At 65.1% G+C, this 56,324-nt stretch carries 49 protein-coding genes, 2 tRNA genes and 1 pseudogene (1 of these 52 running past the window's edge); 26 read left to right on the top strand and 26 right to left on the bottom strand.

The window, feature by feature from the left end:
* Both Q0319_RS15565 and Q0319_RS15560 read right to left on the bottom strand, forming a co-directional pair.
* Positions 1-1,089: the 5' portion of an ATP-binding protein gene (locus Q0319_RS15565; RefSeq protein WP_299454118.1), read on the bottom strand. 900 nt of this gene lie to the left of the window's left edge; the window shows 1,089 of its 1,989 coding nt (coding positions 1-1,089); the start codon lies at positions 1,087-1,089; its stop codon lies beyond the left edge, outside the window.
* 40 nt (positions 1,090-1,129) lie between these two features.
* Positions 1,130-1,330 (bottom strand): DUF1328 domain-containing protein, encoded by a 201-nt coding sequence (locus Q0319_RS15560; RefSeq protein ID WP_296468898.1) that lies wholly within the window; start codon positions 1,328-1,330, stop codon positions 1,130-1,132.
* A 283-nt stretch (positions 1,331-1,613) separates the two neighbouring features.
* Between Q0319_RS15560 and Q0319_RS15555 the strand changes: the two genes are divergently transcribed.
* Both Q0319_RS15555 and fumC read left to right on the top strand, forming a co-directional pair.
* A complete protein-coding gene (locus tag Q0319_RS15555) occupies positions 1,614-3,053 on the top strand; it encodes a M20 family metallopeptidase (protein ID WP_296468900.1) in 1,440 nt (479 codons plus the stop codon).
* Between the two features lie 229 nt (positions 3,054-3,282).
* Entirely contained in the window at positions 3,283-4,677 is a 1,395-nt protein-coding gene (gene fumC / locus Q0319_RS15550; RefSeq protein ID WP_296468902.1) for a class II fumarate hydratase, read from the top strand.
* A gap of 11 nt (positions 4,678-4,688) precedes the next feature.
* Here fumC and Q0319_RS15545 read toward each other — a convergent pair whose 3' ends face one another.
* The 3 genes from Q0319_RS15545 to Q0319_RS15535 all read right to left on the bottom strand — a co-directional run bounded on the left by Q0319_RS15545 (position 4,689) and on the right by Q0319_RS15535 (position 7,464).
* Positions 4,689-6,059 (bottom strand): DHA2 family efflux MFS transporter permease subunit, encoded by a 1,371-nt coding sequence (locus Q0319_RS15545; protein ID WP_296468912.1) that lies wholly within the window; start codon positions 6,057-6,059, stop codon positions 4,689-4,691.
* A gap of 67 nt (positions 6,060-6,126) precedes the next feature.
* A complete protein-coding gene (locus tag Q0319_RS15540) occupies positions 6,127-6,564 on the bottom strand; it encodes a MarR family transcriptional regulator (protein ID WP_296468904.1) in 438 nt (145 codons plus the stop codon).
* A 126-nt stretch (positions 6,565-6,690) separates the two neighbouring features.
* Entirely contained in the window at positions 6,691-7,464 is a 774-nt protein-coding gene (locus Q0319_RS15535) for an SDR family oxidoreductase (protein WP_296468907.1), read from the bottom strand.
* Positions 7,465-7,561: 97 nt separating this feature from the next.
* Between Q0319_RS15535 and Q0319_RS15530 the strand changes: the two genes are divergently transcribed.
* Entirely contained in the window at positions 7,562-7,927 is a 366-nt protein-coding gene (locus Q0319_RS15530) for a DOPA 4,5-dioxygenase family protein (RefSeq protein ID WP_296468909.1), read from the top strand.
* A gap of 7 nt (positions 7,928-7,934) precedes the next feature.
* Here the strand turns inward: Q0319_RS15530 and Q0319_RS15525 are convergent, their stop codons facing one another.
* On the bottom strand, positions 7,935-8,945 hold the full coding sequence (locus tag Q0319_RS15525) for an LLM class flavin-dependent oxidoreductase (protein WP_299454110.1): 1,011 nt from the start codon (positions 8,943-8,945) through the stop codon (positions 7,935-7,937).
* A 233-nt stretch (positions 8,946-9,178) separates the two neighbouring features.
* Between Q0319_RS15525 and Q0319_RS15520 the strand changes: the two genes are divergently transcribed.
* Both Q0319_RS15520 and Q0319_RS15515 read left to right on the top strand, forming a co-directional pair.
* Positions 9,179-10,162, top strand: coding sequence for a tripartite tricarboxylate transporter substrate binding protein (locus Q0319_RS15520; RefSeq protein WP_299454108.1), 984 nt, complete (start codon positions 9,179-9,181; stop codon positions 10,160-10,162).
* A gap of 10 nt (positions 10,163-10,172) precedes the next feature.
* Entirely contained in the window at positions 10,173-11,276 is a 1,104-nt protein-coding gene (locus Q0319_RS15515) for a mandelate racemase/muconate lactonizing enzyme family protein (RefSeq protein ID WP_296468059.1), read from the top strand.
* Here the strand turns inward: Q0319_RS15515 and Q0319_RS15510 are convergent.
* Positions 11,194-12,183 carry a LysR substrate-binding domain-containing protein gene (locus Q0319_RS15510; RefSeq protein WP_296468054.1) on the bottom strand — a complete coding sequence of 330 codons (990 nt, stop codon included), beginning with the start codon at positions 12,181-12,183 and terminating at the stop codon, positions 11,194-11,196. The two genes, Q0319_RS15515 and Q0319_RS15510, sit on opposite strands and share 83 nt — an antisense overlap.
* A gap of 81 nt (positions 12,184-12,264) precedes the next feature.
* Here Q0319_RS15510 and Q0319_RS15505 point away from each other — a divergent pair, with 81 nt between their 5' ends.
* The 5 genes from Q0319_RS15505 to Q0319_RS15485 all read left to right on the top strand — a co-directional run bounded on the left by Q0319_RS15505 (position 12,265) and on the right by Q0319_RS15485 (position 17,055).
* Entirely contained in the window at positions 12,265-13,473 is a 1,209-nt protein-coding gene (locus tag Q0319_RS15505; RefSeq protein WP_299454105.1) for an FAD-dependent monooxygenase, read from the top strand.
* Positions 13,474-13,524: 51 nt separating this feature from the next.
* On the top strand, positions 13,525-14,493 hold the full coding sequence (locus tag Q0319_RS15500; protein ID WP_296468051.1) for a tripartite tricarboxylate transporter substrate binding protein: 969 nt from the start codon (positions 13,525-13,527) through the stop codon (positions 14,491-14,493).
* A 69-nt stretch (positions 14,494-14,562) separates the two neighbouring features.
* On the top strand, positions 14,563-15,243 hold the full coding sequence (locus Q0319_RS15495; RefSeq protein ID WP_299454103.1) for a DUF2848 domain-containing protein: 681 nt from the start codon (positions 14,563-14,565) through the stop codon (positions 15,241-15,243).
* A 31-nt stretch (positions 15,244-15,274) separates the two neighbouring features.
* The gene (locus Q0319_RS15490; protein WP_296468047.1) at positions 15,275-15,661 is read left to right on the top strand and encodes a cupin; all 387 of its coding nucleotides are present in this window, start codon (positions 15,275-15,277) and stop codon (positions 15,659-15,661) included.
* 38 nt (positions 15,662-15,699) lie between these two features.
* Positions 15,700-17,055 (top strand): amidase, encoded by a 1,356-nt coding sequence (locus Q0319_RS15485; RefSeq protein WP_299454100.1) that lies wholly within the window; start codon positions 15,700-15,702, stop codon positions 17,053-17,055.
* Positions 17,056-17,059: 4 nt separating this feature from the next.
* Here Q0319_RS15485 and Q0319_RS15480 read toward each other — a convergent pair whose 3' ends face one another.
* The 3 genes from Q0319_RS15480 to Q0319_RS15470 all read right to left on the bottom strand — a co-directional run bounded on the left by Q0319_RS15480 (position 17,060) and on the right by Q0319_RS15470 (position 19,935).
* Entirely contained in the window at positions 17,060-18,220 is a 1,161-nt protein-coding gene (locus Q0319_RS15480; RefSeq protein ID WP_299454098.1) for a mandelate racemase/muconate lactonizing enzyme family protein, read from the bottom strand.
* Entirely contained in the window at positions 18,217-18,843 is a 627-nt protein-coding gene (locus tag Q0319_RS15475; protein WP_296468042.1) for a hypothetical protein, read from the bottom strand. The genes Q0319_RS15480 and Q0319_RS15475 overlap by 4 nt, the downstream gene beginning before the upstream one ends.
* A gap of 111 nt (positions 18,844-18,954) precedes the next feature.
* Positions 18,955-19,935 carry a tripartite tricarboxylate transporter substrate binding protein gene (locus tag Q0319_RS15470; RefSeq protein WP_299454095.1) on the bottom strand — a complete coding sequence of 327 codons (981 nt, stop codon included), beginning with the start codon at positions 19,933-19,935 and terminating at the stop codon, positions 18,955-18,957.
* Between the two features lie 137 nt (positions 19,936-20,072).
* Between Q0319_RS15470 and Q0319_RS15465 the strand changes: the two genes are divergently transcribed.
* Positions 20,073-21,008, top strand: coding sequence for a LysR substrate-binding domain-containing protein (locus Q0319_RS15465; protein WP_296468038.1), 936 nt, complete (start codon positions 20,073-20,075; stop codon positions 21,006-21,008).
* Positions 21,009-21,036: 28 nt separating this feature from the next.
* Here Q0319_RS15465 and Q0319_RS15460 read toward each other — a convergent pair whose 3' ends face one another.
* Complete coding sequence (locus Q0319_RS15460) at positions 21,037-21,786, bottom strand: enoyl-CoA hydratase/isomerase family protein (RefSeq protein WP_296468036.1); 750 nt, start codon at positions 21,784-21,786, stop codon at positions 21,037-21,039.
* A 129-nt stretch (positions 21,787-21,915) separates the two neighbouring features.
* On the opposite strand from Q0319_RS15460, the gene Q0319_RS15455 reads away from it, so the two are divergent.
* Together Q0319_RS15455 and Q0319_RS15450 are read left to right on the top strand one after the other, a co-directional pair.
* Entirely contained in the window at positions 21,916-22,944 is a 1,029-nt protein-coding gene (locus Q0319_RS15455; protein ID WP_296470759.1) for an alcohol dehydrogenase catalytic domain-containing protein, read from the top strand.
* Positions 22,941-24,440, top strand: a complete 1,500-nt coding sequence (locus tag Q0319_RS15450) for a class I adenylate-forming enzyme family protein (protein ID WP_296470762.1) — start codon at positions 22,941-22,943, stop codon at positions 24,438-24,440. Before Q0319_RS15455 ends, Q0319_RS15450 begins: the two co-directional genes overlap by 4 nt.
* A 33-nt stretch (positions 24,441-24,473) precedes the next feature.
* Here the strand turns inward: Q0319_RS15450 and Q0319_RS15445 are convergent, their stop codons facing one another.
* Positions 24,474-25,448 (bottom strand): tripartite tricarboxylate transporter substrate binding protein, encoded by a 975-nt coding sequence (locus Q0319_RS15445; RefSeq protein ID WP_296470766.1) that lies wholly within the window; start codon positions 25,446-25,448, stop codon positions 24,474-24,476.
* A gap of 181 nt (positions 25,449-25,629) precedes the next feature.
* Here Q0319_RS15445 and Q0319_RS15440 point away from each other — a divergent pair, with 181 nt between their 5' ends.
* The 5 genes from Q0319_RS15440 to Q0319_RS15420 all read left to right on the top strand — a co-directional run bounded on the left by Q0319_RS15440 (position 25,630) and on the right by Q0319_RS15420 (position 31,340).
* Complete coding sequence (locus tag Q0319_RS15440) at positions 25,630-26,400, top strand: IclR family transcriptional regulator (protein ID WP_299454088.1); 771 nt, start codon at positions 25,630-25,632, stop codon at positions 26,398-26,400.
* A gap of 40 nt (positions 26,401-26,440) precedes the next feature.
* Positions 26,441-27,196: a sulfite exporter TauE/SafE family protein gene (locus tag Q0319_RS15435; protein ID WP_296465269.1), complete on the top strand. Its 756-nt coding sequence runs from the start codon at positions 26,441-26,443 to the stop codon at positions 27,194-27,196.
* Between the two features lie 149 nt (positions 27,197-27,345).
* Complete coding sequence (locus Q0319_RS15430) at positions 27,346-28,098, top strand: hypothetical protein (protein WP_296465272.1); 753 nt, start codon at positions 27,346-27,348, stop codon at positions 28,096-28,098.
* A gap of 75 nt (positions 28,099-28,173) precedes the next feature.
* On the top strand, positions 28,174-31,110 hold the full coding sequence (locus Q0319_RS15425) for an EAL domain-containing protein (RefSeq protein ID WP_299454083.1): 2,937 nt from the start codon (positions 28,174-28,176) through the stop codon (positions 31,108-31,110).
* 83 nt (positions 31,111-31,193) lie between these two features.
* Complete coding sequence (locus tag Q0319_RS15420; RefSeq protein ID WP_296465276.1) at positions 31,194-31,340, top strand: hypothetical protein; 147 nt, start codon at positions 31,194-31,196, stop codon at positions 31,338-31,340.
* Between the two features lie 50 nt (positions 31,341-31,390).
* On the opposite strand, the gene Q0319_RS15415 is transcribed toward Q0319_RS15420, so the two are convergent.
* The 3 genes from Q0319_RS15415 to Q0319_RS15405 form a co-directional block, all read right to left on the bottom strand.
* Positions 31,391-32,083: a hypothetical protein gene (locus Q0319_RS15415; RefSeq protein WP_299454080.1), complete on the bottom strand. Its 693-nt coding sequence runs from the start codon at positions 32,081-32,083 to the stop codon at positions 31,391-31,393.
* Positions 32,035-33,087, bottom strand: a complete 1,053-nt coding sequence (locus Q0319_RS15410) for a hypothetical protein (protein ID WP_296465281.1) — start codon at positions 33,085-33,087, stop codon at positions 32,035-32,037. The genes Q0319_RS15415 and Q0319_RS15410 overlap by 49 nt, the downstream gene beginning before the upstream one ends.
* Before the next feature lie 210 nt (positions 33,088-33,297).
* Positions 33,298-33,371: transfer RNA gene (locus Q0319_RS15405), tRNA-Gly, on the bottom strand.
* A gap of 405 nt (positions 33,372-33,776) precedes the next feature.
* Between Q0319_RS15405 and Q0319_RS15400 the strand changes: the two genes are divergently transcribed.
* Positions 33,777-34,754, top strand: a complete 978-nt coding sequence (locus tag Q0319_RS15400) for a tripartite tricarboxylate transporter substrate binding protein (RefSeq protein WP_296470277.1) — start codon at positions 33,777-33,779, stop codon at positions 34,752-34,754.
* A 35-nt stretch (positions 34,755-34,789) separates the two neighbouring features.
* Positions 34,790-35,914, top strand: a complete 1,125-nt coding sequence (locus tag Q0319_RS15395) for a hypothetical protein (RefSeq protein WP_299454075.1) — start codon at positions 34,790-34,792, stop codon at positions 35,912-35,914.
* A 60-nt stretch (positions 35,915-35,974) separates the two neighbouring features.
* Here the strand turns inward: Q0319_RS15395 and Q0319_RS15390 are convergent, their stop codons facing one another.
* From Q0319_RS15390 to Q0319_RS15380, 3 genes are read right to left on the bottom strand one after another with little or no spacing between them, the layout of a single operon-like run.
* Positions 35,975-36,739, bottom strand: coding sequence for an ABC transporter permease (locus Q0319_RS15390; RefSeq protein WP_296470901.1), 765 nt, complete (start codon positions 36,737-36,739; stop codon positions 35,975-35,977).
* 25 nt (positions 36,740-36,764) lie between these two features.
* Positions 36,765-37,571: an ABC transporter ATP-binding protein gene (locus Q0319_RS15385; protein ID WP_296470898.1), complete on the bottom strand. Its 807-nt coding sequence runs from the start codon at positions 37,569-37,571 to the stop codon at positions 36,765-36,767.
* On the bottom strand, positions 37,564-38,577 hold the full coding sequence (locus Q0319_RS15380) for an ABC transporter substrate-binding protein (protein ID WP_299454070.1): 1,014 nt from the start codon (positions 38,575-38,577) through the stop codon (positions 37,564-37,566). Before Q0319_RS15380 ends, Q0319_RS15385 begins: the two co-directional genes overlap by 8 nt.
* Before the next feature lie 261 nt (positions 38,578-38,838).
* Here Q0319_RS15380 and thiS point away from each other — a divergent pair, with 261 nt between their 5' ends.
* The 3 genes from thiS to Q0319_RS15365 are packed head-to-tail and all read left to right on the top strand — an operon-like array spanning position 38,839 to position 40,652.
* Positions 38,839-39,039 (top strand): sulfur carrier protein ThiS, encoded by a 201-nt coding sequence (gene thiS / locus Q0319_RS15375; RefSeq protein WP_296470154.1) that lies wholly within the window; start codon positions 38,839-38,841, stop codon positions 39,037-39,039.
* Positions 39,040-39,052: 13 nt separating this feature from the next.
* Positions 39,053-39,829, top strand: coding sequence for a tRNA (guanosine(46)-N7)-methyltransferase TrmB (trmB, locus tag Q0319_RS15370; protein ID WP_296470157.1), 777 nt, complete (start codon positions 39,053-39,055; stop codon positions 39,827-39,829).
* 43 nt (positions 39,830-39,872) lie between these two features.
* Entirely contained in the window at positions 39,873-40,652 is a 780-nt protein-coding gene (locus Q0319_RS15365; protein ID WP_296470160.1) for a helix-turn-helix domain-containing protein, read from the top strand.
* On the opposite strand, the gene Q0319_RS15360 is transcribed toward Q0319_RS15365, so the two are convergent.
* Both Q0319_RS15360 and Q0319_RS15355 read right to left on the bottom strand, forming a co-directional pair.
* Entirely contained in the window at positions 40,592-41,809 is a 1,218-nt protein-coding gene (locus Q0319_RS15360) for a CoA transferase (protein ID WP_299454064.1), read from the bottom strand. The two genes, Q0319_RS15365 and Q0319_RS15360, sit on opposite strands and share 61 nt — an antisense overlap.
* 162 nt (positions 41,810-41,971) lie before the next feature.
* A complete protein-coding gene (locus tag Q0319_RS15355) occupies positions 41,972-43,195 on the bottom strand; it encodes an IscS subfamily cysteine desulfurase (protein WP_296470166.1) in 1,224 nt (407 codons plus the stop codon).
* 226 nt (positions 43,196-43,421) lie between these two features.
* Between Q0319_RS15355 and Q0319_RS15350 the strand changes: the two genes are divergently transcribed.
* Positions 43,422-43,784 carry a VanZ family protein gene (locus Q0319_RS15350; protein ID WP_296470169.1) on the top strand — a complete coding sequence of 121 codons (363 nt, stop codon included), beginning with the start codon at positions 43,422-43,424 and terminating at the stop codon, positions 43,782-43,784.
* 91 nt (positions 43,785-43,875) lie between these two features.
* A complete protein-coding gene (ada, locus tag Q0319_RS15345; protein WP_296470042.1) occupies positions 43,876-44,961 on the top strand; it encodes a bifunctional DNA-binding transcriptional regulator/O6-methylguanine-DNA methyltransferase Ada in 1,086 nt (361 codons plus the stop codon).
* Between the two features lie 86 nt (positions 44,962-45,047).
* On the opposite strand, the gene Q0319_RS15340 is transcribed toward ada, so the two are convergent.
* Positions 45,048-45,998 (bottom strand): tripartite tricarboxylate transporter substrate binding protein, encoded by a 951-nt coding sequence (locus Q0319_RS15340; RefSeq protein WP_299454060.1) that lies wholly within the window; start codon positions 45,996-45,998, stop codon positions 45,048-45,050.
* A gap of 96 nt (positions 45,999-46,094) precedes the next feature.
* Positions 46,095-47,396, bottom strand: a pseudogene (locus Q0319_RS15335) (thiamine pyrophosphate-requiring protein); the annotation flags it as partial.
* 629 nt (positions 47,397-48,025) lie between these two features.
* Between Q0319_RS15335 and Q0319_RS15330 the strand changes: the two are divergent.
* Complete coding sequence (locus Q0319_RS15330) at positions 48,026-49,432, top strand: aldehyde dehydrogenase (RefSeq protein WP_296470039.1); 1,407 nt, start codon at positions 48,026-48,028, stop codon at positions 49,430-49,432.
* 169 nt (positions 49,433-49,601) lie between these two features.
* Here the strand turns inward: Q0319_RS15330 and Q0319_RS15325 are convergent.
* From Q0319_RS15325 to Q0319_RS15310, 4 genes are all read right to left on the bottom strand, one after another.
* Positions 49,602-49,676, bottom strand: a tRNA-Val gene (locus tag Q0319_RS15325).
* A gap of 62 nt (positions 49,677-49,738) precedes the next feature.
* Complete coding sequence (gene dnaQ / locus Q0319_RS15320; protein WP_296470036.1) at positions 49,739-50,467, bottom strand: DNA polymerase III subunit epsilon; 729 nt, start codon at positions 50,465-50,467, stop codon at positions 49,739-49,741.
* A gap of 62 nt (positions 50,468-50,529) precedes the next feature.
* Positions 50,530-53,637, bottom strand: a complete 3,108-nt coding sequence (locus tag Q0319_RS15315) for an efflux RND transporter permease subunit (RefSeq protein ID WP_299454055.1) — start codon at positions 53,635-53,637, stop codon at positions 50,530-50,532.
* A gap of 18 nt (positions 53,638-53,655) precedes the next feature.
* The gene (locus Q0319_RS15310; protein WP_299454052.1) at positions 53,656-54,762 is read right to left on the bottom strand and encodes an efflux RND transporter periplasmic adaptor subunit; all 1,107 of its coding nucleotides are present in this window, start codon (positions 54,760-54,762) and stop codon (positions 53,656-53,658) included.
* Between the last annotated feature and the right edge of the window lie 1,562 nt (positions 54,763-56,324).

Genomic DNA, 56,324 nt, shown 5'->3' with positions numbered 1-56,324 from the left:
CTGCACTGCAGGAGAAAGCGACAACAACGTCTTGGAGAAACGCAGCCGGCCGGTCATCGCCTGGGTCACGTCCAACAGCTCCTCGATGAGTCCGACTTGCTGCTGCACGCCCGTCTTGATGCCTGCCAAGGCCCTGGCCACGCCAGGCTGGTTGACGTCGACGCGGCTTTCGAGCACATGCGCCCAGCTCTGGATGCCATTGAGGGGCGAGCGCAATTCGTGCGACACCATGGCCAGGAATTGATCGCGGACGTTGGCTGCGGTTTCCGCCTGGGTGCGGGCGGCCTGCTCGCGCAACACCAGGGCATCCAACTCGACCTGCGCTTGAACCCAGGACGTGACGTCCGACGTGACGGCCACGGCGCGTGCGCCAAGCGGATCGGGCACGACGCTCACCCTGAAGTACCGGGTGTTATCGCCGGTATCGATGCGATAGTCGAAATTCTGGGGGGTACGCGAGGCCATGGCTTGCGCCGCGGCCTGCTCGTAGGCGGTGGCGATGTAGGGCGCAACGCCTAGCTCTCTTGCCCCCTTGCCGGCAAATGCATGGGGTTCGATCCCGAATAATTGGCCTGCGGCGCGATTGGCGTACACATATCGCAACTCGGAGTCATAAGCCATGACGGCATATGGCAGGAGCTCGAGCATATGTGCAGACCCGAAGTCATCCTCACCCGCACCGGCGGGTTCACCGCCGTCGACTTCGCGATGCCAAGTGCAGGTCCCGCTGAATCCGACGAATTGGTCATTGGCTTCGAAGCTGGGCTGGACCTGCGTATGCACTTCGAGCACACCACCGTCCGCAGCCGACACGCCATGCACGAGTTCCCAAGGCGATGCCACGACAGCGGCTTTGGTGAACGCCGACTTGAGCCGCCGGCGGTGTGGCGCAGGCACTCGCTCCAGCCATCCCCAGCCCAGCGCCTGCTCGACCGGCTGCCCCGTTAGCCGCGTCCAGGCGGGATTCACATAGGTCCAGGAGCCGTCTATGGCGGCGGACCAGAGAATGCAGGGCGCGTGGTCCGCCAGGCGACGGAAAGACGCATCGGAAGCATGGGCTGCCGTGGAAAGATGCGCAGCCGTGCTCATCGGTCGTCGCCCGGCTGCATGACGGGAAGCCCCCTGGGGCTCAATGCTGTCGAGACCATTCGGTATCGTAGTTCTCTTCGACGTCATCCGGTGGTTCGAGGAAAAAAGTGGCTATGAACGCCGCCACCGCCACCACGAACATGATTAGCGCGACAGTGGCCGCGCTCGCCGCGAAGCCCGTCCAGGCAGCCACGATCGCCAACAAGGGAACCACGAAAAAGATAGTAGCCCAACGCAACATGATCCATCTCCTTGGCTTTCCCGTATTCCCCGCATCACCGGCTGCGCTGCGAGGTTACGGTCACGTCTGGGCTGACTACGAGCAGATTCCGTACCAACAGGCCCTTGCTCCCGCGAAAGCCTGATATTGCTAGGGGAATCCGCAAGCCGGCCGAGGGTGGTTATAAGTTTTACATGCTCATCCGTCGGGTTGAGAGAAAAAGTTACATGCAGTTTTTGCACGGTGACGGCATGCGACTCCCTTTTCTACAAGGACTAAACTCCCAGCTTCACCGGAGATCGCCATGGACCTATCCGAACTGGCCGCCCACGTCGCGCGCCGCTACGACGAAGAGCTGATCCCCCTGTTGTCCGACTACGTGCGGGTACCCGCCAAATCGCCCATGTTCGACGCGAACTGGGCGGCGCACGGGCACCTGGCCGCCGTCGTCGAAGCGGCTGCCGCGTGGGCCCGCGCCCAACCCGTCACCGGGCTGTCGGTGGAAATCGTCTCCATCGAGGGCCGCACCCCGTGCCTGTACTTCGAAGCGCCCGCGACACAGGGGCTGGGGGCCGAAACGACCATCCTGTTCTACGGCCACCTCGACAAACAGCCGGAGATGACGGGCTGGCGGGAAGGCTTCGGGCCCTGGACCCCCAGGATCGAGGATGACAAGCTATACGGCCGGGGCAGCGCGGACGACGGCTACGCCGTCTACGCCGCGTTGACGGCCCTATCGGCGCTGGATCGCCAGGGCGTGCCGCGCCCGCGGTGCGTGGGCCTGATCGAGACCTGCGAGGAAAGCGGCAGCTACGACCTGCCCGCTTACCTCGACCTGCTCGCGCCGCGCATAGGCATCCCCACATTGGTCGTCGGCCTGGACTCGGGTTGCGGCAACTATGACCAGCTCTGGGTAACGACATCCTTGCGCGGCCTGGCCGGCGGCGTGCTCACGGTAGAAGTGCTGACCGAAGGCGTGCATTCCGGCATGGCGAGCGGCCTCGTCCCCTCTTCGTTTCGCATCGCCCGCCAACTGCTCAACCGGCTCGACGACCCCGCCACCGGGCGCGTCATCCTGCCGGAGCTCCATGCGGAGATTCCCGCCGAGCGCCTGGCGCAGGCGAAGGCCGCCGGCGACATCCTCGGTGACCAGGTCTGGAAACAGTTCCCTTGGGTAGGATGCTCGCACGGCCCCGAAGGGCATGCGCATGCGCAGCCGACGACCACCGACCCGGCAGAAGGCATCCTGAACCGCACCTGGCGCCCGGCGCTCTCCGTCACCGGGGCCGCAGGCTTGCCTTCGATCGACGCTGCCGGGAATGTCCTGCGTCCGAAAACCTCGCTCAAGCTGAGCATGCGCTTGCCGCCAACCGTCGACGCCGAGCGTGCCGCGCGGGCGATGAAAACCGCATTGGAACGCGATCCGCCTTACCAGGCCAAGGTGCGCTTCGAAGCCGAAGGCAGCGCCAGCGGCTGGAACGCCCCGCCTACGGCGCCGTGGCTGGAACGCGCCATCCACGAGGCATCCCAGGCGGCGTTCGGGAAAAGCGCAGCCTGGATTGGCGAAGGCGGGACCATTCCTTTCATGGGGATGCTGGGTGAGAAGTATCCCGACGCACAATTCCTCATCACCGGCGTGCTGGGCCCGCAGTCGAACGCCCATGGCCCGAATGAATTCCTCCACATTCCCTACGTAAAAAAGCTCACGGCCGCCATAGCGCAGGTCGTGGCTGCCGTCAGGTGAGCGAGGCACGCCGGCCAGGCACCGTTTCAGCCAGGGGCCGGCGCACACACGATCGTTACAGAGACGCGCCGGGCCGGCCGGCGTCTTCTGCTAACCTGGGCTCACACCACTAGTTTCCATTGCGCGTCGGCTGCGGCCCGCGCCGGAGCTTGACGTGCTTTCGCAAACCGCACAACGGATTGGAATGAACCGCCCGGGTAACGCGCACGGGTGGTAAGGGAGATGAGCCATGAGCAGCCGTGTTGAAAAAGACACTTTCGGTCCCATCGAAGTACCTGCGGATCACCTTTGGGGCGCCCAGACCCAGCGCTCGCTGCAGTTTTTCTCTATCTCGACCGAGCGCATGCCCGAGCCGCTCATCGTGGCCCTGGCGCGGGTCAAGCGCGCGGCCGCCCGCGTCAATGCCGAGCTGGGGCTGCTGGAGCCGCGCCTTGCCAAGGCCATCGAGTCGGCGGCTGACGAAGTCATCGCCGGGCGGTGGCCGGGCGAGTTCCCCCTCAGCGTCTGGCAAACCGGATCCGGCACGCAGACCAACATGAACCTCAACGAGGTGCTGGCCAATCGCGCTTCGGAGCTATTGGGCGGGGAGCGCGGGCAGGGCCGCCTCGTGCATCCGAACGACCACGTCAACCGCGGCCAGTCTTCCAATGACGTCTTTCCCACCGCCATGCACGTGGCGGCGGCGCTGCAAGTGCACACCCGGCTGCTGCCCGCCCTCGCCCGGCTGCGCAAGACGCTGGCAGACAAAGCCAAGGCCTATGCCGACGTGGTAAAAATCGGCCGGACTCACCTGCAGGACGCTACGCCGCTCACGCTAGGCCAAGAATTATCTGGCCACGAGGCGCAGCTTACCCTGGCAGAGGAACAAATCCGCTATGCGCAACGGGGATTGCTGTTGCTCGCCATCGGGGGAACGGCTGTCGGGACCGGCTTGAATACGCATCCGGAGTTCGGCGCGCGCGTCGCCGCGGAGCTAGCCAAGGAGACGGGCCTGCCGTTCGAGTCTGCTCCCAATAAATTCCAAGCCTTGGCTTCGCATGAAGGACTGCTTTTCGCCCACGGGGCCTTGAAGACGTTGGCCGCAGGCCTGATGAAACTGGCCAATGACGTGCGGTGGCTCGCCAGCGGCCCCAGGTCCGGCCTGGGCGAGATCCGCATACCGGAGAACGAGCCAGGCAGCTCCATCATGCCCGGCAAGGTCAACCCGACCCAGGCCGAGGCGCTCACCATGCTGTGCGCGCAGGTCCTGGGCAACGATGTGGCGATCAACATCGGCGGGGCCAGCGGCAACTTCGAGCTCAACGTTTTCAAGCCGCTGCTGATCCACAACTTCCTGCAGTCCGTACGCCTGCTGGCCGACGGCATGGAGAGCTTCGACAAGCACTGCGTGTCGGGCCTGGAACCCAATCGAGAGCGCATCGCTGAATTGGTGGAGCGCTCGCTGATGCTCGTGACGGCCCTCAACCCGCATATCGGCTACGACAAAGCCGCCCAAATCGCCAAGAAGGCGCATAAGGAAAACTTGTCCCTGCGGGAGGCGGCGCTGGCGCTGGGCTACGTGACGGCCGAGCAGTTCGACCAATGGGTGAACCCTGCCGCCATGACTCGCAATACGGTCGAATAAGGCGCCTGCGCCTAGCCCTTGCCGCTGACCTCCGCGCCCGCGTCGGGCGTGAGGCGCCGGAAGAACAAGATGGAGGCGATCATGGCACCGCCTATCACCAGGTAGCCGGGGACGACGTCCCAGGCGTCGAGCGAGGTGGTGCCACGCGCGACCATGCTTACCTTGAGCACGAACGCAGCGATGGCCACGCCTAGGCTGATGGCCAATTGCTGCACGGCGCTGGCCATGCCCGTCGCGCGCCCCATGTGCTCCGGCCCGATATCCGCGTACGCCAGGGAGTTCACCCCTGTCAGCTGGAGCGAACGGAAAAACCCGCCCAGCAACAGCACCACGATGATGACCAGGTGCGGCGTCGCCGGGGTAAAGAGCACGCAGCCGATGACGGAACCGCCGGTCAAGACGGCGTTCACCACCAGCGTGCGGCGGAAGCCATAGCGTTTGATGATGGGGCCGGCAGTCATTTTCATCATCAACGCACCCAGTGCCCCGGCAAACGTCAACATCCCCGCCGCAAACGGCCCCATGCCGAACGCTACCTGCAGCTGCATGGCGAGCAGGAAGGGAACCGCGCCCACGGCGAGCCGGCACAGATTGCCGCCCAGCAGCGAAATGGAGAAGGTTGGGATCTTGAGCAAGCGGAAATCGAGGATGGGATGCGGCGAACGTTGCGCATGCTTGACGTACAGGAACCCGCACAAAAGGCCCACGCCCAGCAACGCTGCCACCGTGGCGGGGGCAAGCACGTCGTGCCCCAGCGCATCGAAGCAGAACACCAGTGTGCCCATGCATATCGCCGTCAGGACGAACCCCAGGAAATCCAGCGGCAAGGGCTTTCCGCCCTCGATGTTCTTGATGTAGCGCAGCACCAGGATCACGCCCGCGATGCCGATGGGCAAGTTGATGAAGAAAATCCAGCGCCAAGACGCATACTCCACCAGGAAACCGCCCACAGCGGGCCCAAAGATAGGCCCGAGCAGCGCCGGCATGCTCAGGAACGACATCGCACGCACGAGCTCGGACTTCTGGACCGTCCGCAATAGCACGATGCGGCCGACGGGCACCATCATCGCCCCGGCGAACCCTTGCAACATGCGGCCGGCCACCATGTGCCCCAACGACTGGGAAATGCCGCACAGGGTCGAGCTGAGCGTAAAGAGCATGATGGCCGCCGCGAACACCTGCCGCGCCCCGAACCGGTCTGCGGCCCAGCCACAGATGGGAACGAAAACGGCCGCGCTCAATAGATAAGCCGTGATGGCGACATTGAGCCGCACCGGGTCTTCCCCGAAGGACTCGGCCATCGCCGGCAGCGCAGTGGCGATGACCGTGGAGTCCAGCATCTGCATGAATAGCGCACAGCCGATGATGAGCGGCACCACCATGGGGGACAACCGCTGGCGCACGCGGCCGAAGAATGAAGGGCGGGCCCCGGGAGTGACGGCCATGCACTCACTCCCCGAGGCGCCGCAGGGCGTCCACCGCTGCCCCGAGCGCAGCGCGCGACTCGGGCTCGAGCTTGGCAATGCGCCCGGCGAGCCAATCGGTGCGGCGTTTGCGTACGTCGGCCACGAGCTTGCGGCCTTGTGGCGTGATCGCCAACCCCACGCGTCGCTTGTCCGCATGAAGCGTGAGGTCGCGGCGGACTAAGCCCGCCTCTTCCAATTGCTTGATGTGTTTACTCATCGTCGGCGCGCGCATGTTTTCGCGGTGGGCCAAGTCGTTGACGCCGATACCCGGTTCTTTGTCGATGGTCGCCAGCAGCATGATCGTCAACGGCGATACACCGAAAGCCTGCGTTTCCCGGCGCAAGAGCCGGTTGAGCCGCAAGATGGCAGGACGCAGCTGCGCCGCCAGCTCAAAGGCATCGTTGCTTGACGGGTCGGACATGGCATCGGCATGCGGCAAGCAGCCGCCTGATATAGTTAGTTAGCAGAACTAACTATATCGCCGCACGCACGGTTTGGCAAGGAAGGGAAAGGATCGGCACCGCTGCACGCGGCGCCGAGGCTCCGTTCACATGACGGCCGATGCACCGCCGTCGAGATTGATGCTCGAGCCCGTTACATAGCTTGCCGCCTCGGACGCGAGGAAGACGATGACGTTGGCAGCTTCCTCGGCCTCTCCCACCCGGCCGAGGGGAATATCCCGCGCAAATTCCCGGTACAGCGCCTCCGGCTCCTTGCCCTTCTTCGCGGCCGAGCGTTCGTGCTGCGCCGCCTTGATCTTGCCGATGCAGACGGCGTTCACGAGGATATTGTCGGCCGCAAACTCGCGGGACAGGGCCTTGGTCAGCGCCAGCCCGGCCGCGCGCGAGACAGAGGTGGGCATGGACGCGGCGCCGGGCTGCTTGCCCCCTATGGTCGAGATGTTCACGATGCGGCCGCCGCCCTGGCGCTTCATGTGTTCGACGGCGAGCCGCGAGCAGCGAATGGCCCCGTAGAGCTTGAGCTCCAGGTCCGCATCCCAATCGGCGTCCTTGACCTCCAGGAATGGTCCGCGCATGGACGTGCCGGCATTGTTCACCAGGATGTCGATGCGGCCGAAATGGCTGGCGACGGCCGCAAAGAAGCGCTCGACATCTTCCGGCTTGGAGACGTCGGCCGGTATGCCCAGCACGTCGCCGCCCTTGCCGCGCAGAAGCTCAACCGTCGCGGCGAGCCTGTCGGCATTGCGGGCGCAGAGCGCGACTTTCGCGCCTTCCTCGACAAACTTGAGGGCCGTCGCCAAGCCGATGCCGGCGGTGGCACCGGTCACTACCGCCACTTTTCCTGCAAGACCAAGATCCATTGCTACTCCGTCATAGAATCAAACCATGCGCGGCGCGCCGCGCCCCTACGAACCGCACACCGCGTCCGCCGCGGCGGCACTTTACCAGCCCTCTGCCATGGAAACGAGCCCGCAAGACATCGGCCTCATCCGCGTGTACCACGCCCACGTTTACTACGACCCTGCGACGACCCGCCCAGACGCTGCCGCGGTGCGCGAGCAAGTGTGCGCCCGCTTCCCGGTCCAGGCCGGCCGCTGGCACGACGTCCCCGTCGGTCCGCACACCCAAGCCATGTACCAGCTGGTGTTCGCGCCCGATACGTTTTCCACCCTGGTACCCTGGCTCATGCTCAACCGCCGCGGCTTGGACGTGCTGATCCACCCGGACACCGGGTTTCCCCGCCGCGACCACCTCGTGCACGGTTTCTGGCTCGGCCGGCAGTTGCCGCTGCGCGGCGAACGCCTGCCCGAGCAGGAGGACTAAACCTGCCTCACCGCGCACGGTCGATCCAGCCCAGGCGCTCGCCGGCCGACGCCACAATCTCGAACGACCGCAATTGCGCAGCCGGATCGTAAACCTGGGCCGTCACCATCAATTCGTCCGCCCCGTGGCGTTCGGCGAACGCCGCCAAGCCCGCCTGGACGTCCGCCTCATCGCCGACGATGGAGCAAGCAAGCGACCGCTCCACGTGCGCGCGTTCCGCTTCGCTCCACCGCTCCTCGATGTCATCCACGGGTGCCGCCAGCTTCCCCGGCCTGCCCCGGATGAGGCTGACGAACTGCCATTGCAGCGACGTAAACAGGCGGCGCGCCTCGGCCGCCGTATCGGCGGCGCACACGTTGACGCCCAGCATCACATAGGGGCGTTCCAAAGTTGCGGACGGTTGGAAACGGGTACGGTACAGATCCAGCGCCGCGGTCAAGTACCCCGGCGCGAAATGCGAAGCGAACGCGAAAGGCAGCCCCAGCTGGGCCGCCAGCTGTGCGCTGAACAAACTCGAGCCCAGGAGCCACAAGGGCACGTCCAAGCCCGCGCCGGGCACGGCCTGAACGGCTTGGCCCGGCACAGGCGACCGGAAATAGCCCTGCAGCTCGAGCACGTCCTGCGGGAAGCGGTCGGCAGTATCGCCCTGGCTGCGGCGCAAAGCCCTCGCCGTCGGCTGGTCCGAGCCCGGCGCCCGCCCCAGCCCGAGGTCGATGCGTCCCGGGTATAGCGACGCGAGCGTACCGAATTGCTCGGCAATGACCAGCGGCGAATGATTGGGCAGCATGATCCCGCCCGCCCCCACCCGCATGCGCTCGGTACCCGCGGCAACGTGGGAGATCACCAGGGACGTTGCTGCGCTGGCAATCCCCGGCATATTGTGGTGCTCGGCCAGCCAATACCGGTGATAACCCCAGCGTTCGGCATGCTGGGCGAGCTCGCGGGTGAGACGAAACGCCTCGGCGGCGTCTCCTCCTTCGCGTATGGGAGACAAATCCAAGATGGATAACAAAGCCATTGCTGCGGCATCAATATGGGAAGAGAACGCGCATCGTACCCCCCGGGAGGGCTATTCCCGGGCGAAACCTTACGAGCAACGCGCCTTTGACCGAAGTCAAGCCCATGTAGTTGAAAGATTCAACTTGTTACGGTATCGTTGATATTATCCATAGTTGACTAACTCAACAACATGAAGTGTCCTGGGCATACCGCGATACAGGTACCGTGACAGGCTCTTCAAGAGGAGACTCCATGAACCTTCGTTTCGCTCTCAAGCTGACTGCAGCCGCCGTGGCTGCGACCTGCGCCCTGCCCGTCGTCGCCCAAGGCGACCCCGCCGCAGACTATCCCTCCCGCCCCATACGGGTCATCGTGCCGTACACGCCCGGCGCCATCAACGACGTGCTGGCCCGGCGCATCGCGCAACGGCTGTCCGAAGTGCTCAAGCAGTCTGTCGTCGTCGAGAACAAGCCGGGCGGCGGCACGGTAATCGGCACCGAATTCGTCGCGCGCGCGGAACCCGACGGCTACACCCTGCTGCAAACGGCGGCGGCGCACTCGATCAACGCCAGCTTGATGTCCAAGTTGCCCTACGACACGATCAAGAGCTTCAGCTTCATCTCCCTGGTGGGCACGTCGTCCTACGTGATGATCGCCAACCCGAGCCTGCCCGCGAACACCGTGCCGGAACTCATCGCCCTGGCCAAGTCCAAGCCCGGCCAATTGTCGTACGCCTCGACAGGCAACGGCGGCAGCGCCCACCTCATGGGAGAGCTGTTCAAGGACATGGCGAAGGTCGACATCATGCACGTGCCCTACAAGGGGCTGGCCCAGGGGTTGAACGACGTGGCCAGCGGCCAGGTGCAGCTCACGTTCAGCACGTACACCGGCGCCATGGCCTACCTGAAGCCCGGCCGCGTGAAAGCCATAGCCGTCACCGGCAAGGAGCGCATGAACGTCCTGCCAGACATCCCGACCATCGCGGAAACGCTGCCCGGCTACGACGCCTCCGGCTGGTGGGGCTACGTTGCGCCCGCCGGCACGCCCAAGCCCATCATCGACAAGCTGAACCGCGCGCTCAACAGCATCGTGCAGGCCCCGGATTTCCGGGAAATGTTCAAGTCGGAAGGGGTGCAGATGCTCGGCACCACGCCCGAGGAGTTCCAGGCGCACGTCGAGCGCGAAATGGCCGTCTGGGCCAAGGTGATCAAACAGGCCAACATCAAGGTCGACTAAGCCTCTTGCCATGAAAATCGCCCGCTGGTCGCTGGACTTCTACCGCCTTCCCTACCGCCGCCAGGTGGTATGGGCCAATGCGATCGAAGACGCGGGCGTATATGCCCTGCTGCGCATCGAGTCCGACGCCGGAATGGCCGGCTTGGCCGAAGGGACGGTCAAGGCCACCTGGTCCGGCGTCTCGCCTGCGTCCCTGGCGGCGGCGTTCAAGGACTTGGTCATGCCGGCCGCAATGGGGCTGGACTTGTCTGCCCCCCAAACGCTGCGCCAAGCCCTGGCGCCACTCCCGGAAAACCGGCTCGCCAAGGGCATGTTGGAAAGCGCGGCGTGGATGCTCCGGGCCGCGCATGCGGGGAAGCCGCTCTGGCAGTATTGGAACGGAAGGCGAGACGTGGAAGTGGCCTGGACGGTCACCCGCCAGGCTCCCGGGGCCATGGCGCGCGAGGCGGCCGAAGCCGCCGAGCGCTATGGCATCCGTTCGTTCAAGATCAAAGGCGGACAAGGCATGGACGTGGACCGGGAAGCGCTGCGCGCGATACGCCGGGCGCTCGGCGATCATGCGATCCTCAACGTCGACGCCAACTCGGCGTACGACCGCAGTGATGCGGCGGCCTACCTGCGACTGCTCGAGGACGAAGGCGTCCAGGCCGCGGAAGACCCCTGCGCCTTGCGTCCGGACGCCCATTTCGAAGCCCTGCAACGCGGCACGCGCTTGCCCATCATCGTAGACAGCGCATGCGCCACGGCGGCCGACGCCGCCTTGTTCCTCGAACGCGGCGCGCGTGCACTGAGCGCCAAGCCGGGCCGCATAGGCATGAGCGAGACGATCGCCATCGGCGAACTCGCCGCGCGGCACGGCGCCGGCGTCGCCACCGGCATCTATGCAGAAAGCGCGCTCGGCACGCTGATCAACCTCCAGCACGCCGCTGCCGTGCCGCCGTCGGCATGCGCCTTCGCGGCCGAGCAAACGTTCTTCCTCACCCTAACGGAACAAATCGTCGCCGAAGCCCCGCAGATCCGCGATGGTCGCATCACGCTTCCTGCAGCGCCTGACCCGGACGCCTGGATCGCCCCCGATCTGCTGGCGCGCCACCGGCTGTCGCTCGGCGCCTGAACGCCCCGCTTTCCTGCTGCAGCCAACTGCGGAATGCCATCAATACAGGATCGGCCGCCTTCTCCACAGGATAGGCGAAGTAGTAGGCGCCTTCGCTGCGCACAGGTAAATCGGACAAGACCTTGAGCTTGCCCGAGCGCAGCTGGTCAGCGATCAGAAAGCGGGGAAGGAGCGCCACACCCAATCCGGCGCAGGCAGCACTGATTAGCATGGACTGCACCTCGAATCTCGGACCGCGCAGGACGTTGACGCCGCTCAGGCCCGCCGTGGCGCACCACCGCCTCCAGGCGTCAGGCCGCGTCATCAGGTGCAGCAAACGCCGACGCACGACAGCCTGCGGGCTGAGCGATGCGGCCCCTTCGAGCAGCGCCGGACTACCCACGGGCAACAGGATTTCATCGAACAGGTAGTCTGTGTGCGCACCAGGCCAATCCGGCCCGCCAAAATACAGCGCGCCGTCCAGTGCGCTCTCACTGAAGAAAAAGCGCGTGCTGCGCGCGCTGACGTGGACAGTCACGCCTTCCAACCCTGCATAGAACGACACCAAGCGCGGCACCAGCCACTGCGATCCGACCGTAGGCAGCGCCGCCACCTCCAGCACGGAGCCTTCTCCTTCGTGGCCCATGACCTCAAGCGTGTCCCGCTCGATCCGCTCGATGGTCTGGACCACGCGAGTACTGTACATGAGGCCTGCTTGCGTTAGCGAAATGCGCTTTTTGATGCGATGGAACAGCTTGACGCCCAGTTGCTCCTCGAGCAGCGAGATCTGCCTCGAAACCGCACTCTCGGTCAGTGCGAGCTCTTCCGCCGCACGCGTGACGCTCAGGTGCCGTGCCGCCGCTTCGAAAGCCATCAATGCACCGATGCTGGGTAGGCGACGCCGCATGCGTTCATTCCAAAAACTCAAGATGTGTCCAGAATAAATCGTTTGATGCGAGGCGTACAGCGCTCCTAGCATCTGCTCACCCTTCCAACACTGCAGCATGTCATGAGCCAACGCGCAGATCGCATCCTCATTGCCGGCGCCGGCCCGGTGGGCCTGGCGGCCGCGAACATCCTGGCCGATGCCGGCCTCCCCGTGACGGTCTTCGAAGCCGAACCCAACCTTCCCGAGACATTGCGAGCCTCGACCTTCCAGCCCTCGACGCTGGACCTGCTCGCCAGCCTCGATGTTTCGAAATTACTCATCAATATGGGCCTGGTGGCCCCCCGCCTGCAATACCGCGACCGCAACGGCTGGATAGCCGAATTCGACTTCGGTGCGATCGGAGACGAAACCCAGCACCCCTATCGCCTGCAGTGCGAGCAATTCAAGCTGAATCGCCTCCTGGTCGACCGCCTCTCGCGCATCCCACATGCAGAGGTACGGTTCGATGCCCGGGTCTCCGAGGTCGAACAAGACGCACAAGGCGTCGCAGTGACCCTCCGCAACGCAGCGGGAATCGCCTGGACCGAGCGCGGCGCGTGGCTGATCGGCGCCGACGGCGGGCGCAGCACAGTGCGCGACCAGTTGGCCATTCCGTTGGAAGGCTTCACCTGGCCAGAGCGCTTCCTAGTCGCCAGCACGCCCTTCGAGTTCGCGGACGTCATTCCTGACCTCGCGGACGTCAGCTATTTCGCGGATCCGGAAGAATGGTTTTTCCTGCTTCGCGTGCCCGGGCTGTGGCGTGCGATGTTTCCCGTGAATCCCCGAGAGCGGGACGAGGAGGTCCTCTCCGATGCCAGCATCCAGCGCCGCCTGCAGCGCGTGCACCCAAACCCCACCGGCTACGCGATCGAGCACCGCACTATTTATTCGGTCCACCAGCGCGTCGCCAGACAGTATCGCGCCGGGCGCGTGTTCCTGGCGGGCGATGCCGCCCACCTCAACAATCCGCTCGGCGGGATGGGCATGAACGGCGGCATACACGATGCTTTCAACCTCGCCGACAAACTTGCCCGCGTATGCCTGGGACAGGCGGACGCATCGCTGCTCGACCAGTATGAAGCCGAGCGGCGGCCCGTCGCGCTGGACTACGTCAATAAGATCACGATCGCGAACAAGACCAACCTGGAAACCCGGGACGAAGCCCATCAAAAGGCGTGGCGCGAGGAGATGAGCCGCACTGCGGCCGACCGGCGGCTGGCCAAGGAATACCTGATGAAGATATCCATGATCAGCTGCCTGCGCCGTCCCGAAGTGCGCCCCAGCGTGTGATCCTGAGCCGGGATCGCGCGAAACAGTCGTTTCATCGTTCGGGAGTTCAGCATGTACAGAAAGCTTGCCATTGTCGGTACGCTCGGGCTGTCGTTCTTCGCGATGCCAGCTTGGGCCGAATCCTATCCCAACCGCACGATCACCATCATCACGCCCTTTCCTCCAGGCAGCACGAGCGACGTCATTCCCCGGCTGCTGACTCCCCTGCTCTCCAAGTCGCTCGGGGCCAACGTGATCGTCGAGAATCGCCCCGGTGCCAATGGTTCGCTGGGCGCGGCCAAGGTCGCAAGCGCGCCGGCCGACGGCTATACGCTGCTCATGGCCACGACGGGCGTGCTCGCGATCAACCCTTGGGTCTACGCCAAGCTGCCATACTCCCCGGCCCGCGATTTCGCCCCGATCATCAATGCCGCCTCCACCCCCAACCTGATCGTGGCACACCCCGACGTACCCGCCTCCGACCTGCCCAGCCTCGTCGTGCAAGCAAAGAAGCAGCCCGGCAAACTCACCTTCGCTTCGGCTGGCAACGGGAGCACGAGCCATTTGTGCGGGGAATCGCTCAAGGCGTCCGCCGGGCTCGACTTGGTCCACGTGCCCTACCAAGGCCCGGCGCCCGCCATGCAAGACGTGCTCAGCGGGCGCGTGGCGCTAATGTGCGACAACCTCTCCAACGTCATTCAGCACGTCAGGGCAGGACGCTTGAAAGCCATCGCCTTGACAAGCAAGGTGCGTACCCCCCAGGCGCCGGACATTCCGACCTCGGTGGACGTGGGCTATCCCGACGTCCAGGCAGGCAACTGGTATAGCTTCGTCGCGCCCGCGGGCACCCCCAGCCCCATCGTGGAGCGCTTGAACGCCGAGTTCGCCCAGGCCCTGAAAGATCCAACCGTCTCGACGCGCCTGGAATCCATGGGCCTGACGATCATTGCTGACACCCCGGAGGAGTTCCGTGCGTTCATCGCGCAGGAGTCCGCGCATTGGCAGAAAGTCGTCAAAGCGGCCAACGCGTCCATCGAATAATGCCACCCTGGCCCCGGCGCTCCGGGGGTGTCCCCGGCGGCGCGACCACGCATGGACCCACGACAAACGATGCATCTGAACTTCATCACCCGGACGGGCGCCCTGCAGCGCGAGGTCGCCATTACGCACGCCATCGTCGCGGGCTGGACCAGCCGCGACGCCGCCGCCATGGAACAGCACATCGCCGAGCTCGAAGCGCTCGGCGTACCGCGACCCAAGGCCACGCCCATGTATTACCGCGTCGCTGCAACCCGCCTGACCACGTCGCCCCGCATCGAGGTCTGCGGCACTGATTCGAGCGGCGAAGTCGAATTCGTCCTACTGCAGCTCGACGGCCAGCGCTGGATAGGCATTGGCTCGGACCACACGGATCGCCGCGTGGAGGCCATGGGCGTGACTCTCTCCAAGCAACTTTGCGAAAAGCCCATCGGCCCCGACTGGTGGCTTTTTGACGAAGTGGCCGACCATTGGGACGCCCTGGTCCTGCGCGCCCACGTCATCGAGGACGGACGACGCGTGCTTTACCAGGAGGGACCCGTCACCGTGATCCGGGACCCGCGCGAGCTCGTCGCTGGCTACGCGGGTCCCGGCGCAGACCTACCCGAGGGCACCGCCATGTTTTGCGGCACCTTGGCGGCCCGTGGCGGCGTGCGCTTTGCCCCCCGCTTCGAGCTCGAGCTCTGCGATCCCGTCCTCGGCCGGACGCTTCGGCATGCCTACGACGTCGAAGTCCTGCCAATCGCCGGCTGAATGCCAATCCCTCACGAAAAGGAAAACCATCATGCCCGTGAACAAAACCCACCACGAATTCCACACCTTGGACATGGAACGCGGCTGGCAGCTGCCCGAGGGCTATGCCCCAGACTCCGGCGCCCGTGAGAAAATCCTTTCCGGCTCGCTCGACGTGCTCAACAAGCGCGGCAGCCGTACGCGCCTGCTGCGCTTTCCCCCCGGCCTCTACACGCGCGAACCCATCGTCCACGACTACTGGGAAGAAGTGTTCCTCGTTGCCGGCGACCTCACCGTCGGCAACGATGCGCAAGGCAAGGGGGGCACGCCTTTCTCCGGCTACACCTACGCCGTGCGGCCGCCCGGCGCCTGGCATGGCCCGTTCAAGACCGAAGGCGGCTGCCTGCTGCTCGAAATACACTACTACGACCCCGCCTAGCCGCGGCCGCAAAGACGTTTTTTACCGTGGATCGCCCCATGCACCTGCTCGCCCCTTCCCTCGAATCCCTGAGCGCCGCACTTGCCTCGGGACGCACGACCAGCCGTGAGTTGGTCGAGCGCTGCCTGGCGCGCATCACCGACCCTTCGGGCGAAGGGGCACGCACCTACATCCGCATCGACGCGGAAGAAGCCCGGCACGCGGCCGACCGCATCGACCAGGCGCGTGCCCGCGGCGATGCGCCCGGCCCCTATGCGGGCATTCCGATCTCGATCAAGGACCTGTTCGACATCTCCGGAGAGGTTACTGCCGCCGGCTCACGCGTGCTGGCCGACGCCGAACCGGCGCGCTCCGATGCGGTGGCCGTCGCTCGCTTGCGAAAGGCTGGCTTCGTCATCATGGGGCGCTCCAACATGACGGAGTTCGCCTATTCCGGGCTTGGGCTCAATCCGCACTACGGCACGCCCAGCAACCCCTATGATCGCGGGACCGGCCGCATTCCCGGCGGCTCGTCTTCGGGCGCCGCGGTGTCTGTCGCGGACGGCATGGCGGCCGTCGCGCTCGGTACCGACACAGGCGGATCCTGCCGTATCCCGGCAGCGCTGACGGGGCTGACCGGTTTCAAGCCGACCGCCTCGCGCGTGCCGACGACAGGCGCCTTCCCACTCTCGACCACGCTGGACAGCATTGGCGGCATCGGCGCGACGGTAAACTGCTGCGCCATCGTGGACGGCGTGCTCTCCGGCGACCCTGTCCACCTCCACGAGCGCATCCCGCTAGCGGACCTGCGCATAGGCGTTCCACAAACCGCCGTGCTGGACGGACTGGACCGCCACGTCGCTGCTGCATTCCAGGCGACGCTGCACCGCCTTGCGCAGGCCGGCGCCCGGGTCGTGGAGCTCCCGTTCGCCGAGTTCGGCGAAGTTGCGGCCATCAACGCCAAAGGCGGGTTCACGGCAGCGGAATCCTATCCCTTGCATCGCGACATGCTGGCCAGGCGCGGCGATCTCTACGATCCGCGCGTGAAAACCCGCATCGAAAAAGGCGCGCACATGACGCCCGAAGACGTGGCCGAGCTGAGAACGCGCCGAAGCGACTGGATACGACGAGTCAGCCGCCATTTCGAAGCGATCGACCTGATCGCCTGCCCAACCACGCCCGTCATCGCCCCCGCATTCTCGGAACTCGACGACGATGACGCGTATGCGCGGATCAACCTGCTGATGCTGCGCAACCCCACTTTCATCAACTTCCTGGACGGCTGCGCGATCTCCCTGCCGTGCCACGAGCCGGGCTCGGCGCCCGTCGGGCTCATGCTGGCGGCAACGCATGGGCAAGACCGGCGCCTGTTCGCCGCGGCGCGCGCGGTCGAGGATTTGCTCGCCGCGCGCTAGGCCGCTAAGCCCGGCGGGCAAACGCCAGGTAGTCCGTGTCGAAGGTCATGCCCCAGCCGGGCGCGGTGGGCAGCGTATAGAACCCATCCACAAAGGGCCGTTCGGGTTGGTTGGCGATGAGCCGGTAGAAGAAGGGATCGCGCCACGGCAGCATCACCTCGGCATAGCGCCCGTTCGGCACCCCTGCGGACATCATCAAGCCGATCTGCGGCTCCAGGTGCTGCATCACCGTAACGTTGAACGCCGATGCCAGCATCGCGACGCGCCGCCATTCGGTCGGGCCGCCGCCCCAGCTCGCGTCGAAGTTGCAGATGTCGATGGCGCCGGCGACCATGAGATCGCGGCAGCCGAAACGCGACAGCTCGCTTTGCCCCGCGGCCACCGGCACGCCGCCCACCGCGCGCACCACCGCCATGTCCGCCCGGTCGTTGTCCCACCGGCACGGCTCTTCGAACCACGCGATGTTCAGGTCGCGCGTGCGGCGCACGAACTCGATCGCATCTTCGCGCGTCCAGCCTTGATTGGCATCGCAGGCGAGCACGAAATCATCGCCGCCGGCCTTGCGCACGGCCTCGGCCCGGCGCGCATCCTCGGCCGGCGTCTTGCCCCCCAGCTTGAGCTTGAGCCCGTATATGCCAAAGCCTTTGAGCTCGGCCACTTCGTCGGCCAATGCCTCCAGGTCTCCCTTTTCGCGGTAGTAGCCGCCCAACGCGACGACGGGCACCCGCTCCCGCGCGCCGCCCCACAGTATGTGCATGGGCACGCCTGCCAACTTGCCCACCGCATCGTGCAGGGCACTGTCCACGCAGGCCTGGGCCCGCAGTGCCACCCTGCGGTCGCGCAGGAAAGGCTCCGTCGCGCGGCGAGTGGCCGCCCAAGCATCGTCGATGGCCGCTACCTTGCGCCCGATGAGCATGGGCGCAAGCTCATTCTGGATCAGGTGGATGATGGCCGGCTGCAATTCATCGTCATTGCCGTTGAAGCATTCGCCTACCACCCCTGCGTCGGTATGAACGCGGGTCACGATGGTGCACCGGTGCGTGAGCTTCAGCGTAGACCCGGTGGCGGGCCGCTCCAGCGCGACCTTGAGCGGAATGGTCTCGATTTGGGTAATGCGGGCATCCGTCAAAGGATGCGAATCGCCGTGGGCTCGTCCAACAGTCATGATGCTCCTTTGCCTGGCTCAAGCACGAAGATGCGTTCGCACATGACGCGCTTCGTATTCCGGAAATGCGCGCGCGCACGGCTGCTCCATTCTGTCTCCCGCACGGCCAGCCATGCGGGGTGCTCCTTGATCGCCGGCGTGGTGACGTCGTAACAGGCCACCGATCGCTGCGTGCCCTCGGCATTGACCGTGACGAACCGTCGCGAGCGCACGTTGCCAGGCACCGATGCCAGGCCGGGAAGGTGCTCCTGTTCATACCAGGCGTTGAGCTCCTCCGCCGACCCTGGCAGCACGTCAGTCTCCACCACGTAGTGATATCCCGCGGCCTCGCCACGGGATGCTCCCGGCAAGTCCTGCACCGGGACGAGATACAAGGCGTCGGGCGCGCCGCCCGGCACGGCGCCGGCAGCCATTCGGGACAACTCGCCGCCCATCGACGAAACCGCCGGATTACCCGACCAGAAATAAAGATAAAGATGGGAACCGTCCAACGCGCGATGGGCATCGACGCGTTCGAAGCGCCCCGGATAAGCGGCGACCGCCTCAGCTGCCAGCTTTTCGACGGCCGCCGCATCGGCGGGGGCAGGAGAATACCGCAGCAGCAGCGCAGCGGGTGTAGTCATAGACATCATCCTGAAAAAACGCCGGCCGACGGGTGGCCGCGCGGCGCGTTCTACCTTATCAGGTCCCGCCCATGGGGGCGATGCCCCCGAGGAAGGGACACGGCAGCCCGGTCAATCGGCCTGGATGCCCAGGCGCTTGATCAGCTCCGCCCATTTGATGGTTTCCGAAGCCAGGAATTTTCCGAACGGCTCCGGCGTGAGATACGCCACGGTCGCGCTTTCCGCTTCCAAGCGCCGGCGCATCTCGGGCTCTGCAAGAATATCGGCCACAGTCTTGCTGAGCTTGTCCACGATTGCTTGCGGCGTGCCTGCGGGAGCGAGCAGGCCCCACCAGTTGTCGCCGTCATAGCCCGACAGGCCGGCCTCGTCGACGGTCGGGACATCCGGCAGCACTGCCTGGCGCTGCGGGCCGCTCACCGCCAACGGCCGCAGCCGGTTCGCCTTGACGTGGGGCAAGGCCTGCAACACGGTTCCCACCGACACCTGTGCATGGCCGGCCGCGACATCGGCGAGCGCCGCGCCCGCCCCCTTATAGGGCACGTGCGTCATCGATATGCCAGCGCGGATCTGGAACAATTCGCTCACGAGGTGCTGCGAACTGCCTACGCCCGAAGACACATAGTTGAGCTTGCCGGGATTGGCCTTGGCATAGGCGATGAGCTCGGACAGGGTCTTGACCGGCAGGCCCGGATACACCGAGATGAGCAGCGGTGCGGTCGCCATCCTCGCAATCGGCGCAAAGTCTTTATTGGGATCGTAAGGCAGCTTCTTGTAAAGCGTCGCGTTTGCCGTGTGGGGGGTGGAAATCAGCAACAGCGTATAGCCGTCGGGCCGGGACTTGGCCACGAGATCGGTTCCGATGGTGCCACCAGCGCCCCCCCGATTGTCCACGATGAAGGGCTGCCCCAGCCGCTTGGCCAGCTCTTCGCCAATGAGCCGGCCCACGATGTCGTTGCTCCCGCCAGGCGCAAAAGGAATCACGATGCGCACGGGGCGGTTCGGGTAATCCTCCGCATGGACGGCCGGGCTCCAGGCAGCGGCCAGCACGGCCATGGCGGCGGCGGGCGCCAGCAATTTGCGCGAAAAATTCATAAGGTCTCCTCAGGCGTGCCGCGCGGCGCGCGGGCAGCCGCGCACGTTCTACGGTCTTGGTCGAGGCAGCATTGTGCGCACCCCACTTATTTTCATCAATAAAATAGCGGCTACATCTGATATCTGAAAATTAAATAATGGACTTGCAGCAGCTCGAATCCTTCGTGCGCGTGGCAGAACTGGGCAGCCTGACGCGCGCCGCGATGGTGCTCGGCGTCTCCCAACCAACCCTGAGCCGCCACATCCGCCTGCTGGAACTCGAGCTCAAGAGCCATTTGCTGGTTCGCACCGGGCGCGGGGTCGAACTGACCGAGTCTGGCAAATGCCTGCTCTCCTACGGCGATGCCATCCTGAAGCTGACGCGCCAGGCGCAGGCAGACATCCAGGCCCTGCGCGAACAGCCCACGGGCAGGCTGACCGTCGGCCTTCCGCCGCGCATCGCGCACGTGCTGACGCCTGCGCTGGTCAAGGAATTCCGGGGCCGCTATCCGGAAGCCTCGATCTCGGTATCGGAAGGCTTGAGCGTGGCGCTCCGCGAAGACCTGTTGCTCGGAAAGATCGAGATCGCGCTCTTGTTCGATCCGCCGCCGAGCCCCAAACTGGAGTACCGCAGCCTCTATCGCGAAGAGATGATGCTGTGCGGCCGCCCCACGGCCGCCTTTCCCCTACCGGCGCGACTTGCCGCCAAGGAGCTCGAGCGATATCCGGTGCTGGTGCCCAGCATTCCCAACGCAGTTCGCAACGTCATCGAGGCCAATTGCCGGCCCCACGACATCAAGCTCAATATCGTCGCCGAAGTCGATGCCGTGCACACGCTGCTCAAACTGGCAATGACCGGGCAAGGCTACGCCATCGTCCCGCGCAGCGCGGCCCCGGTCTCCAAGACCATAGGCGGCAAGCCCTTCAAGGTCTCGACCATCGTCGAGCCCCGCATGCTCAACAACCTCGTGCTGGCCACGGCGCGCGACCGGCCCCAGTCACAGCTTGCGCAGGGCACCGTCGCGCTGCTGGCGGAACTGGACATTGGCAAGCTGCTCGCCCCAGGGCGACGGGTGCGCCGCACCGACGCCTGACCCGCTCTGCGGCCGCAATGCCCGCGGCTCAACGCACCCGGCCCGCCCCGGGTTTGTGCGCCACCACGTCGCCGAACTCCTTGGAATCCAGGACGGCCATCCGCGCATCGTCGATGACCGCGGCGTGCTCGCGCGCCCGGCGGCGGCGCTCGAGCAGAATCAGCCGCTTGGTCTGCGCGACGGCCGCGGCGGAGTTCGAGGCGATGCGACGCGCGAGCGCCAGCGCGGCGGCGAAGCTATCGGGCGCGACTTCGTCGACCAAGCCGATGCGCAGTGCCTCTTGCGGGTCGACCAAGCGCGCGGTCAGCATGAGATCCAATGCCCGCGGCTCGCCGACCAATCCCGGCAGAGTCACGGCGCTGACGCCGGACAGCATGCCGTGCTGCACCTCCGGGAACCCCAGCTTGCCGGTTTCCGCGGCAATGCGGAAATCCGCGTGGATGGCCAGGGTCAGGCCCATGCCTATGGTGTATCCGTGCAATGCCGCCACCACGGGCTTGTTCAGTTCAACGCCTATTCCGGGAATGGCGTCCATCAGGGTCCGGGTGTCGACCATCGTTCCCGTGGCCTGCATTTCCTTAATGTCCGATCCCGCGCAAAAGGCTTTTTCGCCTGCGCCGCGCAGCACCAGCACCTTGACGGCCGGATCCTCCGCCGCCTCGCGCCAGACGCGCCCCAGCTCCCGCTTGGCCGGCACGTCCAACGCATTCATGCGTTCAGGCCGGTTGATGACAACCTCATATATGTCGCCCTCGAGCGACCGGTAATCGATTCCCATGTATGCCTCGTCGGAAAGTGCGCTGCCGCGCGTTGACAGCCTATGTCCCGCTGTGCAAACTATAGCGCAATGTGTATATAGTAAACATTATGTGCATATAATGCACATTAATAAACCAGGGAAAACGCCATGAAAGCTGTACTCCTTTCCGCTTTCGGAGGCCCCGACTCGCTGGAGATCCGGGACGTCCCCACCCCTACGCCGAAGGCGGGGGAGGTCCTCGTCCGCGTCCAGGCCGCAGGCATCTGCCACCATGACATTCTGCACCGCGCCGGCAAGTTGCCGGGTGCCAAGACGGGCGTGGTGCTGGGACACGAGACCGCCGGAGAGGTCGTCGCGGTGGGCGAAGGCGTCATCACGCACGCCGTGGGCGATCCGGTCGTGATCTACCAGCGCCAGTTCTGCGGCATGTGCCGCAACTGCCTGCGGGGCCGCCAGGATATGTGCCGCGCGCTCGGCCTGCCGGCCGTCGACACGGTGGGCGGCTATGCCGAGTATGTTTGCGTTCCCGCCCCGATGGCGATACCCGTTCCCCGTGGATTGCCGTGGGAAGCCGCGGCGCTATCGTGCTGCCCCATCGGCACCAGCCTGCGCGCGCTGCGCACCCTGGCCGGCACGAGTCCGGGCGACACGGTCCTCATCACCGGGGCCAGTGGCGGGCTGGGCATGCACCAAATCCAGATCGTGCGCGCCCTGGGCGCGCGATCCATTGCCGTCACGTCTAGCCCCTCCAAGGCAGGCCACCTCAGGGAACTTGGTGCCGACGAAGTCATCGTATCCCCCGACCTCAAGTTCAGCGCCGAAGCTTGGCGCCTCACCAGCAAGCAAGGCGTGGACGTCGCAGTCGACAACCTGGGCATGACGCTGCCCGAAACCCTGCGTGCCATGGCCCAAGGCGGCACAGTGGTGGTCCTCGGCAACATCGATGGCCATCCCGTGGACGTATTGCCTGGCTTGCTCATCGGCCGGCGCATACGGGTCATGGGCTCAGGCAGCGGCACGCTGGAAGATATCCGCCAGGCGTTGGCGATGCTCGTGGCGGGACAGATCCGGCCTATCGTTTCGGCGAAACTGCCCTTCTCCGAAATCCGCCGCGCCCATGAACTGCTCGACACCAAGGGCGTGGAAGGGCGGGTCGTCATGCAGGGCTGGTCATGAACGTCGGCGCGTTGCTGCTGCGCTGCGCCCAACAGTGGCCTGATCAACCGGCGCTCATCGACGCCCGGGACGGCAGCGCCCTCACTTTCACGCAATTGGCCTCGCGCGCATTCGGCTTGGGGCATGCCCTGCGCGCGGACGGACTGGACGAACAGGAACGCGTCGCCATTCTTGGCGACAACACGCCGGAATACCTATTGTGGGACTATGGCGTGATGGCAGCCGGACTGGTGCGGGTCCCGCTCGACCCTGCCCTCAGCGCCGAAGAACAGGCGGCCCAATTGACCGACGCGCAGGCGCGCATGCTCGCTTACGGCGAAGACTATGCCGAACGCGCACGCGCGCTCGCAGCGCGCGTGCCCGGCCTGAAATTGCGGCCACTGGCAGCCGACAACCCTACGATGCCACTGCCCGCCGCATTGCCCGGACCGCAGGCCATGGCTTCGCTCAACTACACCGGAGGCAGCACGGGGGCACCCAAGGCCGTGGTCATCACGCACGGCAGCCTGACGTCCGCGCTGCAGAACATCGTGCTGGCGCGTGGCCAAGGGCCCGGCGACGTCATGCTCAACATGCGGCCGCTGTGGCCGATAGCGGCCATCATCGTACTGGCCCAGCTCGCGGCCGGCGGCGCGGTCGTGCTCGCAGGCCGCTTCCAGCCCCGGCGCTTCCTGGAGTTGTTGGCACATCACCGCGCCACTTCGACCTCGTTGGTACCGACGCACCTGGCCAGGCTACTCAAGGAAACCTGCCCCGCCGACTATGACTTGTCCGCGCTACGCAGCATCGACGTGGGCGCAGCAGCGATTCCGCCGGAGATTTTCGAAGCCGCCATCGAGGCTTTTGGTCCTCGCTTCGGCGTACTCTACGGGCTGACCGAAGCGTCTTGGACGTGCTACCAGCCGCCCCAGGCGCTGGCCGACCCCACCACGCGCGCGCAAGCGATGCGCAGCGTGGGCCGCCCGCTCTTCGGCTGTGAAGTTCGCATCGAGTCCGATGGGCAGCCGGCGCCCGCCGGCGTGGAAGGCGAGGTGCTGATCCGCGGCGCCCACGTCGCCGCCGGCTACTGGAAGCAGCCCGAACTGAGCGCCCAAGTCTTCCGCGGCGGCTGGTTCCACACGGGCGACCTGGGCGTGCTCGACGAATCTGGCATCCTGCGGATTACCGGCAGGCTCAAAGAGGTTATCCGTACGGGAGGAAAATCGGTGCTGCCGGACGAGGTGGAACGTGCCCTGTGCTCGCACCCCGCCGTCGCGGACGCAGCCGCCGCCGGCCTGCCCGATCCGGAATGGGGAGAAGTCATCGGCGCGGCGGTCGTGCTGAACGAGGGCGCGCGCATCGAGGCGGAAACGCTGGTGGAACACTGCCGGCAATCGCTGTCAGGCTTCAAGAAGCCCCGGATCATCCGCTTCGTGACGAGTATTCCCCGCTCCCACTACGGCAAGATCCAGCGTGCCAAGGTGCGCGCCCTGCTCGCCGAACGCGGGCCCTCCTGAAGGGAAAAGCCTGCGGCCCGGCCGCAGGCGGCATCACTGCTCGACGATGTTCGCCAATTGCACGATCTCGCGCGCCTTGGCGATCTCCTGGTCGATGAAGGCGCGGAACCGGGCTCCCGTCACGCCGGCCGGCTCCAGCCCTTGGCGTGCGAACCAAGCGCGGGTTTCCGGCTCGGCGACGATCCGCTTGACGGCCGCTTCGAGTTTCTCCACCACGGGCGCCGGAAGGTTCGCCGGCCCCCAGAACCCGTACCAGGTAAAGAAATCGACTTCGGGATATCCCGCCTCGGCAAAGGTCGGCACGTCCGGCGCCAACGGACTGCGCCGCTGACCGGTGACCGCCAGCGCCTTGAGCTTGCCCGCCTTGACCGGGGGCAGCGACGACAGCAGCGGATCCATCATCCCACTGACCTGGCCTCCCATTAGATCGACCAATGCGGGAGCGGTCCCCTTGTACAAAATGGTCGGGACCTTCAGGCCAGCGCGATACTTGAAGGACTCCACGGCGAGATGCCCGGCAGCACCGAAGCCTCCGACCGCAAAGTTGAATTTCTCCGGCTCAGCCTTGGCCCGGGCGACGAAATCCTGCACCGTCGCGACCTGGGTGGCAGGGGGCGTCACGAACAACAGCGGCCCGGAAGCGACCAGGGCGAGCGGCGCCAGGTCTTTGACCGGATCGAAGGGCGGCCGCTCTTTCATGATCAGCGGGTTGATCACGAGCGTCGACGCGGTCAGGAGCAAGGTATAGCCATCCGCGGGCGCCCGGGCGACCAGGTCGGCCCCGATATTGCCGGACGCGCCGGCGCGGTTCTCGACCACGACTTTCTGGCCCAGGTCCGCCTCGAGGCGAGCCGCGACGGTGCGCGCCACGGCATCGACGGCCCCGCCCGCGACGAAAGGCACGACGAGCCGGACCGGCTTGGAAGGATAGGATGCCGCCTGGACGAGCGGGCAAACCGCTAGCAGCAGGGACAGCGAAACGCGCGGCAAAATACGTGGCAGCGACATGGCGAACTCCCGCGGGCCAAGCCCGGATAGTGAAGAGCGACGCATGATACGGCGCGGGGACCCGGTTTTTCCGCCGCCGGTTATACAGTGTTGCCATGTGCATATTACGCACAATTAGATTGTAATACGCACTTCGAGATTAGCGATACCATGTCGCCACGTCAACGCCTCCCCACGCCCCATGCTTCGCCCGCCTTCCGCCCCCGCCGCCCATTCCGGCAACCGCGTCCAGGTGATCGACCGCGCGATGACGCTGCTCGACATCCTCATGCGCACGCCCCGGGGCGCCTCGGCGCTAGAACTGGCCCAGGCGACGGGATTGGACCGCACCACCGTGCATCGCGTGTTGCGCACGCTCGCGCATTGGGGCATGGTGCAGGCGCGCGAGGGCACCTATACGCTCGGGCCCAAGTGCCTGGTACTGGGCACCGCCCATCACGACCGCTTGGGCATACGCCGGGCAGCACTGCCGCACGCGATCGAGCTCCAGGAAAAGGGGGTGGGCAAGCGCCGGGCCGTCGTTTCCATCTCGGTCCCAGCGCTCGACGAAGTCGTCATCATCGAACGTATCTGGACCCCTTCGGTGCCGCTGAACATCATTGCCGACATCGGCACGCACTTTCCGCTCGACGCCAGCGTCAGCGGACGCGCGATCCTCGCGGCGTGGCCAGCCGAAAAAGGCGCGGCGCACATCGGCGCAGAGCGTTACGCCGCCGTCAGCGAAAAGCTGGAAACCATCCGGGCCGGCCACGGCATCTCGTTCGCGCTCAGCGAAATGCGCCCTGGCGTCGGCACACTCGCCTGCCCTATCTACGGCCGCGATGGAGAAGCGGTCGCCGCGCTGATCGTGGCCGGACTCGCACTCGAAGACGAATTGCGCCCCGACTCACCCCTAGCCCAGCACGCCCGACGCAGCGCAGCCAGCATTTCCGCTACGCTCCAGGCCGGTTGACGATGGCGTGCGGAGCCTTTCCGGACGCCTGGGCCCAAGCATGACTGCATCGACCGTCCTGCTCTTTCTCGCCAGCGTAGGCGTCGCCGCCTATTGCCAAAACCTGACCGGTTTCGCCTTCGCGCTGCTCTTGCTGGGCATGGTGGGTGCCTTCGGGCTGATGCCCATTCCCGATGCCGCCAATGTTGCCAGCGTACTGAGCCTGGTGAATGCCTGGGCCTATTGGCGCTACAACCGCGTCAGCTTCGACTGGGAACTGTTGCGTCCGGTCCTGGCCAGCAGCCTGCTCGGCGTACTGGCCGGGGTGGTGCTCCTGGAATGGCTGAGCACCAACGCAGTCACCACGCTGCGCCTGCTGCTGGGCCTGGCGATCATGGGGTGTGCCGTGCTGTTGCTCATCCAGGGGGGCCCGCGGGAGCGGCCATCCGGCAAGCCGGCCCTGTGGTTCTTCGGCGGCCTGTCCGGCCTGCTCGGCGGGCTGTTTTCCACGTCGGGGCCGCCCATGGTCTACCACCTCTACCGGCAGCCCATGGATCGCGGCGCCGTCCGGGAATGCCTGTTCATGATGTTCGCGGCCAATGCCGCCCTGCGCCTTGTCCTGGTGGCGGGAAGCGGGCAGCTGACGTGGCACTCCCTTTTCCTTGCCGCCTGCGCCGTGCCCGTCGTCGCCGGGGTCTCCTGGTGGCAGTCCCGCCATCCCCCCCGCATCCCGCGCCGGGCCGTCGAATGGCTCGTGTGCGGCCTCTTGCTGCTGGCCGGCGCGAGCCTGGTCTGGACCTCGCTCAGCGGGGGCTGACACCCCGCGCAGGCCGGGCGGACTCGTCCTCCTGGCTGACCCTCATTCCTACGCTTTTGTAACCACCTTCAGGCCGAGACGTGCGAATCTCGTAACGCCATTGCGATATCCGCAATGGGAGCAACTTCTAGCTCTTACGAGGAAGCAATATGTCTCACCAAAACGCGTACGCCCGGCATTCGGGCCAACTCCTGCCCCTTTCCGAACAAACGACGGAAGTCCTGCCGTTCACGGTGCGGATCGCCCGCGACGAAGGGGCCCTCGAAAAAGCCATCGCCCTGCGTCAGTCGGCCTACGCCCGCCACGTGCCCGAAATCGCCAGGCATCTCGGCGCCGCGGAGGCCTACGACCACGACCCCGGCTCCGTCGTCCTGCTGGCCGAGTCCAAGCTCGACGGCGCACCGCTCGGCACCATGCGGATCCAGACCAATATGTGCGGGCCGCTCTGGCTCGAGCAGTCAGTCACCTTGCCCGACTGGCTGGCCGGCCACGCACTGGCCGAGGCGACCCGCCTCGGCGTAGCCAGCGAACGCACGGGCCGGGTCGCCAAGACTGCGCTTTTCAAGGCGTATTTTCTTTTCTGCGTCTACGCGGGGATCGATTGGATGGTGATCGCCGGCCGCTCGCCGCTGGATCGCCAATATGAAGCCCTCATGTTCCGCGAGGTCTTTCCGGGCCAGGGCTTCATTCCCATGCGGCATGCCGGCAATATTCCGCACCGCGTCCTGGCATTCGAGGTCGCCACGGCCGAGAAGCGCTGGCGGGAAGGAAGGCACCCGCTGTACCAGTTTGTGTTCAAGACCCATCATCCGGACATTCGGATTGACGGGAATTTGATTAACATTGACGCGCTACGCAATGCGCCGAAGAGGGAGGAGGCGGTACTGCAGCCGCAAATCTGAAATCGGCAAGCAAGGCGGTCCGCCTTCGGGCGGACCGCCGCGACATCGACAATCACCCACGAGCGAAAGGCGAACATGCAGCACCGTTCCGCGGAACCCCCAACCGGCATCACAGCGAAGATCGACTGGTTCCTGCGCAACTTCTCCTACTACGTCGTACCGGCTGCCATCTTCGTCTTCTCGCTCATTGCCCTCCTGCTCGGGCAACACATCTACACCGCCGACGGGAACCGCTCCCTGTCGTTCGCGGTGATGCAAGACACCGACCCGGACCGTTCTCCCGCTGGTGCGGCGCAGGCTCTCGCCAACGTGCAGCCGGTGACGTTCCACGACACACGGCTGTCCGAGATGCCCTTCTGGTTTCAATTCCGCGTTCCGCCGTCGAATGCGCCGCAGGTCGTCGAACTCCCGTCGCGCCACGCCAAGGAGGTGGCCTGTTGGGACGCCCAAGGCATGCAGCTGCTGGGATCAGCCGATCGCACGGTGTCCACCGGCCAGCTACAGCCCATCAAGGCCGGCTTCGCGCTAGACCTCGGGACATCGACCCAACCGCGGGAGGTGCTTTGCCGTGGCAGCTTCTCCGGCCCGGCACGCATTACGGTCCAGGCCTGGCCACGAGACGAGCTCGCGCTCTCCGAAGTGGCGTACCACCATTCCACGGGCGTGCTGGAGGGCGGGTTGCTGACGCTGGCGGTGCTGACCCTGATGACGGCCCTGATCAACCGCGATGCGCGCTACGTGCTCTTTGCGATTTGGCTGGTGGGCAATCTGCGGCTGGGCGGCATTACCATGGGTTTCGATACCCAATGGCTGGAGCGCGCCATCCCCGCAGACTGGATGCCGATGGTGCGCAAGCTGACCATCGCCTCGTACTACATCGTCACCTATACCCTGTTCAGCCAATTCCTGAAGACCGAGCTCAGCCGGGTCGGCTATGGATGGCTGTTGCGGGCCGGGTCGCGCGCGGGCGTGCTGCTGCTCGCGTTCGCATTCACCCTCGACTTCGCGCGGTTCCTGCCAGCCATGTGGGTGGTGGTGTCGTTCGGGATCCTCGTCGTCGTCTTCTTCCTCGCGCGGATGGTGATCATCACGCGCTCGCGCACTGCATTGTGGTATGCGGCGGCCCTGGGCATCGTGCTGTTTTCCAGCTTCTCCGAAGTCATCGCCGCCGCGTTCGACTTCAAGACATTGATAGGCACGCTCAACAGCGTCACCGCCGCGCTCGCATCCAGCCTGGTGGCGGCGTTCGCCTTTGCCGAGCAAATGCGCACCGAGCGAGTCGAACGCGAACATGCCGAGGCCGAGCTGCAGCGTGCCTACGAGGTCACGCCCGTCGGGCTGTTCACGCTGGAGCCGGATGGCCGCTTCGTGCGCGCCAACACCGCCATGCAGGAAAAACTGGGCCTGACCGGCAGGCCGCTGCAAGAACAGCGGTGGCAAAACTTCTTCGAGGCCGGCGCGTGGGAGCGCCTCAAGGAGATCGCCGAACGCGGCGGCGAAGCCGAAATCCAGGCCCTACCCATGGGTGGCCACGAGGCGCGCTGGTACCTTGCCAAGGCCACGCTTGCCCAAACCCGCATCGAAGGTTCGCTGCAGGACATCACTGAGCGCCGCAAGGCGACCGAGCGCCTGCGGTTCCTGGCCAACAACGATTCGCTGACCGGCGCCTTGAACCGGCGCGGCATCGAGCAAGTACTGGAAAACTCGCTCAAGCAGATCGATCCGTCCCGCCCGGTGGCGCTGGCCTACCTCGACCTCGACCGCTTCAAGCTGATCAACGATCTCTACGGCCACCAAACCGGCGACGAGGTACTCAAGCAGGTTTGCCAACGGATCAAGTGGTCGCTTGCAGACAATCATTACGTCGGCCGCATCGGGGGGGACGAATTCATCCTGGTGCTCCGCGACACCGCGATGCTGCCCGCCACGGAATTGTGCCGCCGCGTCATTAGCGACATCTGCAGCATGCCGTTCCAGTTGCGGCGCCGGTCCTTCCAGGTCAAGGTGTCCATCGGCCTGATCGAAGTCACGCCCGGGATGCGGGTCCAGGACGCGGTGTCGGCCGCCGACCGCGCTTGCCGCGAAGCCAAGAAGGGCAAGCATGGGCACCTGGTGATCTACAAGGAAAACGCCCCCGCCTTCCAGGAACGCGCCGAGGAACTGCGCCTCATCGAGGAACTCGGCAGCACCTTCACGCCCACCGGCCTGTCGCTGGTCATGCAGCCCATCATGTCGCTGCGCGCACCGGAAGCCTCGCTGGACTTCGAAGTGCTGGTGCGCATGCAGGACTCATCGGGCGCCATGATCCCCGCAGGGAAAGTGATCGCCGCGGCCGAGGCCAACGGCACCATCGGGGAACTGGACAAATGGGTGCTGACCTCCACCCTGGTCTGGCTGACCGAAAACCTGCCACGCCTGCCCAACACCCGCTTCGTCTGCGTCAACCTGAGCGGCGCGTCGATGAACGACGAGGCTTTCATCGAGGACACGTTCCGCATCCTGTCCCGATTCGGCAACGTCGTGAAATACCTGTGCATGGAGATTACGGAAAGCGTTGCCTTGCACGACATCGCCAACTCGCGCCGCTTCATCGACCGCCTGCGGGCCTGCGGCGCGAAGATCGCGCTCGACGATTTCGGCGCCGGATACACCTCGTTCTCCTACCTCAAGGAATTCGCCGCCGATGCGCTGAAGATCGACGGCAGCTTCATCAAGCGCATGCATGAGCACCCGGCCAATTACGCGATCGTGGAGGCCATCGTCGAGCTCGCCCGCAATCTCGGCATGCGCAGCATCGCCGAATGGGTCGAAGACTACGAGACGGTGGAAGCGCTTGCCGAATTAGGCGTAGACTACGTACAGGGCTGGGCCATCGCCAAACCCATGCCTCCCGAGGAACTGTTGCGCGCTTCGTCTTCCGCGAGCTTCATTACCGACGAGCGCCTGCGCGCCTTCATTGCAGGGGGCCCCGACTTCGACGGACGCGGCATTCCGGCATCCCGCCTGCATTGACGTTCCATCGCCCGAAGCGGCGATGGACGACGGCGCATTCCGGAATACGCACAGCTCGCACCTCTGTCGAAATCGGAAACCCCATGACGCGCCATTTGATGTATACGCTCCTGCTTGCCCTGTGCGTGGCGTGTACGCCGGGCCCCCGGTCGCCCGACGACCACGCCTCCAGCAGCGACGGCGTCACCGTGTACGGCGTCATCGACACGGGCTTCGTGATTAATCGCTAGCGAAAGCCCAGCGCGGCGCGGGTAGATTCGACCAGGGCCCCGCAGCGCCTTCAGTCCATGTATCCCACCGGCTGCGGGAAACTCAAGTAGTTTTTCGTCAGCTGCTTTTCCCGTTGCTGGTTCGGATTGGCGTTCAGGCACCAGTCATTCGACTTGGCATGCTTCTGCCCTTTGCTGGTGACCACGCTGCATTCGGCCTTGTCCACGATCTCCGGGCGATTGGCCGGACATTTGGAAACGTCCATGTCATCCGTGCAGGCCGCGAACTTGGCCTTGACCAGGATGGTGTATACGTTGTCGTCGAGGTCGGTAAACCGAACCTTGATCGGGTACGACGACACCGTGCCGACCCGGAATCCGGCAATCTGGCTATTGGTCGGCATCACCACGTCCTGCTTGTCCATCTTGCAGTCCCGGTCCGCCGGATCGTGGTTCAACGCGCACACCCCATATTTCTTGATCAGTGGTTTATTGGCGTGGCCTTCCATGGACTTGGGTACCCCGATTGCGAGCGAAAACCCATCGGCATAGCTGAACTGCTGTTCGTTCTCCAGGCCCTTGGGGCCGCCCACCGTGAAGACCAAGCCGTCGCCCAACTCGCTCATGAAGCCCACCGCGTCATCCACCGAGAACGCATAGGCATTCATGTTCAGGTCGTCGTGGATCAGTTCGACGTACGGGTTGAACCGCAGGTTCAAGTCTGTTTCATGCAGGTGGTTGTATTGCAGCTCGTGGATGTACATGGACTGGATCTTGGCGTGGTCCCATCCCGGGATGCTCGTGTCGGCGGCGGAAAACCGTCCTTGGGCTTGACTGGCACGTCGTCGGTGGGCGGCAGCGTGCCTGAGCGCTGCGCGAAGATGTTGTAACCGCCGGGCAGCTTCAGTTCCCTCAGGTTGTAGACGGGCCAACCCTTGCCCGTGTCGCTATCCAGGAACGAGGCAAGGTGCTGCCGGAAGGCGGGCAAATCCTGGGTCGAACCGCTATAGCCGATGTACGGGTTGTTCTTGGGACCAATGGCCACGGGCATGTAGACGTGGTCCACATATGAGATGTTGTAGCCGACGTTCTCCGGCTTCAGCAGGCGCAGGGTCTGGCCCTCGGGAATGATGGAGTCGCCGAAGGTGTATTCGGACAGCTGGGCGTAGACGTTCTCCGGGAACTGGACCTCGCTGGAATAGGTCGTGAGCGCACAGCTCGTCCCTTGGGCCTTGCACGTCACGTCCTTGGGCGTGGCCAGCTTCTTGTCGCTCCCGTCGCGCAGCCGGTCGTTCTTGTCCGCCAGCACCACGCGCCCGCCGTTCCACCAGGTGATATAGGTGCCCTTGGCCGGCTCGCTGTACAAGGGAAGCGTGATCGTCACGAACGAGTTGGGCGCCATGCCCTTGCCCTCGTTGACATACAACTTGTAGACGTGCGTGGCCGGATGTGGCTCCGTGGTCCGGAAGCACCCTTGTATCCACTCGTTGACCGCATTCTTGCTCGTCGCCAGGACGGGATAAATCGTGCCCTTGGTGTTGTTATGGATAGTGATGGTCTTGGCCTTGACGATCATCTGCTTGCCGTCGTAGTCCTTGCAAGCAATGCCGGAAGGCGCGCCGCCCAACGGCGGTGGCTCGGCCTCGGAGACCGGATCGCCGTCTCCTCCGCAACCGGACAAGAACAACGCCAGCGCCAGGCCGCACCCGAAGCGCGGCATGCGTGCCGAGAAATTGCGCAAATTCGCGCGCTGATGAAAAACGCCCATTTGATCCCTCGATCAAGAAACGCCTGGCCGAAATCCAGACGCCCTGAATGTACGCAGTGACGGGCTCCAACGGGGGCAGAAAGTACAGGCCTGCCGTCCCAAGTTCGGGGCAAGCGTCCCACGTCCGCGCATCCAAGCGCTGCACCGCACGCAACCCGGCGGAAGGCGGGGGAAGAAAGGCGTCGAGGGGGCGGGAAAAAAAGGAAAAGCTGGAGCGGGTGAAGGGAATCGAACCCTCGTATGCAGCTTGGGAAGCTGCCGTTCTACCATTGAACTACACCCGCGCAGGACGCCCCGGCAGGACCGGGACGGAAGCGCTGCCGCATGGCGGCAGGAACGCAATTCTAAGCCCGATTTCCCAGGCCGGCAAACGGCGCGCCCGAAGCCGGGGCGCCGAGGGCGCATCGACCCCTCCGGGACCGCCCCGGCGTCCCGCCTGCCGGCGCACGCCGCGCCACCTCGTCGTCTCCGGGTCGGCCCCGGAAACGGCTTTCCGCCATGGGCGAGCGAAGCCGGGCATCCGGCCAAACTAATCACTTTTCGCTATCAGTCCAAAAGTTTTTCTGTCTTTATTTCCCTTAGTACCCGGTGTCCAATAGGCCCGCGCCCAACGCGCACGACCAAGTGAAACGAGAACCCTGGGGCCGATTCGCGCACCCGGGGCGGTCGCACCCCAAAGGAGACACTCGATGGCACACGCCCGGAGTACCGCCGCCCGCCCGTGGGCAGCGATGCTGCTGACCGCCGCATCCTTGGCAGCGGCACCCGCCGCCCAGGCACAGAACTACCCGACCCGTCCCATTCAGATGATCATGCCCGTACCGGGCGGAGGGCACGAGGCCGTCGGACGCATCATGGCGGAACAGATGTCCAAGCAGCTTGGACAACCGATCGTGGTGGAAGGCCGCCCCGGCGCGTCGGGGAACATAGGCGCGGCGCTCTTGGCCAAGGCCCCGACCGATGGCTACACCATCGGCTTGCTGAGCGGCATCCATACGTCTAACGCGGGATTCTTCCGGCAGCCTGGGTACGACATCCTGACAGACTTCACGCCCATCGGCGCCGTGGGCGAATCGCCGGTGCTGCTGGTCGCCCGTCCCGACCTTCCGTGGAACACCTTCCCCGAGCTCATGGCGGAGATCAAGAAGAGCCCGGGGAAATTTTCCGCCGGGGGCACTTCCGGACTCGTGTTCGATTTACTGGCCGACGCGGCGGGACTCGAGTTCTTGTCGGTACGCTACAAGAGCGCCGGCAATGCGATGACCGACCTGTCTTCCGGCCGGCTGGACCTGACCTCTGGCCCGCTCACGGTTTTCTTGCCCTTGATCAGGGACAAGAAAATCAAGGCCATGGCCGTCGGCGGCGCGCGCCGCGTGGCCGAGCTACCCGAGGTCCCCACCGTCGCGGAGTCCGGCGTGCCGGGTTTCAACGCCAACATCTGGTACGGGCTTTTCCTGCCCAAGGGTGCGGCGCCTGACGTTGCCCAGCGGTTGCGCGAGGAGTTCGCCAAGGCCCTGGCCACGCCCGACGTGCGCGCCAAATTGGCGACGCAAGGCATCGACGTCACCTTCGGACAAGCCTCGCCCGACGAAGTGATGCAGCGTATCGCGAGCGAAGTCGAGAACTGGAAGCGCATCGCGGCCAAGACCGGCAAATATGTCAACTGAAGCCGCTCGTCGGCAGACTTCTTCAGGAAAGCATCATGCTTAGTGCGAAAGGAGTGCGCGAACTCGCCGTCTTTCCATGTCCCGGCGGCGGACAGGTGGTGGTCAAGGACGGGTTCGCCTACATCGGCCACATCACCGGGCCGACGGGCACCACCATCGTGGACGTACGGGAGCCGACCCGCCCCAGGCAGGTCGCCACGGTGCCGGTCGCGGAAGGGCTGCATTCGCACAAGGTACAGGTACATGGCGACCTGATGCTGGTGAACCGGGAAATCACCGACGCGACGCTGGCAAAAGAGCGGGGAGGCCTTGCCATATTCGACGTCCGCGACCGGTCCCAGCCCCGGCAGCTTGCGATGTGGCATTGCGACGGAAGCGGCATACACCGGTTCACCTTCGACGGCCGCTACGCCTATATCTCTCCCGAGGTCGAAGGTTATCTGGGCAACATCGTCATGATCCTCGACCTGGCGGACCCGGCCAACCCGGTGGAGGTGTCGAGGTGGTGGATGCCCGGGCAATGGGCGGCGGGAGGGGAAACGCGCACCTGGAAGGGATACCAGCACCGCTGCCACCACGCGATTCGCGACGGAGACCGGCTGTACGTGAGCTACTGGCACGGAGGCGCGGTCATCCTGGATATTTCGGACATCGCCAAGCCTCGCCTGGTGTCCCAGATCGATTGGAGCCCGCCCTTCCATTGGCCTACGCACTCCATGGTGCCCGTACAGCAACGCATTCATGGGCACCGGTGGGCCATCGTGGCAGACGAAGACGTCAATCCTCTTACCACGGACGTACCCAGCCAGACCATGCCCGCGGCGCTCTGGATGGTGAACATCTCGGACGAAACGCGGCCCGTTCCCGTGGCGAGTTTCCAGGTCGAAGGGCTGGACGGACAGGACAACCCCGGGAAATCAGGCTGTCACCAGCCCGTCGAGTTCATCCCTGGCTTGGAAGTTCCCGTGGCGTGGTTCGCGCAAGGCGTGCGTTTCATCGACATTTCCAACCCGCGCTCGCTGCGCGAGGTGGCGCATTACATCCCGGACCCGGCGCCCGGCCACGAGCGGGCGTCGAGCAACGACGTCTATGTCGATGAGCGCGGACTGATATTCCTCATCGATCGCTTCGGGGGCCTGGCGATCCTGGAACGCGAGTAACGCGCCGGCGCGCATGGCGCGCCGAAGGAGCGCCCGCCCTGGCCGACGGGCGCCCCGCCCTCAGATCGCGACCTTGCTCGCGGATTCGTGCCAGGGAATCATGATCCGGCGCAGCGAGCCGACGATGAAGTAAAGAGAAAAGCCGATCGCCGCCAGCAGCAGCACCACTGCGAACAGGGTGTCGACCTCCAGCTCCTGCAGCTTGATGGTGGCAAGATAGCCGAGGCCGCGCGTGCCCGCGACGAACTCGCCCACCACGGCGCCGATGATGGCCAGCACGATGGCCATTTCCATGCCCGTCAGGATGTAGGGCAAGGAACTCGGGATGACCAACAGGCGGAAGCGCCGCGACTGTTTGGCTTGGCCCACGGTGAACACCTCCGAGAGGCCGCGGTCCACGGACTTCGCGCCCAGGTAACTGTTGGCGAACACGGGAAAGAAGGCAAGCACCGCGGACACGATGATCTTCGACTCCAGCCCGAAGCCGAACCAAAGGATGAACAGGGGTATCAGCGCCACCTTGGGCGTGACCTGCAAGGCGATCACGAACGGCTTGAAAATGGTGTCGAGCAGGGCGACACGGCCCAGGAGCTGGCCGATGACGGTGCCGAACACGACAGCGAACAAAAAGCCGCCGAGGCACTCGGCAAGCGTGACGCCGAGATGGTAATAGGTGTCGGGCTGGCCCAGGAGGCGGAACAAGGCGACGACCACCAGCTCGGGAGCTGGAAGCACCAGAGGCGATACGTCGAAGAAATGGACGTACCCTTTCCAGATCAGGAAGAACGCCACGACGGCGAACACCTGCAAAACGATTCGAGTCATTTCAGTCTTCCCCAGCCGCGGGAATTCAAAGTTCCAGTTTCTTGCGGATATCGCTGCAGAGCTTGCCGAATTCTGGCGACCCCAAGACCTCGGTGCGGGGGCGCGGCAGATCGATCTTGAACTCCGCCACGATGCGGCCGGGCCGCGCGGACATCACGATCACGCGATCGGCCAGGTGGACGGCTTCGCTGATGGAATGGGTGATCAGCAGCGCCGCGAATTGCCGTTCCATCCAGATGCGTTCGGTATCGGCCGTGATTTGCTCCCGCGTGAGCGCATCCAGCGCGCCGAAGGGCTCGTCCAGCAACAGCAACTCGGGGTCGGTGAAAAGGGCGCGCGCAACCGAGGCGCGTTGCTTCATCCCGCCCGACAGCTCCGCCGGGCGGCGCTTCTCGAACCCGCTCAGGCCGACCAGCCTGCACAGCCCGTGCGCGCGCTCGCGATCGGCGGCGGAAGCGCTGCCCTGCATGAGGCGGGGCAGCATGACGTTCTGCTCGATGCTGAGCCAAGGCAATAAGCGATGCTCCTGGAAGGCCACGCCCAGGCGCGGCGCATGACCCTCCTTGCCCCAATCCACCTTGCCTTGGGTGGGCTGCTCCAGGCCACATAGAATGCGCAGCAGCGTAGACTTGCCGCAGCCGGATGGCCCGACCACGGCGACGAATTCGCCTGCCCCGATGGACGAGCGTATGCCCTCCAGCGCCTGGACGGCCCCCGATTTGGTCTCGAAGCGCTTCGAGATGCCCTCGAGCCGCACCACCGGCTCGCGGCCGGCGTTCAGCACGTGGACGTTACCGGCGGGCGGCACCGCACGCACGGGCGTCTCAGCCATTGGCAGCCTCCCAGATCTCGTTGGTATAGAGCGGCTTGGTGGTGGGCTGCTTGAGCATGCCCGCCCCGCGCAGGAGCTCCTCCCCTTCCTTCCACTGCGCCTCATTGCAGCGCAAGAGCTTCTTGGGGTCGGAGGTCGTCCACAGGTCGCGGTTGGCGCGCATGTCCGCAACGGCGATCGACTCGTTGTCCGCGCCGGGAATGTCGAACTTGCCACGCATCAGCGCCACGGCCTTCTTCAAGCCTTCGTCGTCCATGGCCATCAGCTCCTGGACGGAGCGATACGCCGCGCGCAGGAAGGCGACGAACTGGTCTTTATTGGCGGCGAGCACCGACTCCTCCGCCACGTACACCTGCCCGGGCACCCCGTCATCCATGGGCATCGTCGCCACGGGGTAGTTCTGGGACGTCAGGCGGATGGCGGCGCTCATGTTGCCAAGGAAACCGTCCACGCGCTTGGCCTGGATCATGCCGAACGAGGCTGCCGAATCCGCTACGCGCTCGCGCCGCACGGACTTCGGATCAATCTTGGATCGCATCAGCAGCAAGTCCAGCGTGGCCTCCATCGAACCGCCCGCGGACTGCACGCCTATGGTCTTGCCCGCCAGGTCCTGCGGATTCCGGATGGGCGCATCCTTGGACGAAATGACTGCGAACGGAGACCGCTGGGCAATGGTCGCAATGGCGATCACCGGCGCATTGTTGTTGACGCGTGCCATCATGTAATTGGCGCCGCCGGTGCGGCCGGTCTGCACCTGCTTGGCCGCCGTCAATTGCACGACCTGCGCGGCACCGCGGCCGGCCTCCACCTGCACATCGATGCCTTCTTTCTTGAAAAGCCCCGCAGCGGACGCATACAGAATGGGCGAGAATGCCAGCGAGAACGCCGAGGGGGTCAAGAAGGTGAGCTTGCCCTTTTCCTGGGCATGCACGACGGAAACCACGCCGGGGAACGGCAATAGGGCGGCGGAAGCGGCAAGGCCGCCGAGGAATTCACGACGTTTCATCAGAGAAGCTCCGGTGGGCGGGTCGCCAAGACATGGAACCGGTCTGGTCGCTGGAAGCCGACAGGCGTCAGGTAACCGGCGCGACCCAAGTTTGTATCATATATAAAACCATGGTTTAAATATGGTATGGAGCAATAATAGGTTACACCCCGCGTGCTGGGACCTAGGGTGAACCCTAGCCCCCCTCACCGGGCGCAGCCACGAGGGCGGCCCGCGCACGGTGCCACCCCGCCCTCCTGCAGACCGACTAAAATCCTGGGTATGAATATCGTATTGAATGGGGAATCGCGCACGATCGAGGCCCCCTCCTCGGTGGCCGATCTGATCCAGGCGCTCGGGTACGCAGGCAAGCGCGTGGCCGTGGAGCGCAACGGAGAAATCGTTCCGCGCAGCGCGCATGAGCATGTCCTGCTGGCCGACGGCGATCGCATCGAGATCGTCGTCGCGGTCGGCGGAGGCTAAGACCACGATGAACATGACTACCCCATCTCCCGCTTTGCCCGACCCGCCGGCCGAGCTCGCGCCGCCGGTTGCGGAATCGGCAAAGCCAGCGCGCCCCGGCACGCACATCCGCAGCTTCGTCAACCGCCGCGGCCACATCACCCTCAGCCAGAAGGAAGCGCTGGAGACGCTGGCCGGCGCCTGGTGCCTTCCTTATGCCGCCCGGCGCCTCTCCTTCGCCCAGGTGTTCGGCCGGGAAGCGCCGACGATCCTGGAGATCGGCTTCGGCATGGGCGAAACGACCGAGAAGATCGCGCTCGCCCAACCCGAGCGCAATTTCCTGGGCGTGGAAGTCTTCAATGCGGGCGTCGGCGCCATGCTCCGGCGCATCGAAAACTCCGGCCTGCGCAACGTCCGGATCATCCAGCACGACGCCGTGGAAGTCGTGCGCGACATGATCCCGCCCGACTCCCTGGCGGGGGTGCACATCTACTTCCCCGACCCCTGGCCCAAGAAGCGTCACCACAAGCGCCGCCTGATCCAGCCGCCCTTCGTGCAGCTGCTCGCGAGCCGCATCGCGCCGGGCGGGTACTTGCATTGCGCCACCGATTGGCAGCCCTATGCGGAGCAAATGCTCGAGGTCCTGGGCGGCGAGCCGCAACTGGCCAACACCTGCCAAGGCTATGCCGAGCGCCCGGCCTGGCGGCCGCAAACCAAGTTCGAAACGCGGGGCCTGAGGCTGGGGCACGGTGTCTGGGACCTGATCTTCGCACGCGTGCCCGCCGAGGGATCGCCGGCCGCTGGCGCGTGAGGCGCAGCCGGCCGGGCGCCACGCTCATGCATAGGCCGTCTCGATGATACGTTCGGTTTCTCGCGCGCTACTGGTGCTGCGCGCCCTCAACGGACGCATGCATTCGACGCTGGCCGAACTGCACCGCGACACGGGCCTGCCCAAGCCGACGGTGTACCGCATCCTCGAAACCCTGCGTGCCGACGGCTACGTGCGCGAAGTGGACGGGCGGGGCAGTTATCAGCTGACGGCGAAGGTACGCGAACTGAGCGACGGGTGTTCGGAGCGCCTGCTGATCGTCGACGCCGCCATACCCTGCATGATCGACGCCACCCGTCGCATCAAATGGCCGCTGGGCCTCTCCACGCTCGACGGCGACCGCATGGCGGTGCGTTACAGCACCATGCCATACAGCCCCCTCGCCTACCTGCCCACCACGTACGGGCGCAGGCACCCGGTGACCGAATCCTGCGTCGGGATCGCCTACCTCTCGTTCTGTTCAGAGCCAGAGCGCCGCTTCCTGCTGCCGGACGGCGTGCCGCCCCGCCTGGAATCGATACTGGAGGCAACGCGCCAGCGCGGCTACGCGGTGCGGCAGCCGGCCACGCCCGGGGACAGCGCGACTTGCGCGGTCCCGCTGCGCGCAGGCGATGAGCTGCTCGCCGTGCTCAGCATGACCACTTTCGGCAGCACCATGACGGCGTCTTTCCAGAAGCGGCATGTGCCAGTGCTCTGGGAGACCGCGGACGCCATCCTCCAGGCCTATCGGCAGCTCCGGGACAATCAGCGCGGCGTTCCCAGCACGCCCGATGCGGAGAGCGACTCGATTTCCTCGGGCGTATAGCCCGCTTCGGCCAGGATCTCGGCCCCGTGCTGGCCCAGCGTGGGGGCGGGCCGCAGCTCGACCTCCCCGCGCGCACTCATGTAGGTCGGGTCGGACAGGTCCCACATGCGCCCTTCCGTCGGGTGCTCGGCCGCGCGCAATACCCCGGCGGCCTGGATGTGCGGATCGACCACCAGGCTGTCCAGCGTGTTGTAGGGCATGGCGGGGATGTCGGCCTCCTTGAGCAAGGCCAGCCATTCCGCCGTCGTGCGCTTGGCCATTTCCTGCGCGCGGATGCTGAAATATTCCCGGCTGTGCGCTGCCCGCGCCTGCTTGGTGGAAAAGCGCGGGTCCGTCTGCATCTCGGGACGTCCCATGACGCGCATCAAGGCGAAAGCCTGGGCGTCAGTGTTGGTGGTCAGGCAGATATATCCGTCCAGCGTCTTGACGGGCTTGGCCTCGGGATCGATCAGGCGCAGGTCGCCCGGGGGCGACAAGGGCGGATCGAAAGTGGAGCCGTAAAGGTGCTCGCTCAGCACCAGGGCCGCCATGTTCTCGAACATCGGCACTTCGATCTGCTGGCCGGCCCCCGTCCGCTCCCGCTGCAATAGCGCCATGAGGACGGCATTGAGGGCCATCAGCCCCACCGTGCGATCGGCCACGACATAGGGCACGTACCGGGGTTCGCCAGTGGCCATTTCTGAGAGCGCAGCCACGCCGGCTCCCCCTTGGATGATGGAGTCGTAGGCCGGGGTATCCCGATAGGGGCCGGGCCCGAACCCCACCATGGCGCAGTACACCAGGCGCGGATTGACGCGCGAGACGTTCTCATAAGCCAGGCCCAAGCGCTCCACCGCCTTGGGACGCATGTTGATCAAGAGCACGTCGGACTGGGCGACGAGGCGCATGACGGCCTCGCGCCCTTCCGCTTTCTTGAGGTCCAACACGATGCTGCGCTTGCCCCGGTTCAGGTGGAGGAACTTGCCCGACATGCCGGGCGTGGGCGACGGTCCGGCGATCCAGCGGATGACGTCGCCATCGCTGGATTCGACCTTGATCACGTCCGCCCCGTTGTCGGCCATGATCTTGGACGCATACGGGCCGACCACTGCCGAGGTAAGGTCGAGAACGCGAATGCCGGCCAACGCGCCGGCGCCTGATGCGGAATGTTGAGACATGACTGCTGAAGCCGATACAAACCAGGACAATGAACGCCGCAGCATAGCCTCATGCGGGCGGCGAAGGAGGAGGAATCTTAAACCGTTTCGGCAGACGAAACGCAAAGGACCGCGCGCGGCGGTCCTTTGCGGGAAGACACCCGGCCCGTGGGCGTTAGCGGTTCAATGGGCAGCCCACTGAATGGAATTCAGGTCTATGCCCTCCTGGTACATTTCCCAGAGGGGGCTGAGCTCGCGCAGCTTGGCGACCTTGGCCTTGACCAGGTCGACCACGAAATCCACTTCCTGCTCGGTGGTGAAGCGCCCGAGCGTGAAGCGGATGGAACTGTGGGCCAGCTCGTCGCTGCGGCCCAGGGCGCGCAGCACGAAAGAAGGTTCGAGCGACGCGGAGGTGCAGGCAGACCCCGACGATACCGCCACATCCTTGATCGCCATGATGAGCGACTCGCCTTCAACGAAGTTGAAGCTCATGTTCAAGTTGTGCGGCACCCGGTGCTCGAGGCTGCCGTTGACATAGACCTCGGGAATTTCCATGAGGCCAGCCAGCAGCTTGTCGCGGAGCTTGCCCACGCGCGCAGACTCCAGCGGCATCTCGAGCTTGGCGAGCCGGAAGGCCTCGCCCATGCCCACGATCTGGTGCGTGGCCAACGTGCCGGAGCGCATGCCCCGCTCATGGCCGCCGCCGTGCATCTGGGCGTTGAGGCGAACGCGCGGCTTGCGGCGCACGTACAGCGCGCCGATGCCCTTGGGGCCGTAGAGCTTGTGTGCGGTGACGGTCAGCAGGTCGACCGGGAAGGACTGCACATCGATGGGGATCTTGCCCGCCGCCTGGACCGCATCGCAATGGTAGATGACGCCGCGCTCGCGACACAGCTTGGCGATGGCCTCCACGTCCTGGATGACGCCGATCTCATTGTTGACCAACATGACGGACACCAGGATCGTGTCTGGGCGCATGGCGGCCTCCAGGCGCTCGATGGGCAGCATGCCGTCGCTGTCCACGTCGAGATAGGTCGCTTCGAACCCCTGGCGCTCGAGCTCGCGGAAAGTGTCGAGCACGGCCTTGTGCTCGGTCTTGACGGTGATGATGTGCTTGCCGCGCTCGGCATAGAACTGCGCGGCGCCCTTGATGGCGAGGTTGTTGCCCTCCGTGGCGCCGGACGTCCAGACGATTTCCCGCGGATCGGCGTTGATCAGGGCCGCCACGTGGGCGCGTGCAGTTTCCACCGCCTCCTCCGCCTCCCACCCGTAGGCATGGCTGCGAGAAGCGGGATTACCGAATTTTTCGTACAGGTAGGGGACCATGGCATCGACCACGCGTGGGTCGACGGGCGTCGTCGCGCTATAGTCCATATAGACCGGCAAGCGCATCGGGGTTGAAGGCATGTTCAGCTCCTGAAACTGACAAATACGGCAACACGGTATTAATCCAATAGTAGCCCGCACGCCTGCCGCATCAGCCAATACCCCGGCCGCCAACATTGAAAAGGGGCCTGCCGGGGCTGGCCCGGGGCGGCCTACGCCCTACAGGCTAGAGCAAACCGCCGGGCCTGCGGCGATAATAAAGAAAACCTCGCGGCATGCGCGCCGCCCCTTCCCCATCCTGACCCCGATGATTTCTCGTCTAACCGCCTTCGTCGGCTGGAAGCCGCTGTTTTGGGCCACGGTGCTGGGCATACTCGTGCTCTCGCTACTGCCTTCCACCACGCCCATGCCCACGACGGGCTGGGACAAGACCAATCATCTATTGGGATTCACCACGCTTACGGTGCTCGCGCGCCTCGCATATCCTGCGGGACGCTTCTGGCCCAAGGCGCTGGGTTTGCTGGGCTTTGGCGTCTTGATCGAGCTCCTGCAGTCGCTCACGCCCACGCGCTCGGCCGGGGGGGCGGACGTCGTGGCGGACGGAATCGGCATCGCCATCGGCTGGGGGCTGGCCTGGCTGGCGACCACCCGCGCTCAACGCCGCGCCTGACCTGCGCCGCGAATTTGAGGGCAAGCGCCGGGGTGAACGCCGCCGACTGGGGCGCTACAGTTCCTCCATGACCAGAAGAATGGAAACCGCCATGACGTCCGCCCCCTCGCCCACGACGCCGCTCCCGGCCGATGCCGACCCCCGCTGGGCCGCCGTGCTGGCGCGCGATCCCGCCGTGGACGGCCGGTTCGTCTACGCCGTCAAGACCACCGGGGTCTATTGCCGCCCGGGCAGCCCCACCCGCCTGCCGCACCCCAGGAACGTCGAATTCTTCGATACACCTGAAGAGGCCGAAGCGGCGGGCTACCGCCCCAGCCGCCGGCACGCATCCGACCGCAGCGCGATCGCAGCCCGGCGCGCCGCACAGGTGGCCGAGGCGTGCCGCCTCATCGATGCCTCGGACGCCATTCCGGCATCGAGCGAACTTGCCAGGCAAGCCGGCATGAGCGTCCATCACTTCCACCGCGTGTTCAAAGCCGTCACCGGCCTCACTCCCAAGGCCTACGCAGCGGCTCGCCGCGCCGACAAGCTGCGCCGCGCGCTGCACGCGGGCGGACGGGTCACCGACGCCATCTACGAGGCCGGCTTCAATTCCAATAGCCGGTTCTACGAAGCCGCCGACCGCCTGCTGGGCATGCGTCCCAAAGACTATCGCCAGGGTGGTGCGAACATGCGCATCCGCTTCGCCGTTGGCCAATGCTCGCTGGGCGCCATCCTCGTCGCCCAGAGCGAACGGGGCATTTGCGCCATCCTGCTCGGCGACGACCCGGACGCGCTCGTGCGCCAGCTGCAGGACCAATTCCCGCGCGCCACGCTGGTCGGCGGCGACCGGGACTTCGAACGGGTGATCGCCCGCGTCGTCGGGCTCGTCGAGGCGCCGGCCGTCGGACTCGACCTGCCGCTCGACGTACGCGGCACCGCTTTCCAGGAACGTGTCTGGCAAGCGCTGCGCCAGATCCCCCCCGGCGTCACCATGACGTACGCGGAAATCGCGGCCCGCCTCGGCATGCCCAAAGCGGTACGCGCCGTCGCGCGCGCCTGCGCCGCGAACGCCCTCGCGGTGGCGATTCCTTGCCACCGTGTCGTACGCAGCGATGGAGCGTTGTCGGGATACCGTTGGGGCGTGGAAAGGAAGCGCGCGCTATTGGAGCGGGAGGGAAAGGCGCCCCGCGCCTGAGGCGCGTCACCCCCTGGGCCACGAACGGACCACCCTCCCAATGGGGCGTGCTGCCTGCCGGATGGGTCGGCCGGCGGGCTCCCCCCTCAGCTCGGCTCGATGTCGGCTTCTTTGATCAGGGCCGTCCTGTTCTCCAATTGCTGGACCACGTACGCCTTGAACTCGTTGTGATCCCCCCAGAAAGGCCCGACGCCGCTTTGCAGGAATCGCTCCCGCACTGCTGGACGCTTCATGCTCGCTTCCAAGACATCAGAGAGTCTTTGGACGATGCTTGGCGGCAAATTGGCAGGAGCAGACAAACCGCACCATGGCAAGAGCTCGAAGCCGGGCATGACGGTTTCATGCAGCGTGGGCACAGAGGGCATCTCTGCACTCCGTGCCTTGGTGAACACGGCCAGCGGCCTGATCTTGCCGGACTTCACATGAGACAAGCCCGTATTCAGGTCCGGCATCATGACTTGAATATGCCCTGCGATCAGGTCGACCACCGCGGCGGGGTTACTGCGATACCCGACTCGTACGATGTCGATGCCGGTGCGGCGCTTGAGCGACTCGCCAACGATCTGACCCATGTTGTTTCCATGGCCGTAGCTCAGTTTGCCAGGATTCTTTTTCGCGTACTCCACCAGTTCGGTGATGGAGTGGATGGGCAAGGATGGGTTGACTGCGATGAAAGACGGAAAGCTGCCGATGCGCGCGATATGGGTGAAATCGTTGACCGGATCGAAAGGCATGCTCTTGTAAAGGGCCGTCCCGGAATGGCTGGAACTGGCCGTGAGCAGCAAGGTATAGCCATCCGGCTCGGCCCTGGCGACCGCCCTTCCGGCCAATAGGCCTCCTGCGCCCACTCGGTTCTCCACGACGACGGCCTGGCCCAACCCCTCGGAAAGCAGCTCCGCCGTAATGCGTGCGGCGGCATCCGAGACACTGCCCGGCGCAAAGGGATTGACGATGGTGATGGCGCGAGTGGGATAACCGCTTTGCGCGAGCGCCGGGCGCGCCGTCGCTCCTGCTGCGGCCCCAAGAGTCCCTGCCATGCCGCCTAACAATAGGCGGCGCCTACGTTGCTGCGTATCCATGTGCTCCTCCTGCTTTAGTGGTTCTAGACGTGGTGTGGAATAGGTGTGTGCCGGTCAGCGCTTGTTGATCTGGCCGCCAGAGAAAGTCGACTGTGGGGGCTGTGTAATGATGTTGAGTACGGCCTGCCGCCCCTCTTTGGTGACTGCATGGATCGCCCTGTCGAGTGCGGCGGGTAAGTCTCCCGGTGATTCCACTCGCTCGCCATGGCCTTCGCTTGCTTCGACCACACGTTCGAGGTGGGGAGTGCCATCGAGTGCCACCAGGGGTTCCATGCTCGCGCGGGAGGCGTGGCCGTCGGGGTAGACGCTGGCCGTGGATTGGCGGACCGCGCCCCACATGCCGTTGTTGACGATGAGCGTGAGCGTGGGAATACCGTATTGGCGCCCGACACTGTGTGCGGAAACCGGGCATCCGAACATGTAGGAGCCGTCTCCAATCACGTTCACGACCAGCTTGTCGGGTTGGGCCAGCTTCGCGCCCAAGCCGGCGCCCAATGCCCATCCCAGGCCTCCGGCTGCATGATCGTGGAAAAACGTATGCGGCCGCGTCAGGCTCAGAGGCTCCATCACCATCGGCCCCTCCTTCAGGATGATGACGTCGTCAGGCCGGACTTGGTCGAGGCAGTGGCTGATCCAGATCGGCTCGATGACATCACTCCGGCCGGCCCGCTCGATGCGCGCGGCCCAGTCGTCCCGCTGCTTTTTCCGCAGCACGCCGATGCGCTCTCGGCGTTGGGCAATGTCTGCGGCCATGCCTGCTTCGAACGCAGCCAACGCGTGCGAGAGCGCAGGCAGGGCGCCGCGCAGAACCCCGGTCACGGCGAGATCACAGCGGTAGCTACGTATCGGGTAGCGCGAGAACAGCGGGTCGACGCCCATGTGAATGACGGGGCAGTCGATCCGGGGTGCTTGGTAACTCGGGATCCAGGGCACGTCTGAATCCAGCACCAGGATGAGGTCTGCATCCTCGAGGAACGGACCCGGCTCATATCCCAAGTGCATGGGATGATCGGCCGGCAGATTCATCGTGCGTGCCCATTTTTGGGTTACCGGGATCGCATAACGTTCGGCCAATGCGGCAAGGTGCCCGACGGCTTCGGCATCACGCCCTATCGCACTGGTGATGATCAACGGGCGCTTGGCAGCGGCAAGCATCCGAGCTGCCTGCTGTATGCCGGCCGGATCCGGATAAGGCGCCGAAGCGCACTGGTGCCGGCTGGGAGAGTCGTACTCCACTGCCTCGATGGACTGGGCCAGCACCTCGCGCGGCAACGAGAGGTAAACCGGGCCGCGGGGCTCACTCATGGCCATATTGAGAGCGCGATCCACCACCGCTTCGAGCTGTTGCTCATTGCGAAGTTCGTACTCCCTTTCGCCGGCGGTAGTCGGTTACCACCAACGTGTCGGTGTCATCGGGGAATCACTTCATGGCTGGGAACACACCACCTGGCTGTGAGAACCCGGCCTCGTCGCATCTTGGAAAATGCGCGGGCGGCCGGCGCCAAGGCCGGGTGGCGCGTCTCGGGTGCGGAGTGCCGTCGGCGCGAAGCGCCGACAAAGCATTGACGAGGATTGAGGCAATGCTGCCGATGCCCACAGCGTAGCCTGGCGCGTTGGGTGGGCACAGTCTGAAACGGCCGTGTAAGCCCATTGTCTCTGCTTTCCTCTTGGTGGCGTTGCATTGCCATTTATGTTTTTTTCATGCTAGGCAATCTGGCAAGGCTAGGCCAACGAAATATATCCACTACCGGTATGAAGGAAATTGCTTGCAGGGCGCGCATGAAAAATCGTCATATCTGCCCGTGAAATTTTCGTTTGCCTGCCGAAATGCGGCTCGCAATACTACCCCATCAAGACGCTCGCTCTTTGAGCCGGCAATTTCCTGTGAGTGGAGAGACTGAAGAAAAATGAATACGTTGAGCGACGTGGCTATACCCGAATTTGGGAATTGGATAAATGGCCGGGAAGAGCCGCTCCAAAACCCGATGGATTCCCTGAATCCCTACACCCAGAAGGTATGGGCGCGGGTAAACGACGGGACGGTGGAGGACGTCGATCGCGCCGTCAAGGCGGCCCGCGATGCGTTCGAGAATGGCCCGTGGTCCAAAATGACGGCCACCCAAAGAGCCGAGTTACTGCGTCGCTTGGGAGATATCATCAAACGGGACGCCGAGGAGCTCGCCCGTATCGAATCCACTGACAACGGCAAGCTGTACAAAGAGATGCTGGGGCAGTGGCAGTACCTGCCGGAATGGTTCTATTACAACGCCGGACTGGCCGACAAGCTGCAGGGCGACGTGATTCCTTCGGACCGCCCCAACTTCATGATTTATACGCGCCACGAACCCATAGGCGTCGTGGGCGCCATCACCCCGTGGAACTCACCTGGCCTACTGCTCATCTTCAAGCTGGCGGCCGGCTTGGCCGCGGGGTGCACATTCGTGGTCAAGCCCTCCGAGCACACCCCGGTATCCACCATTGCACTGGCGCGGCGGATTCATGAGGCAGGCTTCCCGCCGGGCGTATTCAACGTCGTCAATGGCCAGGGTTCGATTGGCGCCGCACTGGTCAGCCATCCTGGCGTGGACAAGATCGCCTTCACCGGCGCGACCGAAACCGGTAAGCGCATCGCAGCGGAAGCTGCCAAGAACCTGACTCGCGTCTCTCTGGAGCTCGGCGGAAAATCCCCCAATATCGTCTTCAATGATGCCGATCTCGACGTCGCCGCAAACGGCGCGGTAGCCGGCATTTTTGCGGCAACCGGGCAGACGTGCATGGCCGGCTCGCGCCTGCTGGTACAGGAAGACATCCATGATGCATTCGTGGAGAAACTCGTTGCCAAGGCGCGCACCATACGCCTGGGCAACCCGATGGACCCAAGCACGGAAATGGGGCCGTGCGCCAACGTGCCTCAGTTGAACAAGGTGCTCGAGTACATTTCCATAGCCAAGCAGGACGGCGCCAAGCTCGCATGCGGCGGCGGAGTAGACCCCGAACTGGGCGGACTATTCGTACAGCCCACGATCTTTACGGATGTGGACAATCGCATGCGCATCGCCAGGGAAGAAGTGTTCGGTCCGATCCTGTCCGTCATCCGGTTCAAGGACGAAGCCGATGCCGTCCGCATCGCCAATGACACCCGGTTCGGCCTTGCAGCGGCAGTCTGGACCCAGAACATCCACCGCGGGCATCGGGTGGCCCACCAGCTGCGCGCGGGCACAGTCTGGATCAACGCCTATCGCGTCATATCGTTCGCCGCGCCCTTCGGTGGGTTTGGCGAAAGCGGCCTGGGCCGCGAGAATGGCATGGACGCCATACGCGAATTCACCGAAACGAAGTCCGTGTATGTGGAGTTGAGCGGAGCACCCCGTGATCCGTTCAAGCTTGGATAAGGATTGATCCGCGGCAGCCGGCCTGGCGCGGGCGCGTTCCGCGCGCCGGTTCACCTTGGCCGTTTGGATGCGTAGGCGTCTTGCCGCCCCGGGCAGCGACCGGGGCGTTCACAATTCCACCAACGCTGCGCAGTCGGCCGGACTTGTTTTCTTTCTTGGGGGAAATCGATGGTGGGCGGTACTGGGTTCGAACCAGTGACCCCTGCCGTGTGAAGGCAGTGCTCTACCACTGAGCTAACCGCCCGAAGACGCGACCTCGCCGAGGCGCTTCGGTGTGAAGCCCGCCGCACTGGCGGGAGCCCATAACTATACCACAGTTTCCTGCTCGACGGGAAGTGGTTCCCATTTGCGCCAGAGCGTCTGGCCTTTGGATTCCTTGTCCAGGCCGGCCAGGTAAGCGCGATGGGCCTCCAAGTCGGCCTCGCTCACCGTGATCACCGGCAGGGTGGACGGGTCGAAGGCGCCGAGCTCGGCCGATTCCTGCACGGTGGTGTCGCCGAGGTCGATGACCAGGCTGTCCTGGCCGCGCGTCATGGCGAGCCAGACCTCGGCCAGCAGTTCGGAGTCGAGCAAGGCCCCGTGCAGCACCCGGTGCGCGTTGGAGATGCCGTAGCGGTCACACAGGGAATCCAGGGAGTTGCGCTTGCCCGGGTGCAGTTCGCGGGCGTGCTGCAGCGAGTCGATGATGCCCAGGCAGTGGTCCCGGAAGTCGCCCCGCTGCAGGCGCGCCAGCTCGGCGTTCAGGAAGCGCAGGTCGAATTCGGCGTTGTGGATGATGATGTGGGCGTCGCGGACGAAGTCGAGGAATTCGTCGACTTTATCTTCGAAGCGGGGCTTGTCGGAAAGGAACTCGGTGGTCAGTCCGTGGACTTCCAGCGCACCGGGGTCGCTGTCGCGGTCCGGATTGAGATAGGTATGGAAGTGGCGCTGGGTGACCCGGCGGTTGACGATCTCGACGCAGCCGATTTCGATGATGCGGTGTCCTTGGAGTGGATCGAGGCCGGTGGTTTCAGTATCCAGGACGACGTAGCGCATGAGTGGGCATCAAAAAATGGCGGTGGCCCTCAAGTGTAGGACATTTGGCGCGCCGCGCTCGCTCAACCTACCGTTTCCGGCGCAGGAGGAACGGGCGCGGCATGCGCATCGACCTCGACCGGATGTTCACCCACGGGCAGCGGACGCTTGCGCTTGCCCGCGATCAGCGCGTAGACGCAAGGCACCACGAACAGCGTCAGGATCGTGCCCAGGCTCATGCCCCCCACGATCACCCATCCGATCTGCACCCGCGACTCGGCACCGGCCCCCTTGGCCAGGGCCAGCGGCACGGCGCCCAGCACCATCGCGCCGGTCGTCATCAGGATCGGCCTCAGGCGCAGCACGCTCGCCTCGGCCACTGCTTCCAGCAGCTCCTTGCCCTGGTCACGCAGCTGGTTCGCGAACTCGACGATCAAGATCCCGTGCTTGGTAATCAGCCCGACCAAGGTCACCAGGCCGATCTGGCTATATATCGATAGCGTCCCGCCCGTCAGCCACAGCGCCAGCAAGGCGCCCGTCATCGACAGCGGTACCGACAGCATGATGATCAGCGGATTGCGCCAGCTCTCGAACTGGGCAGCCAGCACCAAATAGATGAAGGCAACCGCCATCGCGAACACCATATAAATGCTGCCGGATGAATCGCGGAACTCGCGGGACTGGCCGTTCAAGTCCGTCTGCGCGGAAGCCGGCAGCACGCGCGCGGCAATCTCGTCCATCACTTCCAGCGCCTCGCCCAACGCATAGCCCGGGGCGAGCGAGCCCGTGATGGTGACCGAGCGCATGCGGTTGAAGTGGTTCAGCGTCTGCGGCGACACCCCTTCGCGCACCGACAGCAGGTTGGCCAACTGGACCATCTCGCCGTTGCGGGCACGGACGTAAATGTCCGAAATGTCGTCCGGGTTGGAGCGGTCGCGCGGGATGACCTGCACCAGCACGTCGTACTGCTCCCCGTTGTCCTTGAAGCGCGTGACCTGGCGGCCACCCAGCATGGTTTCGAGCGTACGCCCCACGCGGTCCACATCCACGCCCACGTCGGCCAGCTTGTCGCGGTTGACTTGCACGCGCAATTCAGGCGTATTCAGCCGCAAATCGGTCTGCACGTTCTGAACGCCCGGGTACTTGGCGAGTTCGGCGAGGAACGTTTCCGCGATGACCGCCAGTTCCGGATAGGAGACCTGGCTCATGATCACGAACTCGATCGGCGTGGAACGGGGCGATTGGCCGAGCGAAGGCGGATTGACCGGGAAGGCCTGCACGCCCGGCAGCGCGGCAAAGCGTGGCTGCAGCGAGCGGGCGATCTCCTGCTGCGACCGCGTGCGCTCCTCCCACGGCTTGAGGCGCAGCACCGCGTTGCCGTCGGTCACCACGGGGAAGCCTGCGACGGCCTGGTACGCGGCCATCTCGGGGATATCCTTGTAAATCTCCTCCATGCGCTCGAGGTAGGACGTGGTGTATCCCACGGTCGCCCCCTGGGGCGCCACCACCCGGCCATAGATCACGCCGCGGTCTTCCACCGGGGCGAGTTCGCTCTTGATGGTCTTGAACAACGGAATGCTGCACGCGCCCACCGCCAGCCCCAGCACCACCACCCAAGCCCGGTGCGCGAGCGCGAAGCCCAGCGCCCGCTGGTAGCCCCGGGTCAAGCCGTTCAGGCAGGCTTCGATGAAGTTGTAGACCCGGCCGTGCGAGCTCTGGTGGCGCAGCATCAGCGAACACATCATCGGGGTAAGTGTCAGGGCGACGAAGCCGGACACCAGCACGGCGCCTGCCAGGGCGAGCGCAAACTCGATGAACAGCCGGCCGGTGCGTCCCGTGGCAAACGCGAGCGGCGCGTACACCGTGACCAGGGTCAAGGTCATCGCCACCACGGCGAAACCGATCTCGCGCGACCCGAGCAGCGCTGCCTGCAAGCGCGACTTGCCTTCCTCGATGTGGCGGTAGATGTTCTCCAGCACCACGATGGCGTCGTCCACCACCAAGCCGATTGCCAACACCATGGCCAGCAGCGTCAGCGTGTTGACGGAAAAGCCGAAGGCGTACATCAGCGTACAGGCGCCGATCAGCGACACCGGGATGGTGACGATGGGAATGACGCTGGCCCGCAGGTTGCGCAGGAACAGGAAGATGACCAGCACGACCAGGATGATGGCCTCGACGATCGTCCGGAATACCGACTCGATGGATTTCTCGATGAACACCGAGGTATCGTAGGCCATGTTCAACTTCATGCCGTACGGCAGCGTGGCATTCAGCTCTTCCATCTCGGCCCGCACCGCCTTGGACAAATCCAGCGGGTTGGCCGTGGACTGCTTGATAATCCCGATGTTGAGCGCCGGCTTGCCGTTGAAGCGGGAGGTGACACGCTCGTCCACTGGTCCCAGCCCGACGGTGGCGACATCGCGGATGCGCACGTTGTAGCCGCCCACGTTGGCGATGATGACGTCCTCGAACTGCTCCTTGGTGCGCAAGTTGGTCGCGGCGACGACGGAGAACTCCCGCGACCGTGATTCGATGCGTCCGGATGGGATTTCCACGTTCTGCTTGCGCAGCGCATCTTCGACGTCTTGCACGGTGAGCCGGTAGGCCGCCAGCTTGGAGCGGTCGACGTTGATGCGCATGGCGGGCAGCCGCTCGCCGAACACGCGCACCTCGGCCGCGCCCGGGAGCACCGAAAGCCGCGGCTTGATGAAGCGGTTGATGTAGTCGGACGCTTCCATCGGCGAAAGCGAACCCGATTCCACGGCAAGGAAGATGACGGGCTGCGAGTCAGCCTCGACCTTGGCGATGATGGGTTCGTCGATTTCGTCGGGCAGCCTGCCGCGCACGCGCGCCACCTTGTCCCGCACGTCTGCCGCGGCGGCATCGGGCGATATCGTGAGCCGGAAGCGCACGTTGATGTTGCTGCGTTCCGAACGGCTGGTGGAGGTCATGACCTCCACGCCCTCGATGCCCGAGAGCGAATCTTCGAGCGGCTTGGTGACCTGGGACTCGATGACCTCGGCGGAGGCGCCCTTGTACACGGTGCTGACGGAGATGACCGGCTCGTCGATCTGCGGATATTCGCGCACCGCGAGGCGCGAATACGAGATCAAGCCCACGAGCACGATCAGCAGCGACAGGACCGAGGCGAAAACCGGACGCTTGATGCAGACTTCGGACAGGACCATGATGCTGCCGCCTCGAACTCAGAGAGCAGATGCCGCGGTACCGAGCACCTTCACGGCCGCCCCGTCGCGCAACTTCTGGGTGCCGGCCACGACGATCACATCGCCCTCGGCCAGACCGGACGTGATTTCCGCGTAGGCGTCGCGCCGCTGCCCCACTTCCACCTGTACACGCTCGGCGCGTCCTTCCTTCACCCTGAAGACGAACAAATCGTCCCCGACCGGCACCAGCGCCGCTTCAGGCACGGCCAACGCGTACGTCGGCTTGTCGAGCAGCAGCCGCACGCGCGCGAACATGCCGGGGCGCAGCTGCCCGCCGGGGTTCTTGACCTGGGCCCGCATGACGATGGAGCGCCCCGCCGGGTCGATCTGTGGGCTGATGGCATAGACGGTGCCGGTAAACGTCTTGTCGGGGATGGCGTCGAGCGCGATCTCCAGGGTCTGCCCGGTGCGAATTTGGGGCAGGTAGATTTCGGGGATGCGGAAATCGACCTTGAGCGGATCGATGGCCTCCACCGCCACCAGGTCCTGCCCGACGCCGACGTAGTCGCCGATAGAAACGTTGCGCAATCCGACCACGCCGTCGAACGGCGCGCGGATCTCGTTTTTGTCCAGGCGGACTTGCGCCAGCACCATCGCGGCTTGCTGCACCTTCATGGCGTGGTCGGCTTCGTCCTTGGCCTGCTTGCTGATGAATCCCTTTTGCTGCAACTCGACGGCACGGTCGTAATTGCTCTTGGCTAGCGTGTAATTGGCCCGCGCCTGTTCGAACTCGGCGCGAGGCACGGAGTCGTCCAGCTTCACTAGCACCTGCCCTTTGCGTACCTGCTGCCCTTCCTTGAACAGGATCTGGCTGATGCGGCCTGCCACTTCCGGCCGCAGGGTGACGGATTCGTCAGACCGAAGGCTGCCCACCGCCGTGATGCCCCGCTCGAAGGGCCGCTGGACCACCTTCTGGACCTCCACGACCACGGCCGGCGACGCTTTGGCGCTGTCGGGCTTGGCGGGCGCAGCGGCGCCAGGCGCCCCCGCAGGTCCGCCATCGGCCAAAAAGCGCGGGGACAAATAGCCAATCCCGGCCCCGACGACCAGGGCAAGGACAGCGACGAACGGAGCGGAAATCTTCATGCTGACGTGCAGACAATGGACAACGAGGCGTATCGCGCACTGTAACATCGGACCAGGGCGCTTGCGGCTATGCCGCGCCTGCCAATCAAAGAAAAAATCAGGGAAATGGCGGGTTTCTCCCACAACTCGCGCCGCCGGTCGCCGGACCCTCGGGTAGACCCTTAATCCGCCCGGCGGAGTTCCCGGAAAACGACGCCAAGGAGCGAGGCCCGGACCGCCCGCCCGGCGACGGTCCACCCCTAGTACAAACCCGACTATTCCAACGCGCCCAACGCGCGCAGTACCCGTTCCGGGGTCAACGGCAGGCAGTAGACACGCCGGCGCCCGGCGGCGGCCAACGCGTCGTTCAAGGCGTTCATCACGGCCGCCCCGGCCCCCACCGTGCCGGCCTCGCCGACCCCGACGATGCCCAGGCCGTCGTCGGTCAGCGTAGGACTCTCTGCGTGGACGAGCTCGATGTCCGGCAGATCGATCGCCATGGGCACGGTGTAGCTGGACAAGGACGAGGCCAGCGCCCGGCCTCGCGCGTCATATGCGCACTCTTCCATCAGAGCCGCCCCGAGGCCTTGCGCGACGCCGCCGCGGATCTGGCCGTCCACGAGCAGCGGATTCACCACGCGACCCGCCTCGTGGACGACCACGTGGCGCAAGAGGCGGATCTGGCCGGTGTCCGGATCGACGTCGACATGCGACAGCTGGATCCCGCTGCCACAGCGGTAGGGCTGCTTGAGCGGGCCGTACGTGGCGCAGGCAACGAGCTGCGGCTGCATGCCGCCGAACTCATAAGGCCGGAAATGTGCCGCCTCGGCCAAGGCCCGGAGCGCGAGCCGGGGCGCGCCACTGTCCCGGTCGACGATGTGATCGCCGCGGATGGACAGCGTGTCGGCAGGAGCCTTCAGCGCGATCGCGGCAAGCTGCAGGATCTCGCCTCGCAATGCGCCCGCCGCCTCCCAAGCTGCCTGGCCGCCGATGGCCATGCCGCGCGATCCCCAGGTTCCTCCGCCGTGAAACGTAGCCGCCGTATCGCCCGTCATGACCTCGACCATGTCGAGCTCGACCCCGAGCGCTTCGGCGACGACCTGCCGCACGCCCATTTCCGTGCCTTGTCCTTGCTCCGTCACACTGGAAATGCAGCGGAATACACCGGAAGGCTCCAGGCGCAGCGTGCACCCGTCCCGGCTGGACACGGCTTGCAGGCCCTGCCCGTAGAACCACGGGCCGCGCGAGGTTTGCTCCACGAAGGCAGCAATGCCCACCCCCTGCAGGCGCCCTTCGGCACGCGCCTGCGCAATCCCGGCACGCAAGGCGGGCAGGTCCACCGCGCGCTCCAGCGCGGCCAGGCACTGCGGGAAGGCGAGCCGCTCGAAGCGCGTGCCGGTGGGGGATACATAAGGAAAATCCTCGGCGCCCAGGAAATTGCGACGCCGCATTTCGAGCGGGTCGACCCCGCAAGCCCGGGCGGCCTCTTCTACGAGCGCTTCGGTCACCGCGCAGGCCAAGATCGGAAGAGCGTCGTGTAGGGAAAGAGTGTAGATCTCGGGGGTCGCCGTATCATTAAAAAA

Origin of the sequence: uncultured Pigmentiphaga sp., from assembly GCF_937950555.1 — a bacterium.
Classification (GTDB): Bacteria; Pseudomonadota; Gammaproteobacteria; order Burkholderiales; family Burkholderiaceae_B; genus Pigmentiphaga.
Note: the sequence above shows the minus strand (reverse complement) of the source record. Positions and strands in the feature narration are given on the sequence as shown.

Excerpts from the sequence above, each read along its gene's own strand:
- Q0319_RS15560 (WP_296468898.1), bottom strand. The coding sequence starts at position 1,330 with ATGTTGCGTTGGGCTACTATCTTTTTCGTGGTTCCCTTGTTGGCGATC.
- Q0319_RS15555 (WP_296468900.1), top strand. The coding sequence starts at position 1,614 with ATGGACCTATCCGAACTGGCCGCCCACGTCGCGCGCCGCTACGACGAA.
- fumC (WP_296468902.1), top strand. The coding sequence starts at position 3,283 with ATGAGCAGCCGTGTTGAAAAAGACACTTTCGGTCCCATCGAAGTACCT.
- Q0319_RS15545 (WP_296468912.1), bottom strand. The coding sequence starts at position 6,059 with ATGGTGGTGCCGCTCATCATCGGCTGTGCGCTATTCATGCAGATGCTG.
- Q0319_RS15540 (WP_296468904.1), bottom strand. The coding sequence starts at position 6,564 with ATGTCCGACCCGTCAAGCAACGATGCCTTTGAGCTGGCGGCGCAGCTG.
- Q0319_RS15535 (WP_296468907.1), bottom strand. The coding sequence starts at position 7,464 with ATGGATCTTGGTCTTGCAGGAAAAGTGGCGGTAGTGACCGGTGCCACC.
- Q0319_RS15530 (WP_296468909.1), top strand. The coding sequence starts at position 7,562 with ATGGAAACGAGCCCGCAAGACATCGGCCTCATCCGCGTGTACCACGCC.
- Q0319_RS15525 (WP_299454110.1), bottom strand. The coding sequence starts at position 8,945 with ATGGCTTTGTTATCCATCTTGGATTTGTCTCCCATACGCGAAGGAGGA.
- Q0319_RS15520 (WP_299454108.1), top strand. The coding sequence starts at position 9,179 with ATGAACCTTCGTTTCGCTCTCAAGCTGACTGCAGCCGCCGTGGCTGCG.
- Q0319_RS15515 (WP_296468059.1), top strand. The coding sequence starts at position 10,173 with ATGAAAATCGCCCGCTGGTCGCTGGACTTCTACCGCCTTCCCTACCGC.
- Q0319_RS15505 (WP_299454105.1), top strand. The coding sequence starts at position 12,265 with ATGAGCCAACGCGCAGATCGCATCCTCATTGCCGGCGCCGGCCCGGTG.
- Q0319_RS15500 (WP_296468051.1), top strand. The coding sequence starts at position 13,525 with ATGTACAGAAAGCTTGCCATTGTCGGTACGCTCGGGCTGTCGTTCTTC.
- Q0319_RS15495 (WP_299454103.1), top strand. The coding sequence starts at position 14,563 with ATGCATCTGAACTTCATCACCCGGACGGGCGCCCTGCAGCGCGAGGTC.
- Q0319_RS15490 (WP_296468047.1), top strand. The coding sequence starts at position 15,275 with ATGCCCGTGAACAAAACCCACCACGAATTCCACACCTTGGACATGGAA.
- Q0319_RS15485 (WP_299454100.1), top strand. The coding sequence starts at position 15,700 with ATGCACCTGCTCGCCCCTTCCCTCGAATCCCTGAGCGCCGCACTTGCC.
- Q0319_RS15480 (WP_299454098.1), bottom strand. The coding sequence starts at position 18,220 with ATGACTGTTGGACGAGCCCACGGCGATTCGCATCCTTTGACGGATGCC.
- Q0319_RS15475 (WP_296468042.1), bottom strand. The coding sequence starts at position 18,843 with ATGACTACACCCGCTGCGCTGCTGCTGCGGTATTCTCCTGCCCCCGCC.
- Q0319_RS15470 (WP_299454095.1), bottom strand. The coding sequence starts at position 19,935 with ATGAATTTTTCGCGCAAATTGCTGGCGCCCGCCGCCGCCATGGCCGTG.
- Q0319_RS15465 (WP_296468038.1), top strand. The coding sequence starts at position 20,073 with ATGGACTTGCAGCAGCTCGAATCCTTCGTGCGCGTGGCAGAACTGGGC.
- Q0319_RS15460 (WP_296468036.1), bottom strand. The coding sequence starts at position 21,786 with ATGGGAATCGATTACCGGTCGCTCGAGGGCGACATATATGAGGTTGTC.
- Q0319_RS15455 (WP_296470759.1), top strand. The coding sequence starts at position 21,916 with ATGAAAGCTGTACTCCTTTCCGCTTTCGGAGGCCCCGACTCGCTGGAG.
- Q0319_RS15450 (WP_296470762.1), top strand. The coding sequence starts at position 22,941 with ATGAACGTCGGCGCGTTGCTGCTGCGCTGCGCCCAACAGTGGCCTGAT.
- Q0319_RS15445 (WP_296470766.1), bottom strand. The coding sequence starts at position 25,448 with ATGTCGCTGCCACGTATTTTGCCGCGCGTTTCGCTGTCCCTGCTGCTA.
- Q0319_RS15440 (WP_299454088.1), top strand. The coding sequence starts at position 25,630 with ATGCTTCGCCCGCCTTCCGCCCCCGCCGCCCATTCCGGCAACCGCGTC.
- Q0319_RS15435 (WP_296465269.1), top strand. The coding sequence starts at position 26,441 with ATGACTGCATCGACCGTCCTGCTCTTTCTCGCCAGCGTAGGCGTCGCC.
- Q0319_RS15430 (WP_296465272.1), top strand. The coding sequence starts at position 27,346 with ATGTCTCACCAAAACGCGTACGCCCGGCATTCGGGCCAACTCCTGCCC.
- Q0319_RS15425 (WP_299454083.1), top strand. The coding sequence starts at position 28,174 with ATGCAGCACCGTTCCGCGGAACCCCCAACCGGCATCACAGCGAAGATC.
- Q0319_RS15420 (WP_296465276.1), top strand. The coding sequence starts at position 31,194 with ATGACGCGCCATTTGATGTATACGCTCCTGCTTGCCCTGTGCGTGGCG.
- Q0319_RS15415 (WP_299454080.1), bottom strand. The coding sequence starts at position 32,083 with ATGTACATCCACGAGCTGCAATACAACCACCTGCATGAAACAGACTTG.
- Q0319_RS15410 (WP_296465281.1), bottom strand. The coding sequence starts at position 33,087 with ATGGGCGTTTTTCATCAGCGCGCGAATTTGCGCAATTTCTCGGCACGC.
- Q0319_RS15400 (WP_296470277.1), top strand. The coding sequence starts at position 33,777 with ATGGCACACGCCCGGAGTACCGCCGCCCGCCCGTGGGCAGCGATGCTG.
- Q0319_RS15395 (WP_299454075.1), top strand. The coding sequence starts at position 34,790 with ATGCTTAGTGCGAAAGGAGTGCGCGAACTCGCCGTCTTTCCATGTCCC.
- Q0319_RS15390 (WP_296470901.1), bottom strand. The coding sequence starts at position 36,739 with ATGACTCGAATCGTTTTGCAGGTGTTCGCCGTCGTGGCGTTCTTCCTG.
- Q0319_RS15385 (WP_296470898.1), bottom strand. The coding sequence starts at position 37,571 with ATGGCTGAGACGCCCGTGCGTGCGGTGCCGCCCGCCGGTAACGTCCAC.
- Q0319_RS15380 (WP_299454070.1), bottom strand. The coding sequence starts at position 38,577 with ATGAAACGTCGTGAATTCCTCGGCGGCCTTGCCGCTTCCGCCGCCCTA.
- thiS (WP_296470154.1), top strand. The coding sequence starts at position 38,839 with ATGAATATCGTATTGAATGGGGAATCGCGCACGATCGAGGCCCCCTCC.
- trmB (WP_296470157.1), top strand. The coding sequence starts at position 39,053 with ATGACTACCCCATCTCCCGCTTTGCCCGACCCGCCGGCCGAGCTCGCG.
- Q0319_RS15365 (WP_296470160.1), top strand. The coding sequence starts at position 39,873 with ATGATACGTTCGGTTTCTCGCGCGCTACTGGTGCTGCGCGCCCTCAAC.
- Q0319_RS15360 (WP_299454064.1), bottom strand. The coding sequence starts at position 41,809 with ATGTCTCAACATTCCGCATCAGGCGCCGGCGCGTTGGCCGGCATTCGC.
- Q0319_RS15355 (WP_296470166.1), bottom strand. The coding sequence starts at position 43,195 with ATGCCTTCAACCCCGATGCGCTTGCCGGTCTATATGGACTATAGCGCG.
- Q0319_RS15350 (WP_296470169.1), top strand. The coding sequence starts at position 43,422 with ATGATTTCTCGTCTAACCGCCTTCGTCGGCTGGAAGCCGCTGTTTTGG.
- ada (WP_296470042.1), top strand. The coding sequence starts at position 43,876 with ATGACGTCCGCCCCCTCGCCCACGACGCCGCTCCCGGCCGATGCCGAC.
- Q0319_RS15340 (WP_299454060.1), bottom strand. The coding sequence starts at position 45,998 with ATGGCAGGGACTCTTGGGGCCGCAGCAGGAGCGACGGCGCGCCCGGCG.
- Q0319_RS15330 (WP_296470039.1), top strand. The coding sequence starts at position 48,026 with ATGGATTCCCTGAATCCCTACACCCAGAAGGTATGGGCGCGGGTAAAC.
- dnaQ (WP_296470036.1), bottom strand. The coding sequence starts at position 50,467 with ATGCGCTACGTCGTCCTGGATACTGAAACCACCGGCCTCGATCCACTC.
- Q0319_RS15315 (WP_299454055.1), bottom strand. The coding sequence starts at position 53,637 with ATGGTCCTGTCCGAAGTCTGCATCAAGCGTCCGGTTTTCGCCTCGGTC.
- Q0319_RS15310 (WP_299454052.1), bottom strand. The coding sequence starts at position 54,762 with ATGAAGATTTCCGCTCCGTTCGTCGCTGTCCTTGCCCTGGTCGTCGGG.